Raw genomic sequence first — 54,187 nt, forward strand, 5'->3', positions numbered from 1 at the left:
GCCCGCACCGCCGATGCGCAGGTCGCAGGACAGCGCGACCTCCAGGCCACCGCCGAGGCACCAGCCCGCGAGCCTGGCGATGACCGGGGCGGGGAAGTCCCTGAGGTCGTCGCACAGCGCGCGCAGCCGGCTGATGAACGCGCGGCCGGACGCGCCGTCGAGGCCGGCCATCTCGTCGATGTCGGCGCCCGCGATGAACGCCTTCTCCCCGCTGCCGCGCATGATCAGCACCCTGACGTCGTCGCGGGCGCGCAGGCCGGCGAGGGCCCGGCGGAGGTCCTCGATCACGGGCGTGGAGAGGACGTTCAGAGATCGGGCGTTCGTGATGGTGAGGGTGGCGATGCCCTGATCGTCCACCCGCACGCGGGCGTGGCCGGGCTCTCGGGCGTGGCCGGGATCTGCGGGACGGGTCATGTTCTCAGGAGCCGCGGACGCGGGTGAGGCGGATGCGGACCGGGACCGAGAACCTCTCCGCGAACGCCGCGGCGCTCCCGAACCGGGCGTCGATGGCCTCGCCGTACTTCTCCAGCCAGGCCAGGTTGCCGGTGACGGGCGGGCCGCCGTCGAGGATCTCGGCGGTGCCGGTGAGGACGACGATGTCGGTGCCGCCGCCGCTGTCGAGGTTCAGCGAGACCAGCGGCCGCCGCCGGATGTTCGCGAGGCGTCGCGCGCCCGCCTGGCTGTAGACCAGCACGCTGTCGGCGCCGTCCCACAGGAACCCGACCGGGTTCGGCTGCGGGGTGCCGTCGCGCCCGACGGTCGTCAGCCAGATCGTCGTCTCGCGGGTGAGCCGCCGGCGGACGCGCTCGCCGAAGGCGGTGGCCGGGTCAGGGATCACTTCGCTCGCCACGCCGGCCGATGCTACGCCCCGGCCGGGGCATGACGGTATCGGTGACGGGACGAGGCGATGAGTTTTGCGGGGGTGGCTGGTCTCTTCTGGGAGTCGTCGAGAGGAGAGTGTCATGAGCGGGGTCCGGGTACTGGTCGGGACGCGCAAGGGCGCGTTCGTGCTGACCGCGGACGGGAAGCGGGAGACGTGGGACGTCAGCGGGCCGCACTTCGGCGGGTGGGAGATGTACCACGTCGCCGGATCGCCCGCAGATCCGCAGCGGCTGTACGCGTCGCAGTCGACCGGCTGGTTCGGGCAGCTGATCCAGCGGTCGGACGACGGGGGCGCGACGTGGCGTCCGATGGGCAACGAGTTCCGGTACGAGGGGGAGCCCGGAACGCACCAGTGGTACGACGGGACGCCGCGTCCGTGGGAGTTCAACCGGGTGTGGCATCTGGAGCCGTCGCCGGTGGACCCGGACGTGGTGTACGCGGGCGTCGAGGACGCGGCGCTGTTCCGGACCGGTGACGGCGGGCGGACCTGGCAGGAGCTGCCGGGCCTGCGGGGCCACGGGTCGGGGCCGGACTGGCAGCCGGGCGCCGGCGGCATGTGCCTGCACACCGTGGTGCTCGATCCGGTGGACGCGGCGCGGATGTACGTGGCGATATCGGCGGCGGGCGTGTTCCGCACCGACGACGCCGGCAAGACGTGGCGGGCGGCGAACCGGGGGCTGCGGTCGGAAGGGATCCCCGACCCGGAGGCGGAGGTCGGGCACTGCGTGCACCGGATCGCGATGCATCCGTCGCGTCCGGAGGTCCTGTTCATGCAGAAGCACTGGGACGTCATGCGCAGCGACGACGCGGGGGAGACGTGGCGGGAGATCAGCGGCGACCTGCCGAGCGACTTCGGGTTCCCGATCGCGGTGCACGCCCACGAGCCGGACACCGTCTACGTCGTGCCGATCAAGAGCGACTCGGAGCACTACCCGCCGGAGGGGCGGCTGCGCGTCTACCGGAGCCGGGCCGGGGGGAACGAGTGGGAGCCGCTGACGGAGGGGCTGCCGCAGAGCCACTGCTACGTCAACGTGCTGCGGGACGCGATGGCGGTCGACTCGCTGGACCCGTGCGGGATCTACTTCGGGACGACCGGCGGGCAGGTGTACGGGTCCTCGGACGACGGGGACACCTGGACGCCGATCGTCCGCGACCTCCCGGCGGTGCTCTCGGTGGAAGTGCAGGCGCTGCCGTGATCCGTGTGGTGCTGCCCTCGCATCTGCGGGAGCTCGCCGGGGTGGACGGGGAGGTGGAGGTCGAGGGGGCGACCATCGCGACGGTGCTGGACGCGCTGGAGGCCCGGTTCCCGATGCTGCGGGGGACGATCCGCGATCGCGCGACGGGGCGGCGGCGGGCGTTCGTGCGCTTCTACGCGTGCGCGGAGGATCTGTCCCATGAGCCGGTGGACGCGCCGCTGCCGGGGCCCGTCGTCGCGGGCGCCGAGCCGTTCATGGTGGTGGGCGCCATGGCCGGCGGCTAGAGGGCGCGGCGGGTGGTCAGGGGCGCAGTCAGGGAGGGTGCGGCGCGCCGGTGCGTGGTTGCCGACCGTGGCTCCGGCACGCCGCTTCTACGACCAACTGTAGTACTACGGGATGTAGTACGGAAGCCCGTAGTACTACCCGCCGTGGTGACCTGGCCCTCCGTCGGATAATCTGGACGTCGTGAAGGGTCTTGGAGAGCTTGAACGCACGGTCATGGAGGTTCTGTGGGCGCGGGAGGACGCCGGCTCGGGCGCCGCCACCGCCCGCGACGTGAGCCGTGCGCTGGCCCATGACCGCGACCTCGCCCACACCACGGTGATGACCGTGCTGGACAGGCTCGCCAAGAAGGACTTCCTCGCCCGCGAGCGGGACGGCCGCGCGTGGCGGTACCGGCCGGTCGCGAGCCGGGAGAGCTACGTCACGGAGCTGATGCTGGGCGCCCTGAGCGAGACGGGCGACCGCGACGCCGCGCTGGCGCACTTCGTCCGGTCGGTCTCGAGCGACGAGGTCGACGTGATCCGCCAGGCCCTGGCCGGCCTCACGAAGGAACCACCGGCATGACCGGAACCGCCCTGCTCGCATTGATCTCCCTGGGGACCGTCGGCGGGGCGCACCTGCTGTCCCGGGCCAGGTGGACGTGGCGCACCCCGCGCCTCGGCATCGCCCTCTGGCAGTCGCTCGGCCTGTGCTGGGGCGTCGCCACGATCGGGGCGCTGCTCGGCGTCGCGCTCGCGCCGTACCGCAAGGGCGTGCTGGGCGGCGTCCCCGGCCTCTACGACGACCAGGCCGCCAGGCTCGACGCCGTGCACATGGCCGCGCTGCTGGCGGCCGTGAGCCTCGCCGCCGTGCTGCTGGTGATGCTGATGTACGCGGTGGTCCGCGTGGTCCGCGCCAGACACCGGCACCGAGTACTCCTCGCCCTCGTCTCCCGCCGCGATTCGGCCGTGCCCGGCACCCTGGTCCTCGACCATCCGGGCGCGGCCGCTTACTGTGTTCCGGGGGTCCGCTCGTCCAAGGTCGTGGTGAGCGCCGGGACCCTCGAGCTGCTGGACCGCGCCGAGCTGGCCGCGGTCCTCGCGCACGAGCGCGCGCACGCGCGCGAGCGCCACGACCTGGTGCTGCTGCCGTTCGCGTCGCTGCGCCAGGTGTTCCCGCAGTTCGGGCTGGTCGGACGGTGCCTGGACGCGGTGGAGCTGCTGATCGAGATGGCCGCGGACGACCGGGCCCGGTCGGGCCGGCCGCCGCGCGAGCTGGCGACGGCGCTGCTGCGGTTCGCCGCCGCCCGCCCGGCCGCCGCGCCGTCCGGGACGCTCGGCGTCGCGTCCGCCGACGACATCCCGGTGATGGCGCGGGTCAACCGGCTGCTGGAGCCGAAGCCGCTGTCGCGCCGGGCCCGTCTCGCCGCGACGGCGGCCGTGCCGCTGCTGGCCGGTCTCCCGCTGATCCTCATGGTGCTGCCCACCTGAGCCCACCCCTCGCCGACTGATCCGGATCAGTCGGCGAGGACGGTGCCGTAGAGCCGGTCGGCGCGCAGCCGGATCACGAGCCGCTCGTCCTTGACCATCTGCTCCAGGAAGGCCCGCTCGTCGGCGGGGTCGGGGAAGCCGGGCGTCATCGCGAGGAGCTCCAGCCCGGTGGCGTCGCCGGGCTCTTCGCTGATCGGGGACAGTTCCGCCGTCCCCTCGGCGACCACGAACGACAGGTGGTCCGGGGCGGCCGCGTGGAGCGCGGCCCGCGGGTCGTTCCGGATTTGCTTGACCTTCGCGCGCCCGGCCGTCGTCGAGATCCGGGCGATCCGTTCCGCCGCGTCCCAGCTGTAGACGACGGTGGACAGGTGCGGGTGGCCGCTCTTCTTCGTGGTGGCGAGGACGGCGAACTGCTGCTCGCCGAGGAGGCGGGCGAGGTCGTCCTCGCCGATGGGCTTGGGGCCGGGTCCCTGTCCGGGGCCGTACTCGGTCATGGCGATCTCCTTCAGGCGTTGGTGGGGACGGATTCGGCGGAGGCGGGGGCGGTGGCGTCCGCGGCGGCCTTCGGGCTGCGCAGGACGAGCACGCCGACCAGGAACGCGGCGACCAGCAGGCCCGCCGAGACGGTGAACGCCAGGTGGTAGCCGCCGGTCAGCGCGGCGGCCTCGGACCGGCCGTCCGCGCGCAGGTGCTCGGTGCGGGACGCGGCGAGCGTCGACAGCACCGCCACGCCGAGCGCCATCCCGATCTGCTGGACGGTGTTGAACAGCCCGGATACCAGGCCCGCGTCGTCGGGGCGGGCACCGGACATCCCGAGGCCGGTCAGCGCGGGCAGGACGAGCCCGCCGCCGGAGATCAGCACCATCACGGGCAGCAGGTCGGCGGCGTAGCCCGCGTCCTGCGGGATCCGGGTCAGCCATCCCATCGCGCCCATCAGCAGGACGAGCCCGGCGAGCAGCACGACGCGCTCGCCGAAGCGGCGGCTCAGCCGCGCCGAGACGAACAGCGAGATCGTGCCGATGGCGACGGCGGCGGGCAGCATCGCGAGGCCGGTCTCCAGCGCGTCGTAGCCGAGGACCTTCTGCATGTAGAGCGCGACGATGATCTGGAACGAGAACATCGCCGACAGCGCCAGCATCTGCGCGACGTAGGAGCCGGACGCGTTGCGGGAGCGCAGCAGGCGCAGCGGCATCAGCGGCGTGGCGGCCTTCGCCTGCCGGACGAAGAACCCCGCGAGCAGGGCCAGCGACACGGCGCCGAGGCCGAGCGTGCGGCCCGACAGCCAGCCGGCGTCCTCGGCCTTGACGACGGTGTAGATGCCGAGCATCAGCCCGGACGTGACGAGCAGCGCGCCTGCGACGTCGGCGCCGCCGTGCAGCCCACTGCCCGCGTCGCGGGGCAGGGCGACGGCCGCGAGCGCGATCGTGGCGAGCCCGATCGGCACGTTGATCAGGAAGATCCAGTGCCAGCTCAGCGCGTCGGTGAGCACGCCGCCGAGCACCTGGCCGATGGACGCGCCGGCGGCGCCGGTGAAGCTGAAGACGCCGATGGCCTTCGCACGCTCGCCGGGTTCGGTGAACAGCGTGACGAGGATGCCGAGGACGACGGCGGAGGCCATCGCGCTGCCGACGCCCTGCAGGAAGCGGGCGGCGATGAGCAGGCCCGGGGTGGTGGCGGCGCCGGCGAGCACGGACGCGCCGGTGAACACCGCGTTCCCGGCGAGGAACATCGTCTTGCGGCCGATCAGGTCGCCGAGCCGTCCGGCGAGGAGCAGCAGGCCGCCGAAGGCGATCAGGTAGGCGTTGACGGTCCAGCTCAACCCGGCGGCGGAGAAGCCGAGGTCGCGCTGGATGGACGGCATCGCGACGGTGACGATGCTGCCGTCCAGGATCGTCATCAGCGCGGCGGCGGACAGCACGCCGAGGGCGGTCCCGCGGGACCGTGCGGACAGGTTCATGGGGTCATCTCCCGTTCGAGGCGAACAGGAGAGACGTTAGCAGATAGTTTTGTTAGAGACGATCTATTGTCGACCTACTTGTTGCGCTCCCGCTTGCGCCGCACCGGCTGCGCCTGCTCCACGGGGGTGCTCAGATGCCCCTCGGCCAGCCGCCGCAGCGCCCGCACGAGCACGTCGCGCTCGCCGTCCGGCAGCGACCCGAGCGCCTCCGCGTGCACCCGGTCGACGATCTCCTGCCCCCGCCGGGCGGTCTCGGCGCCCTTCTCGCTGACGGCGATGATCCGCGCGCGCCGGTCCGCCGACGACGGGCGCCGCTCCGCGAGCCCCGCCTTCTCCAGCGCGTCCACCGTCACGACCATCGTCGTCTTGTCCATGTCGCCGATCTCGGCCAGCTGGATCTGCGTGCGCTCCTCCTCGAGGGCGTGCACCAGCACGCAGTGCATGCGCGGCGTCAGCCCGATCTCGCCGAGCGCCGCCGTCATCCGCGACTTCAGCACGTGCGAGGTGTGGTCGAGCAGGTAGGACAGGTCCGTCACGGTGTTGGCAGGGGCGAGCGCGGTCATGCCCCCAGCCTACCCAGGTGGTTCCGTTCCGGATTATCTACTGCCATCCGGAACCCGGATGGGATACCGTGAAGGCATGAAGCGCACCGCGTGCCTGTGCTGGCGGCCGTCCTAGGACGGCCGACACCCACGCACGCCTCGGGCCGTCCGCTGGACGGCCCGCTCTCTTCTCCGCACCCGGGTCCGTCCGGCGGGCCCCGGAACCAGGAGGAGAGCCCCATGCAGACCACCGAGAACCCGCAGCCCGCCGAGACCGCGCAGCCCGCCGAGACCGCGCAGGCCGCTGAGACCCCGCAGGCCACCGGGACTGCGCCGGTCGGCGAGACCGCGCAGGGCGCCGACCCCTACCGCGACCTCGAAGCGCGCGTCGCCGCCGACCCCGGCGCGTTCCGGATCCTCACCGGCGACCGGCCGACCGGCGCGCTGCACCTGGGCCACTACTTCGGCACCCTCGCCAACCGCGTCCGGCTCCAGCGCGCCGGCGTCGACCTGTTCGTGCTGGTCGCCGACTACCAGGTGCTCACCGACCGGGACGTCGCCGACCGGCTCGGCGAGCACGTCGAGGGCCTCGTCGCCGACTACCTCGCCGCGGGCATCGACCCGTCCACCGCGACGATCTTCCGGCACAGCGCCGTGCCCGCGCTGAACCAGCTGATGCTGCCGTTCCTGTCCCTGGTCACGGTCGGCGAGCTGAGCCGCAACCCCACCGTGAAGGACGAGATCGCCGCGTCCAAGCAGGCCTCGGTCAGCGGGCTGATGTTCACCTACCCAGTCCACCAGGCCGCCGACATCCTGTTCTGCAAGTCCAACCTCGTCCCCGTGGGCGCCGACCAGCTCCCGCACCTGGAGGTCACCCGGACGATCGCGCGCCGCTTCAACGACCGGTACGCCCCCGTCTTCCCGGTCCCGGACGCGCTGCTGTCCGCCGCGCCGACCCTGCTCGGCACCGACGGCCGCAAGATGAGCAAGAGCCGCGGCAACGCGATCGCGCTGTCCGCGACCCCCGACGAGACGGCCCGGCTGATCAAGCGGGCCGTCACCGACGCCGACCGGCACATCGAGTACGCGCCCGACACCCGTCCCGAGGTGTCCAACCTGGTGCTGCTCGCCGCGCTCTGCCAGGGCCGCGACCCGCGCGAGGTCGCCGCGGAGATCGGCGACGGCGGCGGCGCCGCGCTCAAGCGGACGGTGACGGAGTCGGTCAACGAGTTCCTGCGCCCGATCCGCGCCCGCCGCGCCGAGATCATGGCCGACCGCGGCCACCTGCGCCGCGTCCTCGCCGAAGGCAACGAGCGCGCCGCCGCGATCGCCGACCGGACCCTCGACGAGGTTCGCGAAGCGATGTCCATGACCACCTGAGGGCGCGCGCTCCCCGCGGGTTCAGCCCGGACCGGCGGCCTCGCGCGGCCCGATGCCTTCGAGGACGGCGGCGACCAGGTCGTCCACCGAGGAGCGGGGGGACGGCTCGGCGATGCCCCGGCCCTGGAACAGCGCCGACAGCACCGGCTCGTGGCAGGCGCCGACGATCATGGAGGTGGCGGCGTCGACGGGGGCGCCGGCGGCGATGCGGCCGAGGTCGCGTTCGGCCTCCAGGTAGCCGCGCAGGCGGTGCCGCCAGTCACGGTCGGGGTCGCTCAGCCCGGCGAACCGGGCGAGCACCTCCGGGGTCGCGATCAGGCCGGTCAGCGCGGGGACCAGCCGGCCGTGCAGGGCCAGCCCGTGGGCGACGTACGCGCGCAGGTTGCCCTCGACCGTGCCGGTGCCGGGCGCGGGCAGGGGATCGAGGCCGCTCTCGATCGCCGTGGCGCGGGCGCGCAGGGCGAGGGCGATCAGCTCCTCCTTGTCGGCGAAATGGTTGTAGAGCACGCCGCCCGCGACGCCCGCCTCCTGCGCGATGGCCCGGACGGTCAGCCCCGCCGTCCCGCGCTCGGCGATCATGCGCTCGGCGGTCGCGATCAGGTGCTCGCGCAGGGTCCGGTCGCCGCCGCGCAGCGCGGCCGCCTTTCGAGGTGACATCACCCCGCATCGTATAGATCCGGCCGCCGGGGTCCACGGCACCGCTCAGCGGCGGGCACGCACGAGCCAGGCGGTGCCGCGCAGCCGGACGGCGCCGTCGCGCTCGAACGGGCGCATCGCGTCGGTGATCGCGGCGCGGAGTCCGGGGCCGTCGCCGAGGTTGTGGCGGACGGGGCCCCAGCCGGCGAGGAACTCCGCGGCGTCGGCGGCGTCGCGTCCCCAGACCTGCTCGGCGTGCACGGTGCGGCAGGCGACGTCGCGGAACCCGGCGGCGCCGAGGATCTCGCGGACGCGGTCCGGGTCGGACATCGACAGCGGCCCGCCGTGCCCGGTGACGGTCTCGGCCTGTGGCGCGATCGCGGCGAACACGGTGCCGAGGTCGGTCCCGGCCGGAGACGACATGGCGAGGAAGGCGAGGCGTCCGCCGTCGCGCAGCGCGCGCCGGACGTTGCCGAACGCGGCGACCGGGTCGGCGAAGAACATGATCCCGAACCGGCTGACCGCGGCGTCGAACGCGGCGTCCGGGAACGGGTGGACCTGCGCGTCGCCCTGCTCGAACCCGGCGTTCGGGACGCCCTCCCGATCGGTGAGCGCGCGGGCGCGGGCGAGCATCGGCGCGGACAGGTCGACGCCGAGCGCCCGGCCGAGCGGGGCCCGCCGCGCGGCGAGCCGGGTGACGTAGCCGTTGCCGCAGCCGAGGTCGAGGACGTGGTCGCGGGGACCGATCGCGGCGGTCTCCAGCAGCGCGGCGTCGAAGCCGTTGTTGACGGCGTCGTACCGGTCGTGGTGGTCGGCCCAGTGCTCGCCCTCGTAGCCGTTCCATGCCTCGGCCTGGGCGGTGTTGACGACGTCCATCGGAGCCTCCTCGTTGTGAACGCATGTTCATGAACGTACGTTCATAATGAGGGCGTGCTTCGCCGCAGGTCAAGGCCGGATGCGTTTGCTCAGCTCAGCGCGGTGACGAACGCGGCGGTCGCGGGGTCGGTGGCGCGGGAATGCAGCAGCTCCGTCCGGTGGACGACCCGGGGCGCGCGCACGGGCACCTCCGCGAGCCCTTCACCGCGTACCAGCCCCGCCGGAAGGACGGCCAGGCCATGGCCTGCGGCGATGAGCGCGAGGAGGAGCTGCACGTCGCCGCCCTCGCAGGTCAGGGACGGGGCGAACCCGTCGCGCGAGCCGGTGGCCTGGCGGAGCGCGGGGAGCGGGACGGCGACGTCCGGGACGTCCAGCCAGAGCGCGTCGACCAGGTCGTTCAGGTCCGCGCCCGGACGCGCCGCCAGCGGATGCGCGGACGGCAGGACGAGCGCGAGCGGCCGCTCCGCAACGGCGACGGCCGCCAGCGGGACGGTGTCGGCCAGCCGGAGCGGGTCGTTGGGCGCGGCGATCCCGTCGACCAGCCCGATGTCGAGGTCGCCCGCCGCGACCGCCACGTCGATCTCGGCGCGGCCCATCACCCGCACCGCGGCCTCGACGCGAGGGTGAGCGGCGCGCGCGCGAGCGAGGGGCTCCGCGATGTAGGCGGAGGCCAGCGGCGACGCGCCGACACGCAGCCGGGCCCGCGCCGTCCCGGACATCCGGACGATCTCGGAGCGCGCCGCCTGGAGCCGCAGCAGGATCGGGCCGGCGTGCTCCAGCAGCCGCGCGCCGGCCTCGGTGGTGCCGACCGGCCGCCGGTGCAGCAGCGCGACCTTGAGGTCGCTCTCCAGCGACGCGATCTGCTGCGACACGGCGGCCTGCGTGTAGCCGAGCTCGGCCGCGGCGGCGGAGAACGAGCCCGTCCGCACGACGGTGACGAACGTCCGGAGCAGGTGCGGGTCCACGAGATAAGTGTCGCTTATGTTCGCATCGGAAATCATCGTTGGCGCTTAAGCGGGGGACGGGGTCAGGATCGGGGCATGACCTTCACAGCGCGCATCGCCCTGGTCGGGGACCGGTCCCCGAACGTTCGGTCGCACGTCCGGATCCCGCGCCTGCTGGACGCGGTCCGGGAGCGCGACGGCCTCCTCGCGGAGGCGTACTGGATCCCGACCGACGAGGTCGGCGCCGGCCTCGACGGCTTCGACGGCGTCTGGCTGCTGCCGGGCAGCCCGTACCGCAGCGAGGCGGGCGTCCTCACCGCGATCCGGTCGGCGCGGGAGGGCCGGATCCCGGTGCTCGGGACGTGCGGCGGCTTCCAGCACATGATCCTGGAGTACGCGCGGAACGTCTGCGGGATCGCCCGCGCCAAGCACGCGGAGAACGAGGACGCCGGCGACGACGCGGTGATCACGCCGCTGGCCTGCTCGCTCGCGGGGCACGAGGGCGAGGTGAACGTGGCGCCCGGCTCGTCCGCCGAGCGGATCATGGGGACGTCGCGCAGCATCGAGCGCTTCAACTGCACGTTCGGTCCGAACCCCGAGTACGTCGGGACGCTGGAGGCGAACGGGCTGCGCTTCACCGGCCACGACGACGAGGGCCAGGTGCGGATCGCCGAGCTGCCCGGGCACCCGTTCTACTTCGCGACGCTGTTCCAGCCGGAGCTGGCGGGGGACGGGAGCCGCCCGCATCCGGTGGTCGCCGCGTTCGTCGCCGCCGCATGCGCCGCGGTCGGCGAGCGGGCCGCCGGCCGGGCCTGACGCGGGCCCGGCCGGGCGGGGCGGGCTCGCGTCAGACCCGCTTGTCGAGGAGCGGCTCCCGCACCGGAGCGGCGGGGGCCGCCGGGGCCGGGGCAGGGCGCAGGAACAGCACGGCGAGCACGACGGTCGCGACCGTCAGGCCGAAGTCGGCCCAGATCGCGGTCTCGGCGGCGGACGCGAACGCTGCCCGGCCGGGGTGCGCGCCGAGCGCGGCGAAGAAGATCGCGCCGAGCACCGCGACGCCGGTCGCGCCGGAGAACTGCTGGGTGGTGCTCAGCACCCCGGACGCGGCGCCCGCCTGCGCGGGCCGGATCCCGGACATCACCGCGCCGATCACCGACGGCAGCGTCAGCCCGCCGCCGAGGCCGAGCAGCCCGAGCGGCGCGAGCAGCCACGGGGCGGTGACGTCGCCGCCGAGGACGTGCAGCTCGACGGCGAACGCCAGCACGCCGAGCGCGCTGACGACCGTCCCGCACACGAGCACCTTCGGCCCGAACCGGGCGACGAGCGGGCGGCCGAACAGCGACGCGACCATGGTCAGCACCGCCATCGGCCCGAACTCCAGGCCCGCTTCGAGCGGCGTCAGGTGCAGGCCGCCCTGCAGCAGCATCGTCAGCACGACGTTCATGCTGCCGAACGAGGCGAGGAACGCGACGTTCAGCGCCAGCCCGAGGTCGAACGAGCGGGCGCGGAACAGCGCGAGGTCGAGCAGCGGCTCGCCGCCGGTCCGGGCGAGCCGCCGCTCCCACCCCAGCGTCGCGGCGAGGACGGGGACGGACGCGGCGAGCGAGATCCACGTCCACGCGGGCCAGCCCTGCTCGCGGCCCATGGCGAGCGGGACGAGCGCGAGCGCGAGGGCGGCGGAGATCCCGACCGCGCCGGCCGGGTCGAGGCGGGGCCGCCGGTCCGACCGGGTCCCGGGCAGCGACCGGGCGGCGAGCGCGAGCGCGGCGGCGCCGACCGGCACGTTCACCAGGAAGATCGTCCGCCAGCCGAGGCCGAACAGGTCCGCCTGGAGGAGCAGGCCGCCGCCGATCTGCCCGGCGACGCCCCCGCCGCCGAGGACGACGCCGTACCAGGCCATCGCGCGCGGCCGGTCCGCCGCCGGGAGCGCGGCGGTGATCAGCGCGAGGACCTGCGGGACCATCGCCGCGCCGGTCAGGCCTTGGAGCAGCCGCGCCGCGACGAGCTGGACGGGCGACTGCGCGAGCCCGCACAGCAGCGACGCTGCGGTGAAGGCGGCCATGCCGAGGAGGAACAGCCGCTTGTGGCCGAACAGGTCGCCGAGGCGCCCGCCGGTCACCATGCCGCTGGCGTAGGTGAAGGCGTAGCCGGCGATGACGAGTTCGAGGGCGACCGGCCCGGCGTGCAGGTCGCGCTGGAGTGACGGCGTCGCGACGTTCACGACCATGTAGTCGAACGACACCATGAACGTCGCCGAGAGGATGACCGGCAGGATCAGCCGGCTGTGCTTTTCGGATGCCATGACCTCTACGGTCGTGACGCGCGGCCCGTGCCACATTGGGAGGAATACGTAGTCCGTCGGGCCGGGTTCTTCAGATTCCCGGACCGGGTGCTCAGGAGGTGCGGTGGCGTCCGTTCTCGTCGCCCGTACGGCCGAACTGGTCGCGCTCGCGGACGCCTACGCGCGCGCGTGCGAGGCCGGGCCGGTGACCGTGCTGGTCGGCGGCGAGGCGGGCATCGGCAAGAGCCGGCTGGTCGCGGAGTTCGCGGCCCGGCTGCCGTCCCGGACGCGGGTGGTGCGCGGCGACTGCCTGGAGGCCGGCGGCGGGTTCGCCTACGCGCCGTTCATCGCCGCGATGCGCGGGCTCGTCCGCGACCTCGGCGCCGAGCGCGCCGCCGGACTGCTGCCGGGCGGCGGGCGGCTCGGGCTGGCGCACTGGCTGCCGGTCCTGGGCGTCGCGCCGGACGAGCCGGACCCGGTGTACGGGCGGGCGCGGCTGTTCGAGGACGTCCTGACGCTGGTCGAGGGCGCGGCGCGGGAACGTCCGCTCGCCGTCGTCCTGGAGGACCTGCACTGGGCGGACCCGTCGAGCCGCGAGTTGCTGGCGTTCCTCGTCCACAACCTGTCCGGGCCGGGGGTGCTGCTGGTCGGCACGTACCGGTCCACGGACCTGGACGAGCGGCATCCGCTGCGTCCGGTGCTGGCCGGGCTGGCGCGGTCGCCGCGCGTCCGCCTGCTCGAACCCGCGCCGCTGACCTGCGACGAGGTGGGCGGGCTGGTCGCCGCCCGGCTCGGCTACCTGCCGGAGCGCGGCGTCGTCGAGGAGATCGCGCGGCGCAGCGAGGGCAACCCGCTGTTCGTGGAGGCGCTGGCGGACGCGGGCGCGCAGGGCGGGACGCCGCGCCGGCTGCGGGACCTGCTGCTCGCCGGGTTCCGTGTGCTGCCGGACGGGTCTCGTAGCGTGCTGCACGCCGCGTCGGTGGCGTCGGCATGGGGCGGTGGCCTCGCGCATCGGTTCCTGGCGTCCGTGACGGGCCTGGACGATCTGGCCCTAGAGGACGCGATACGCCCTGCGGTAGATCGCGGTCTCCTCTTGGCGGATGGCGACGGATACACGTTCCGGCATGCGCTCCTACGTCAGGCCGTGTACGAGGACGTGCTGCCGAGCGCGCGCGCCCGTCTGCACAAGCGGGCCGGTGCGGCCCTGCAAGCCGACCCTGACCTCGTCCCGGACGGGCGCGCCGCAGCGGAAGAGGCCGCGCACTGGTGCGCGGCAGGCGAGAAGGACCAGGCGTTCGACGCGCTGTGGCGTGCCGCCGCCTCCGCGCGCGCCGTCCACGCCCACCCCGAGCAGTTGCGGATCCTCGAACGCGTGCTCCGGCAGTGGGACGGCATCACCGAGCCCGAACGCGTCCTCGGCGCCGACCGGATCGACGTCCTGCACCGCGCGGCGGAGGCGTGCCTGTCGGCGGGCGAGGCGGCGCGGGGCGTCGACCTGGCCTCGGAGGCGCTCGCCGCGCTCGACCGGGAGCGCGATCCGCGGCGTGCCGCGCTGCTCCTCGAACTGCGCAGCATGCTCCGCCATCGGCTCGGCGACCCGGCGCTCGACGACCTGCGCGCGGCCGTGGCGCTGCTGCCGGACGGGGCGTCGGCGGCGGTCCGGGGACGTCCGCTGTCGACGCTGGCCAACCGGCTGTTCCTGATGTCGAGCCCGGACGAGTCGCGGGCGCTGGCGGCCGAGGCGCTCGCCGCCGGGCGCGAGTCCGGGGACGCGCGGGTGCGGGCGTGGGCGCTGCTGACGCTCGGCTCGCTCGACGGCGCCGCCGGGGACCTCGACGCCGGGCTGGCCCGGATCGCGGAGGCCGCGGAGATCGCCCGGGCCGCCGGGGAGTCGGCGGTCCCGCTGGTCATCGCGGCAATGGCGGAGGCGGACGCGCTGCACGGCATGGGCCTGGACGAGCGGGCCGCGGAGGTCGTCGCGAGCGGGATGGAGACCGCGCGCCGCGCCGGCCTGGACCGGGACCAGGGCGCGGGCCTCGCCGCGAAGGGCGCCGAGCCGCTGTGGGAGCTGGGCCGCTGGGACGAGGCGGCCGCCCTGCTGCGGGGCGTCCTCGCGCTCGACCCGCCGCCGCTGTTCCGTGCGCTCGCCCAGGTCAACCTGGGGTTCCTCCTGCTCGCGCAGGGCGATGCCGCGGCGGCCGGGGAGGCGGCGGACGCCGCGTACGCGGTCATGGGGGACCGCTACTGGGGGAAGGCGTTCCGGCTCCCGCTGCACGACCTGCGCTGCCGGGTCGCGATGGCCCGCGACGACCTCACCGCCGCCGACGGGATCCTCGCCCGCGCCCTCGACGGCCCCGGCCTGCCCGAGACGTCCCGTTTCGTGTGGCCGCTGCTGCTGACCGGCGCCCGGCTGTGCGGGGAGCGGCTCGCCCGGTCGGCCGCCGACCCCGGCGCGGCGCGCGGCGCCCGAGAACGGCTGGCCGAGCTGCGCGACCTGGCCGGACGGCTGCCGGTCATCGGTCCCGTCCAGCACGCGTACCGGGCGTCGTTCCGCGCCGAGGCCGGCGACCAGGGGTGGGACGAGGCCGTGCGAGCGTGGCGCGACCTCGGTCGTCCCTACCGGCTGGCCTGGGCGCTGTTCCGCGCGGCTGAGGAGCCCGGCGTCCCGTCCGTGGAGGCGGCCGGGCGGTGCCGGGAGGCCGCGTCGATCGCCGCGCGGCTCGGCGCGAAGCCGCTGCTCAGGGACATCGAGTTGCTCGCCGCGCGCGCCCGCCTTTCCCTGGACGAGCCGGTCCCGGAGCCTGGTCCTGAGCCGGCGGCACCGGATCCGGCGCGGCGGCTCGGCCTGACGCGCCGCGAGACCGAGGTGCTCCGGCTGGTCGCCGACGGCCGCAGCAACCGGCAGATCGCGGAGGCGCTGTTCATCTCCGCCCGGACGGCGGGCGTCCACGTGTCCAACATCCTGGCGAAGCTTCAGGTCGCGTCGCGGACGGAGGCGGCGGCGCTGGCGCACCGGCTGCGCCTGTTCGAGCCGCCCGCCGGCTGATCCGGCCCTCGCTCACATTCCAGTATTGACATGTCATGAGCGGAGGTTCTAGTTTTGACATGTCGCTACAGGAACGAAGGAGCCCCGATGATGTACCTGCTGCTCGCCGCGCTCGTCGCCTGGTCGATCCAGCGCCAGATGACCGTCCAGGCCGTCGGCCGCCTCGCGGACGACCTGCGCAAGCCGCTGATCTTCGCCGCCATCGGGATCGCCACCTTCGCCGACTGGCGGCCCGCCGACACCGCGCACTGGGAACTGCTCGCCGGGTCGCTCGCGCTCAGCGCCGCCATGGGCCTGGCGCGCGGCGCGCTCATGCCGATGTGGCGGGAGGCCGACGGCGGCGTCCGGCGCAAGGGCAACGCGGTCACGCTCGGCCTGTGGGGCGCCATGATCGCCGGCAAGATCGCCCTCGGCGTCCTCGTCGCGCAGCAGCCGCCGCACGTCGGCGAGGTGCTCTGCTTCCTCGGCGTCTCGATCGCCGTCCAGCTCGCCGTCATCGCCGTCCGGGCCGGCGCGCTCCGCGCCCCGCGCCCGGTCGCCGCCTAGTACTCCTTGAGGGCGATGGCGGTGGCGGCGGCGTGGATCGGGGCGATGACCTTGGCCATGATCCGCTCCCGGCCCGGCATCCGGCCCATCAGCCCGAGCATCGCCATCGACGTGCGGACCGCGCCCGCGGTCCGCATCACCATGCGCTTGAGGTTCGCCGGCCCGAGCTTCTGGTTCCGCTCGGCGAACGGCCGCATCTCCCGCTCGTACGCGGCGAACCCGGCCTCGTGGTCGCCGCCCGCGGCGGCCAGCTCCCCGGCCAGCACGTACGCGCCGACCAGCGCCAGGCTCGTGCCCTGGCCCGACGCCGGCGACGCGCAGTACGCGGCGTCGCCGAGCAGCGCGACCCGCCCGCTCGACCACCGGTCCATGTGGACCTGCGCGACCGCGTCGAAGTAGAAGTCCGGCGCCTCTGCCATCCCGTCCAGCAGCCGCGGGACCTCCCATCCCTCGCCCGCGTACGCGGCGGCCAGCGCCTCCTGCTGCGCGGCCCGCCCGCGCGGGACGTCCGCGTCGTCCGACCGGAACAGGAACATCGCCTTGGCGTCGGCGTCGCCGTCGACGCTGTAGGCGAGGGTCGTCCGGCCGGGGCCGATGTAGGTGACCTCCTCGCGGTCCAGGCCGAGGTGGTTCGGCACGCCGAAGATCGCGATGCGGTGGCCGAGGTCGCGGACGAACCGCTCCTCGGGCCCGAAGGCCAGCGCCCGGGTGGCCGAGTGCAGCCCGTCGGCGCCGATCACCAGGTCGAACGTCCGGACGAGGCCGCTCTCGAAGGCGACCTCGACGCCGCCGGCGGTCTGCGTGAGCCCGGCGATCGCGTCGCCGAACAGGTACTCGGCGTCGGTGCGCTCGAAGAGCAGCCGGTGCAGGTCGCCGCGCAGGACCTCCGCGTCGCCGTGGACCCGGCCGCCGAACGTGTCGCCGTCCATGCTCGCGACCCGCTTGCCCGCCGCGTTCACGACCGTCCCGCTCCGGACGCCGGTGCGCCGTTCGCGGAGCTCGTCCAGCAGGCCCATGCGCTCGGCGACGGTCAGCGCCGCGCCCCGGACGTCGACCTTGTAGCCGCCCGCGCGGATGGCCGGCGCCCGCTCCACGACGGTCGGGGCGAAGCCGTGGCGGCGCAGCCAGAAGGCGAGGGTGAGGCCCGCGATGCCGGCGCCGGAGATCAGGACGTTCGTGTTCGTGTTCGTCATGCCCTGGACGGTACATCCGTGTAAGACAATTGTGCAAGACGTTCGTGTAAGACACTTGTGCGAGACATCGGCTAGGGTCGTCCCATGGGCAACCGCGAGGACCTTCTGGACGGCGCGAGGCGCTGCCTGCTGAGCAAGGGCTACACGCGCACGACGGCGCGCGACATCGCCACCGAGTCGGGCGTCAGCCTGGCCGCCATCGGCTACCACTTCGGCTCGAAGGACGAGCTGCTGCGGGCGGCGCTGCGCCAGGCGATCGAGGAGTGGGGCGGGGAGATCGCCGCGATCCTGGCCGCCGAGACCGACCCCGGCCTGACCGGCGCGGAGCGGTTCGAGGCGACCTGGGAGCGGATCCTCGCCTCGTTCGCGCGGACGCGCCCGCTGTGGGCTATCCAGTTCGAGGTGATCGCGCAGATCGAGCGGACGCCGGAGCTACGCGCCGCGTTCCCCGACGCGAACCGGGAGGCGCGGCTCGGGCTGGCCGAGCTGTTCGGGACGGGTCCGGCGGTCCTCGGGGAGCGGCGCGCCGAGCTGGCCGGCGCCTGCTACCAGGCCCTGCTGGCGGGCCTCGCGGCGCAGGCGCTCGTCGACCCGGACGGCGTGCCGGCCGCGTCCGAGCTGGTGGACGCGGTGCGCGCGGTCGCGGCGCCGCTTCAGTAGAACGGAATCATTCGTTCCCCTAGTATGGACGGCATGGAGACCACCACGCCGGCGCCCATGAGCGGCCGCAAGGCCCAGGCGGCGCGCAACGACGAACTGATCCGGGAGGCGGCCCGGGCGGTGTTCACCGCGGACCCGGGCGCCCCCATCGCCGCCGTCGCCGAGCACGCGGGAGTGGGCATCAGCGCCCTCTACCGGCGCTACAAGAGCAAGGAGGACCTGCTCCAGAAGCTCGCCGACGACGGCATGGACCGCTACCTCGCCGAGGTCGAGGCGGCGCTCGCCGACGACGGCGACCCGTGGGAGGCCTTCGCCGCGTTCATGCGCCGCTGCCTGGACATCGGCGCCGGCTCCCTGACGATGCGGCTCGCGGGCAGCTTCCCCGTCACCGACGCGATGAGCGCCAAGGGCCGCGAGATCCACCTCGCCACCACGCGGCTGCTGGAGCGGGTGAAGGAGGCCGGCGCGCTCCGCCGCGACATCGAGGTCGGCGACGTCTCGGTGATGCTGGAGTACCTGCACGGCATCCGGATCGGCGACGACGAGCGGATGAACCGGCTCCAGCACCGCTACCTGGCGCTCATGCTCGACTCGCTGCACCTCGCGGACGCCGCCGACCTGCCCGGCCCGCCCCCCGCCTGGCAGGAGCTGCGTGGCCGGTATGACGACTAGCGTGGACCGGCGGGCCCTCAACCGGGCGCTGCTGGCACGGCAGATGCTGCTGCGGCGGCACGCCATGACCGCCGTCGAGGCGATCGAGCACCTCGTCGGGATGCAGTCGCAGGCGCCCAACCCGCCGCACATCGGGCTCTGGAGCAGGCTCGACGGGTTCGGCTTCGACGACCTCACCGCACCCATGACCGACCGCCGCGTCCTGCGGATCGTGCTGATGCGCGGCACGCTGCACCTGGTCAGCGCGCGCGACGCGCTGATGCTGCGGCCCCTGACGCAGCCGATCCTCGACAACCACCTCAGGAGCCCGCGCGGCGCGGGCCTCACCGGCGTCCCCGGCGCCGCCGCCCACGCGAGGAAGATCCTGGAGGACGCGCCGCGCTCCGACAAGGAGCTGCGCGCGCTCCTCGCCGAGCACCGGCCGGACGCGGACGCCACCGACCTCGTCTGGGCCGTCCGCCTCTCGCTGCCGCTGGTGCAGGTCCCGCCGCGCGGGATCTGGGGCGCGTCCGGCGTCGCCAAGCACACGACCCTGGAGGCCTGGTTGGACGGCCACCCCGTCCCGGAGCCGTCCGTCGACGAGATGGTGCTGCGCTACCTCGGCGCGTTCGGGCCGGCGACCGTCCAGGACGTCCAGCAGTGGTCGGGCCTGACGCGGCTGGGCGAGGTCGTCGAACGGCACCGGTCCGGCCTGCGGGCGTTCCGGGACGAGGAGGGCCGCACGCTCTACGACCTGCCGGACGCGCCGCGCCCCGACCCGGACACGCCGGCGCCCGTCCGGTTCGTCCCGGACTTCGACAACCTGCTGCTCTCGCACGCCGACCGGGCGCGGATCATCAGCGAGGAGCACCGCCGGCGGGTCTTCACCGTCAACGGCATCATCCGGGCGACGTACCTGGTGGACGGGTTCGTCCACGGCATGTGGAAGATCGGGAAGGTGCGCGGCGGCGTGGAGTTGCGGATCTTCCCGTTCGCGCCGGTCCCGGCGCGCGAGCGGGAGGCGCTCGCCGAGGAGGGCGCGCGCCTGCTGGCCGCCGCCCACCCGGCCGCGAAGACCCGGACCGTCGAGTTCGAGCCGCCCGACCCCGGTTGAGCGGCGGCGCCGTCAGGGGCGCCTGCTCGCGCAGGGCGCCTCGCCGTGCGGGTCCAGCGAGGTCAGCAGGGTGTGCAGGGTCTTGCGGAACTCCAGCATCTGCTCGCGGGTCAGCGGGTCGAACAGGGTCCGGCGGACCTCGGCGACGTGGCCGGGGGCGGCCTTCTCCAGCGCCGCGAACCCCTCGTCGGTCAGCTCGGCGATGGTCGTCCGGCGGTCCTCGGCGTCCTTGGACCGGCGCACCCAGCCGGCCGCCTCCAGCCGGTTGACCGCGTGCGACAGCCGGCTCGGCGACGAGTGGACGATCGCGGCGAGCTCGGTCATGGTCAGCGCGCGGCCGGGCGACTCCGACAGCATCGCCAGGATCATGTAGTAGGCGTGCGGCATCCCGGAGTCGCGCTGGAGCTGGCGGTCGAGGGCCTCGGTCAGCAGCCGGGAGGTCCACAGGAACGCGCGCCAGGTCTCCTGCTCGTCGGCGTCGAGCCACCGGGTGTCGGTCATGTCCGTATTTTACGCAAGTATTTGAACCCTCAAGACTTGAACGTTCAACCAACTCGGAGATATGGTTCAGATCTGAACTTTTTTCTCATGGGGGACGTCATGAACCGGATGCCGGTGCTCTAGCTCAGCCACGGCGCGCCGCCGCTGGCCGACGACGCCGTCTGGACCGCCGAGCTCGCCCGCTGGTCGGCCGGGCTGCCGAAGCCGGAGGCGATCCTGATGGTGTCCGCGCACTGGGAGGAGGCGCCGCTGTCGATCGGCGCGACCCGCCCCGTGCCGCTCGTGTACGACTTCTGGGGCTTCCCGGAGCACTACTACACCGTCCGCTATGACGCGCCCGGCGCCCCGGAACTGGCCGGCGACGTGCGCAAACTCGTCCCCGGCGTGCACCAGGACGAGGAACGCGGCCTCGACCACGGCGCCTACGTCCCGCTCGTGGAGATGTACCCGGACGCGGACGTCCCGGTGCTCCAGATGTCCATGCCGACCCTCGACCCGGCGCGGCTCTTCGAGGTCGGCCGGACCCTCGCGCCGCTCCGCGACCAGGGCGTCCTGATCGTCGGCAGCGGGTTCACCACCCACAACCTGCGCGCCATGAGCCCCGTCCCGGACGCCCCGCCGCCCGCCTGGTCCGCCGAGTTCGACGAGTGGACGGACCGCGCCGTCGAGGGCGGCGACGTCGACGCGCTCCTCGACTTCCGCGCCAAGGCGCCCGCCGCGCGCATCGCCCACCCGCGCACCGAGCACTTCGCGCCGCTGTTCGTCGCGCTCGGCGCCGACGCCGACGCGCCGTCCGGGCGGCGGTCCGTCATCGACGGCTACTGGTTCGGGATGGCGAAGCGCTCGTTCCAGTTCGGCTGAGCGAAGGCCTGGTAGAAGGCACGGCGACGGCCCGGCGGCGTTCACGCTCCGCCGGGGCCGTCGCCGTCAGGTCACTTCATGTCGGCGAAACCGGTGCGCCACGACGGCGTCTGCGGCTTCCAGCCCAGGCCGAGCGCCTTGGCGTTCGACACCGGACGGCCCGTCGTGGCCGCGTGCTTGCCGGCGCTGCCCGGCGTCGGCGCGCCGAGCGCCGCGCTGTACACCGGCAGCCACTCCGCCGTCGTCGCCGGCTCGTCGTCGACGATGTTGACCGGACCGGCCGGCCAGTCCAGCGCCGCCAGCGCGGCCGCGGCCGCGTCGTCGGCGTGCACGAACGACGTCCACGCCGGCGCCAGCCGCAGGCTGCCCGCCTTCACCCGCTGCGCGATCGCGCCGTCAGGCGCGTACCAGGTGCCGGGCCCGTACAGCGCCCCGTACCGCAGCACGACGCCGCGCTCCAGCTCGGCGACCGCGTTCTCCAGCGCCGCGATGCCCGCGTAGGGCGGCAGCGAGGCGTCCAGCGCGTCGGTCTCGGTCGCGGGTGTCTCGCCCGGCACGTACAGCCAGGCGATGCTCTGCGCGATCATCGTCTCGACGCCCGCCGCCTTCGCCGCGTCGACCAGGTTGCGGGTGCCCTGGATGCGCAGCTGCGAGTTCGCCTCGAAGTCCTCACCGCTGAGATCGGTGAGCTGGTGCACGATCGCGTCCGGCCGCGCGTCCGCGACGGCCGCGCGGATCGCGGCGGCGTCCAGGACGTCCACGACGACCGGCGTGGCGCCGAGCTCGGTGACGGAGCCGGTGCGCTCCTCGCGGCGTGTCGTCCCTGCGACCTCGTGGCCCGCCTGGACGAGCAGCGGGATCAGCCGGCGGCCGATGACTCCGGTCGCTCCGGCGAGGAAGATCTTCAAGGGGGTAACCTCCACGACTGTCACGCCTTTGTGGTCGTCTGACGGCAGGATAGGCAGAGTCCTGATCCAGGTCACGCGCGGCCCCGGCGCGGGCCGCCCCCCGTGGCCGCCGGACGACGGGCGGACGAGCCGCACCGCCCCGTGGAAGCTCGTCCGACATGAGGGTACCGCCGGAGACCGTCCGTGTGCGTTTCGTGCCCGCCGCGGGGGACAATTCTGTGCATGAACATCACTCTCGTCCGCGGTGACATCACCGAACAGGACGTCGACGCCGTGGTGAACGCGGCGAACTCGTCCCTGCTCGGCGGCGGCGGGGTCGACGGGGCGATCCACCGCAAGGGCGGCCCGGAGATCCTGGACGAGTGCCGCAAGCTGCGCGCCGCGCAGTACGGCGGCGGACTGCCGACCGGGCAGGCGGTCGCGACGACGGCGGGGCGCCTGCCCGCCCGCTGGGTGATCCACACCGTGGGGCCGGTCTACGCGAAGTCCGAGGACCGCTCCGGCCTGCTGGCCTCCTGCTACCGCGAGTCCCTGCGGGTCGCCGACGAGCTGGGCGTCGCGTCGATCGCGTTCCCGGCCGTGTCGGCGGGCATCTACGGCTGGCCGATGGACGACGCCGCCCGGATCGCGGTCGGTACGGTGCGGGCGGCGCAGACCAAGGTGTCGGACGTGCGGTTCGTGCTGTTCACCGAGGACGCGTACGCGGCGTTCGAGCGCGCCGTCGGCGAACCCTAGCCCGGCGCGTCCCGGCCGCGGTCAGTCGTCCTTCTTCGGCGGCGGCACGACCAGGACGGGGCGCCCCGCGTGGTGCAGGACGCGCGTCGACACGCTGCCGAGGATCATCGACCGGGCGCCCGCGAGGCCCCGCGAACCCGTCACGACCAGCGAGGCGTCCAGTTCCTCCGCCACGTCGACGATCGCGGCCCACACCGGCCCGCCGCCGCGCTCGGCGCGCGGCGTCACCTGGGTCGCGCCGGCGGCCTCGGCCAGCTCGGCGCCCTTGCGGGCGAGCGCCTCGGCCTGCTTCTCCTCCTCGAACTTGCCGTCGTCGCCCTGCTCGGCGGCGAGCGGGACGCCGGCGGCGAGCGGCGCCCAGGTGATCTGGGTCAGCAGCGGTTCCCAGACGCTGAGGATCACGATCGGTTCCGGCTGGAGGTGCTGCGCGGCGTATTCGATCGCGGTCTTCGAGTCATCAGAACCGTCGAAGGCAATGAGTACCGTCATACCGGAGATATCTCCAGATCAGCCTGCGGAATTCCCTCCGGGACCGCTCGTGATCAAGCTCTCACCTGGTCGCGGGCGCCCGCCCGGGGCCGGGCGGCCCGGCGAACGCCTGCGCCACGTCCAGCCACCGGCCGGCGTCCGCGCCCGTCGCGACGACGGCGAGATCGGCCCGGTTGCGCCGCTGCGTGACCAGGTGGCAGAAGTCGAGCGCGGGCCCGGTGACCGACTGCGCCGCGCCGTCCGGGCCCCACGTCCACTTCTCGCCGCCCGGGCCGGTCAGTTCGACGCGGAACTCCTCCGCGGGCGGCTCCAGGCCGCGGTTCCGGAACGCGAAGTCGCGGGTCCGGACGCCGATGTGCGCCACGTGCCGCAGCCGGGCCGACGGCTCGCGCCGGACGCCGAGCGCGTCCGCGACGTCCTCGCCGTGCGCCCACGTCTCCATCAGCCGCGCCGTCGCCATCGACGCCACGCTCATCGGCGGCCCGAACCAGGGCAGCCGCGTGCCCGGCGGGACCTCGGCGAGCGCCTCGACCATGCCGCGCCGCGCGTCCCGCCAGCGGGCCAGCAGGCGGGCGGGCTCCTCGGCCGCGCCCTCGCGCGCGCCCCGCTCGACATAGCCGGCGGGGTCCGCGACGGCCTGTTCGAGGTGGTGGGCGAACGCGTCGGCGTCGGTGGCCGCGTCGACCGCCTGGCCGTCCGTCCAGGCCAGGTGGGCGATCTGGTGCGCGATCGTCCAGCCCTCGGCGGGCGTCGGGTCCGCCCAGCGGGCGGCGGGCAGCGGCGCCACCAGGGCATCGAGGGAGTCGCCTTCGGCGGCGAGGTCGGCGAGCAGGCTGTGCAGGTCCGGCATCCGCCCAGGATTCCGTGCCGGGCACCGTCCCGTACAGCCCCCGGCGGCCCCGAACCGAACCCGATTCAGTCCAACAGGAGCGCGCGGGCCGCGGCGTAGTCGGCCTTGCCGTTCGGCAGCCGCAGCGGCGCGTCCGTCCGCACGAACGCCTTCGGGATCTTGTAGCGGGCCAGGTGGGCGGCGCAGCCGGCGCGCAGCGCGCCGTCCTCCGGAGCCGCCGCCGGACGCAGCACCGCGACGATCTCGGTGCCCCAGCGCTCGCTCGGCCGGCCCACGACCAGCGCGTCCTCGACACCGGGCAGCCCGCGCAGCACGCCCTCGACCTCCTCCGCGAACACCTTCTCGCCGCCGGTGTTGATCGTCGTCGCGTCGCGCCCGTGCACCTCGACGGTGCCGTCGGCGAGGTGGCGGGCCCGGTCGCCGGGCACGACGAGGCGGTCGTCGCCGATCGTCAGGAACGTCGCGGCGGTCTTGTCCGGGTCGCCGAGGTAGCCGAGCGGGACCGCGTCGCCGCCCTTCGCCAGCCAGCCCAGCTCGTCCTCGCCCGGCTCCAGCTTGCGGGTCCGGTCGGCGCTCAGCACCGCGCCGCCCGGCGCCATCGCGAACGTGCGGGCGTCCGCGCCGGCGCGCGTCACCGAGAACCCGCTCTCCGACGAGCCGAGCACGTCGACGATCCGCGCGCCCGGGATCAGCTCCAGCAGCCGCCGCTTCACCTCCGGGCTGATCGCCGCCGCCGAGTTCACCAGCGAGCGGAGCGACCCGAGGTCGTGCGGGCGGCGCTCCAGCGCGTCCGCGACCGGCCGCGCGAACGCGTCGCCGACCAGCGGCATCCGGGTCGCCCGCTCCCGCTCGGCGGTCGCCGCCAGGTCCTCGGCGTCCAGGCCGTCCACCCGGTCCGGGAAGATCACGCAGCCGCCGGCGCACCACGCGCCGAGCGCCGACCAGGTGCCGGCGCCGTGCATCAGCGGCGGGCCGACGACCACCCGCTGCCCGGCGCGCAGCGCCCGCGCGACCGCCTCGTCCAGGTCGTCGAGCGGGGAGCCGTCGCGGCGGCGCAGGCCGAGCGGGCCGATCATCAGGTCGCCGATCCGCCACAGCACGCCCTTGGGCAGCCCGGTCGTCCCGCCGGTGTAGAGGATGTGCAGGTCGCCGGCCTCGGGCCGGACCCCGGGAAGGGGGTCGGCGGACGCCGCCGCGAGCGCCGCCTCGTAGTCGAGGGCGCCGGGCAGGAGGCCGCCGCCGGACTCGTCGGCCACCTGGAGGAGCAGCGGCGGGACGTCGAGGCGCTTGACGACCCGCTCGATCGCCTCGGCGAACCGCGCGTGGAACATGATCGCGGCCGGCCGCGCGTCGGCGAACAGCTGCGCCAGCTCGTCGTCCACGTACCGGTAGTTGACGTTGAACGGGGCAACGCGGGCCTTGTGCGCGCCGACCAGGCCCTCGACGTACTCGGGGCCGTTGTGCAGGTAGAGCGCGAGGTGGTCGTGCGGCGAGTCCCACGGCCCGGCCGGCCGCCGGTCGCGCACGCCGAGCCCGTGCTCGTGCAGGACGTGCGCGAGCCGGCGGGTCCGCTCGGCGGCCTCGGTCCAGCTCAGCCGCCGGTCGCGCCAGACCATCGCCTCGCGGTCGGGAACGGCGGCGGCGACGGCCTCGTGCAGGGTCGCCAGGTCGAGCTGGGGCATGCGGCTCTCCTCCGGGTGACGGGTGACGGGTGACGGGTGCGGGTCGGGGGCTCGGGGACGCGCGTCGGACGCCAGCGTAAACGACTACTTACCGTCGTGACCGAATCGGGTTCGATTACCGGCATGTCCCGTCAAAGACCGACAATCTGCAGGTGGTCGGATCGCAAAAGCCCGTGGGGGAGGTGACCCGCGGCACCACGAACCCCAACCGCCTGCGCCGGATCGACCGCTGGATCGCCGCCACGCAGGCCGCCGCGCTGCGCGCGGGCGACCGGCCCCTCGCCGTCGACCTCGGCTACGGCGCGTCCCCCGTCACCACCTACGAGCTCTACACCCGCCTGCGCGCCGTCGCGCCCCGGCTCGAGGTCGTCGGCATCGAGATCGAACCCGACCGCGTCGCCGCCGGTCACGCCTTCCTCGGCCGGACCGGGCCGCACGACGGGCTCTCGTTCCGGCGCGGCGGCTTCGAGGTGCCCGTGCCGCGCCGGCCCGTCCTGATCCGCGCGTTCAACGTGCTCCGCCAGTACGACGAGGCCGCCGCCCTCCGCGCCTGGGACCGGCTGCGCTCGCGGCTCGCGCCCGGCGGCGTCCTCGTCGAGGGCACCTGCGACGAGATCGGGCGCCGCGCCGTCTGGGTCGCGCTCGCCCCGGACGGCCCCCGGACGATCACCTTCGCGGCCCACCTGCCGAGCCTCGGCCGCCCGTCCGACCTGGCCGAACGCCTGCCGAAGACGCTGATCCACCGCAACGTGCCGGGCGAGCGCGTGCACGACCTGCTCGTGGCGTTCGACCGCTGCTGGGCGACGGCCGCGCCGCACTCGGCGTTCGGCCCGCGCGCCCGCTGGATCGAAGCCGTCCGCCTCCTCGCCCGCACGTACCCCGTCCTGACGACCCCGCCCTACGGCCCCCGCCAACGCTGGCGCCAGGGCGAACTGACCCTTCCCTGGGCCGCCGTCGCCCCGCGCTGAGTTGCGGCATGTCGCCTTGAGGGCGCCGCCATGAGGGCGACGCGCGAGGTCAGGGCTCGCGGTGGAGCTTGTGCGGGGCCGCCTGGACGCGGGGCTGGACGTCGATCCGGTCGATGTTGACGTGCGGCGGGCGCGTCACCGCCCACGCGACGCAGTCCGCGACGTCCTCCGCCACCAGCGGCTCCGGGACGCCCTCGTACGGCTTCGCCGCCCGCTCCTCGTCGCCGTGGAACCGGACGAGGGAGAACTCCTCCGTCTTCACCAGCCCCGGCGCGACCTCGGTCACCCGGACCGGCTTCGCCACCAGCTCCAGCCGCATGACCTCGTTCACCGCGTACGCGGCGTGCTTGGCCGCGTTGTACCCGCCGCCGCCCTCGTACGGGACGTGCGCCGCGAGCGAGGTGATGTTCACCACGTGGCCCGCACCGCTCTCGATCAGCTTCGGGAGCAGCGCCTTCGTCACCCGGACGAGCCCGAGCACGTTCGTCTCGTACATGGCCCGGTAGTCGTCGAGGTCGGCGGTCTCCACGGTGTCGAGGCCGAGCGCGCCGCCGGCGTTGTTGACGAGCACGTGGCAGGCCCCGACCGCCGCCGCGAGGGCATCCACCGACTCCTGCGAGGTCACGTCCAGCGTGAACGGCACGATCTTGGCCGCGCCGGGGACCTCCTCGGAAATTTCCTTGGCGAGCCCGTCGAGGCGCTCGCGGCGCCGCGCCGCCAGCACGACGTTGAAGCCCTCCGCCGCCAGCCGCCTGGCCGTGGCGGCCCCGATTCCGCTGCTTGCTCCGGTCACTATCGCGGTCTTACGCATGCGCACAGCCTCCCAGGTGGCGGGGGCGGCCCCGCCGGTGAGGTCGATCACTGTGGCGAGAAGTGACGATTGTCCCCCTTCCTGAGGGAACAGGTAACGCGCTCGATAGGTTGCACTACCGGAGGTGGTGTCCGGTGTCGCGTCGTATCAACCGAGTTGCGACGGTCAGTGTTCATACTTCCCCCCTCGACCAACCCGGTACCGGCGACGCGGGCGGCATGAACGTCTACATCGTCGAGGTGGCCAAACGGCTGGCCGCCCGCGGCGTCGAGGTGGACATCTTCACCCGCGCGACCTGCCGGGCCTTGCCTCCGGTCGCCGAACTCGCCCCCGGCGTCCTCGTCCGGCACGTCGTCGCCGGCCCGTTCGAGGAGCTCGACAAGGGCGAGCTGCCCCGCCAGCTGTGCGGCTTCACCTCCGGCGTGCTGCGCGCCGAGGCGTCCTACGACCCCGGCCACTACGACCTCCTGCACACCCACTACTGGCTTTCCGGGCAGGCCGGATGGGCGGCCAAGCAGCGCTGGGGCGTCCCGCTCGTGCACTCGATGCACACCATGGCCAAGGTCAAGAACGCCGCGCTCGCCGACGGCGACAAGCCCGAACCGGACGAGCGCGTCCTCGGCGAGGAGCAGGTCGTCGCGTCCTCCGACCAGCTCGTCGCCAACACCCGCGAGGAGGCCGACGAGCTGATCGGCCTGTACGGCGCCGACCCCCGCCGCGTCGCCGTCGTCAGCCCCGGCGTCGACCTGTCGCTGTTCCGCCCCGAGTCCCCGATCCTCGCCCGCAGCACCGGGCTCCTCCCGCACCGCACCGGCCCCGCCCGCCGCCGCCTCGGCCTGCCCCGCGAGGCCTACGTCCTGCTCTTCGTCGGCCGCATCCAGCCGCTCAAGGCCCCCGACGTGCTGCTGCGCGCCGCCGCCCGCATGCTCGCCGACGACCCGTCGCTGCGTTCAAAGCTCGTCGTCGCCGTCGTCGGCGGGCCCAGCGGCTCCGGCCGGTGCCGCCCCGAGGGCCTGCAGACCCTCGCCGCCGAACTCGGCATCGCCGACGTCGTCCGGTTCGAGCCGCCCGCGCCGCAGGCCGACCTCGCCGACTGGTACCGCGCCGCCGACGTCACCGTCGTCCCGTCGCACAGCGAGTCGTTCGGGCTCGTCGCCGTCGAGTCGCAGGCCTGCGGGACGCCGGTCGTCGCGTCCCGCGTCGGCGGGCTCCGCACCGCGGTCGCCGACGGCGAGTCCGGCGTGCTGGTCTCCGGGCACGACCCGGCGGACTACGCCGCCGTCCTGCGCCGCCTGCACGCCGAGCCCGGCCGGCACAACCGCCTCGCGCGCGGCGCCGTCCGCCACGCCCAGGACTTCGGCTGGGACGCCACGGTCGACCGGCTCCTGGACGTGTATACCGGTGCCATGTCGCTACCGGCCGTCCGCCTCGCACCGCCCACCCTCTCGCCGCAGCTCACCGCCGAGGTGACCGCATGAGCGGCACCGTCGAGACGATCCGGGACGCGCTGGAGGCCGCCGAGCTGGAGTTCGACGAGCCGCGCGAGAACGCGTTCTTCGTCAAGCTGCCCGGCCAGCACAAGCTCGCCACCATGACCTGGCTGATCGTCGGGGACCACAGCCTGCACGTCGAGGCGTTCTTCTGCCGCCGCCCGGACGAGAACCACGCCGAGTTCTACCGGTTCCTGCTGGAGAAGAACGGCCGCATGTACGGGGTCGCGTTCGCCCTCGACGACGTCGGCGACGTCCACCTCGTCGGCAAGGTGCCGCTGGAGTCCGTCAGCGCCGAGGAGGTCGACCGGCTGCTCGGCTGCGTCCTCACCTACTCCGACGAGAACTTCGACAAGGCGCTCGAACGCGGGTTCAAGTCGTCCATCCAGCGCGAGTGGGACTGGCGCGTCAAGCGCGGCGAGAGCCTCGCCAACCTGCAGGCCTTCGCGTCCTTCGCGGACCCGGCCAATCGCGAGTAGATCCGGGCGTCCCGATAGGCTCTGCACCATGGCGACCCTGGTATTGCTCCGGCATGGCGAAAGCGTCTGGAACGCGGAAGACCTGTTCACCGGCTGGGTGGACGTCGACCTGTCCACGAAGGGCGAGAGCGAGGCGACCCGCGGCGGCGACCTGCTGCTCGACGCCGACATCACCCCCGACGTGGTGCACACCTCGCTGCTGAAGCGGGCCATCCGCACCGCCAACATCGCGCTGGACGTCGCGGACCTGCTGTGGATCCCCGTCAAGCGGTCGTGGCGGCTCAACGAGCGCCACTACGGCGCGCTCCAGGGCAAGAACAAGGCGCAGACGCGCGAGGAGTTCGGCGAAGAGCAGTTCATGACCTGGCGCCGGTCCTACGACACCCCGCCGCCGCCGATCAAGGACGACGACCCGCTGTCCCAGGTGAACGACCTGCGCTACGCGGAGCTGCCGTCCGAGCTGATCCCGCGGTCGGAGTGCCTCGCCGACGTGGTGGACCGGCTGCTGCCGTACTGGTACGACTCGATCGTCCCTGACCTCGCCGCCGGCAAGACCGTCCTGGTCGCCGCGCACGGCAACTCGCTGCGCGCCCTGGTGAAGCACCTCGACGACATCTCCGACGAGCAGATCGTCGGCCTGAACATCCCGACCGGCATCCCGCTCGTCTACGAGCTGGACGACGACTTCGCGCCGCTGAAGCGCGGCGGCGAGTACCTCGACCCGGCCGCCGCGAAGGCCGCCATCGAGGCCGTCAAGAACCAGGGCGGCGGCAAGAAGCCCGCCGCGCCGCGGAAGCCCGAGCCGAAGAAGGACGCCCCGAAGGGCCGGCGGGGCCGCAAGAAGTAGCCGTGCGCAGGGGCCGCCGGTGACGGCGGCCCCGCCCGCGCCACAAGATCGACTAGCGGGTACTGTGGCGCGATGGCATGCCGCATCACCGAACTGGTCCTCGACTGCCGGGATCCCGAGACGCTCGCCGACTTCTGGTGCCGCGTGCTCGACTACGTGGTCCTGGAGCGGGAGGACAACGGCGACCTGGAGATCGGGCCCGCCGGGACCGAGCTGGGCGACGGCGGGCTCAGGCTGGTGCTCAGCCGCAGCGACGAACCGAGGCGCGGCAAGCTGCCGCTGCATCTCGACGTGAACGCGACCGACCGCGACCAGGACGAGGAGCTCCAGCGGCTGCTCGATCTCGGTGCCCGGACGGCCGACATCGGGCAGACGGGCGAGGAGACCTGGCACGTCCTCGCCGACCCGGAGGGCAACGAGTTCTGCCTGCTCCGCAGGAGGGTGGCGCCGTAACGGCGCCGGCCGTCACCGCGCCGGCGACGTGGTGAGGCGGCGGAGCGGCGGTGTGGCCACGGCCACCGCCGCGACGGCGGCGAGGCAGAGGAGGCCGCCGCTGACGGCCGCCGCGGTGCCGGACGTGGCGTCCGCGACGAGCCCGGCGCGCAGGTTGCCGATGTCGGGTCCGGCCTGGCCGACGATCTGCTCGGCGGCGCCGACCCGGCCGAGGAGCTCCGCGGGAGTGTGCGTCTGGACGACGGTGCCCCGCGACACCACGGAGACGGTGTCGGCGGCGCCCGCCAGGACCAGGCAGGCCAGGCCCGTCCACGCGCCGGGCGCCAGGCCGAACAGCGCGAGCGCCGCGCCCCACGCGGCGGAGCCGGCGAGCATGACCAGGCCCGGCTGCGGGAGCCGGGTGAACGTGCCGGAGAGCAGCGACGCGCCGACGCCGCCGGCGGCCATCGCGGTGAGGAAGAGCCCGAGCGTGCGCGGGTCGTCGCCGAACCGTTCCGCGTTGATCAGCGGGAACAGGCTGACCGGCATGGAGAGCACGGTGACGGCGAGGTCGGTGAGGAGGGCTCCGCGGATCACCGGCGTCCGGGCGAGGAAGGCCAGCCCGTCGAGCACGCCGCGCACGCCGGGACGTGCGGGCTCGTCGCCCGGGCGCATCGGCGGCAGGCCGAACGCGCCGTACAGCGCGGCGGCGAAGGTGACCGCGTCGGCCAGGTAGCAGCCGCCGACGCCGAAGCCGCCGACGATCAGCCCGCCGAGCGCGGGTCCGGCCAGCATGGCACCCTGGAAGGCGATCCGCCGCAGCGCCAGTCCGGCGGCCACCTGGTGCTTGGGCAGCAGGCGCGGGACGAAGGTGCGCGACGCGGGCCCGCCGCCCGCGGCGAAACAGGACTGCGCCGCCACCACCCCGAGCACGCCGGCGGGCGGGAGGTGCCCGAAGAGGCCCTGAAGTGCGAGGACGAGCGAGCACGCGGTCTGCCCGCCGGTCGTGAGCAGGTAGAACCTCCGGCGGTCGACCCGGTCGACGAGCGCTCCCGCGAAGAGCCCGAGCGCGACGAGCGGCACCGCCTGCGCCATGCCGACCGCGCCGGTCCAGGCGGTGCTGCCCGTCGCCTGCCAGATCTGGAACATCACGGCGACGAGCGTCATCTGCCCGCCGAACCCGGAGAGCGTCTGCCCGGCCCACAGCCGCCGGAAGGCACGCGACTCCCGCAGCGGAGCCACGTCGAGCAGGATGCCTCTCGGCCCCACGCGTCCCCCCGGTCAGCCGCGATGCTCTCCAGGCCCGATCGGCGGCGGACGCGCGCGCCGGCGTTGCGCGCCCGCCGCGATCAGACGGCACCGACACACACTAGGCGAGGCGTCAGCGGTGATGGTCGTTACGCGGACGTTCCAGGACGAAACTGTCGACGGGTTTCGTGGCGCCGCCCGGCCCGCTGACGGCGTAGTAGGTGACGTTCATCGTGGTCGTCCCGCCGGGCCGTCCCGGGTCGACGTCGAACGCGCAGAACCCGTACGGGTTGACCTTGTCGCGGAACGCCGACCACGGCGCCGGCTCCTCGACGTAGACCGGCTTGTAGTGGTTGAGGAGTTTCGGGTCGCGCTCGGTGCCGCGTTCCACGATCACCTTCGCCTTCGGGGTGTCGTAGAGCAGCTGGTTGGAGGTGAAGCCCATCCCGCCGCCGCCGATGACCAGGTGAACGGTGCCCTTGCCGGTGTCGGCGCGGCGCGGGTCGGTGGACACGGGGATGGGCGTCATCGTCGTGTTGCCTTGGTGCCCGCGGATCGGATGCGAGCGCTCGTAGTGGTGTTCGTGGCCGCAGACGACCAGGTCGACGCCGTACCGGTCGAACAGCGGCAGCCACTCCCTGCGGACGCCCAGGTCGGCGCCGTTGGAGTCGGCGGTGGACACGACGACCTGGTGCATGCACACCACGATCCAGTCGATGTCGCGGTCCGCGCGGGTGCGGCGCAGTTCGGACTCCAGCCAGCGCCGCTGCGCCCCGGCGGAGTAGCCGCTGATGTAGGTCGCACCGCCGTCCTGCAGCGCCACGTCGTCGTTCTGCAAGACGACCACCCGCACCGAACCGGCCGTGAACGCATACCAGAGCCCCTGGAACTCCTCGTCGCCGCCGTTGCCCGGCACGTCGAAGTAGGTCTGGAACGCGCCGAACCCGATCGGGCCGTTGCCCTTCTCGTTCTCGTGGTTGCCCGCCGCCGGCATCCACGGCCGGTTCCGCGCGGACCGGCTGGTGTTGATGAACCAGTCGCGCCACACGCGGGTCGGGTTCCCCGACAGCTGGGCGTAGCACAGGTCGCCGTTCATCAGGTGGAACAGCGGCGCGACGCGCTCGACGGCGGTCGTGGTGTCCCCGGCGAACGGCGAGCCGTAGTTGTCCTGCGTCCACAGGGTGATCTGCTCGGTGGGCATCGGCTTGTTGACCTGCGGGGTGGCCTGGTCGCCGAAGCTCGTGAAGGTGAGCGGGCGGCGGCCGCGCGGGGCCGTCCGGAACGTGCCCGCCTCGGGCGTGGCACCGTCGTGGACGGCCAGGTAGAGGTACTCGGTGTCGGGACGCAGCCCCCGGATCCGGGCGTGGTGCGACCGGACCTCCTCGCGGGTGACCGGGTCCCGGTAGGCGCGGGTGTCGGCGCCGTACGTCCGGCCGAGCCCGCCGGTGAGGGTGCCGACCATGACGCGCGGGTTGCGGACCGGCATCGGGGTCTGCCAGGAGACGGTCATCTCGGACGACGCGTCCGACCCGAACTGCAGGTGCAGCCCGGAGACGCTCGGCGCGCCGGTCCGGTCGGGGGTGCGCAGCAGCAGCGGGGACGGCGCGGCCGCGCGGGCGGGTGCGGTGTCGAGGGCCAGCAGCGTCGCGCCGGCCCCGGCGGCGGTGAGGACGCCGCGGCGCGAGAGCAGCGGCTTCTCCGGTGTGCTCAAGGGACGCTCCTCAGGCGGGGGTGCGGATCGCGGTGCCGTCCAGCCCGGGACGGACGAGGATCTTGATGTGGTCGTCGGGGCGGCGGAGCGCGTCGACCGCGGCGGGGACGCCCGCCAGGCCGACCTCGCCGGTGATGAGGGACGCGGCGTCGACCGTCCCGTCCGCGATCCGGCGCAGCGTCGCGGCGTACTCCTCGTGCGGGTAGACCATGCACATCTCGATCACGAGGTCCTTGTAGACGCCGACGACCGGGCGGATGACGTCGTCGGACATCACGGCGCCGATCTGCATGATCCGGGTGCGCGGCGGCACCGCGTGCATCAGCCGGTTGAGCAGGCCCGTCGCGGAGACGCAGTTGAACACGGTCAGCGCCTGTCCGGCGGAGGCGAGCGACCGCCACACCTCGACCGGGTCCTCCTCGGCGGGGTCGACGGCCCGGTGCGCGCCGAGCCGCAGCGCCGTCTCCCGCCGCAGCCGCGACGGGTCGGACGCGACGATCGGCGCGACGCCCCGCTCGGCCAGCCCCGCGACGACGCCGAGCCCGATCGGCCCGGCGCCGACGACGACGGCGCTGCCGTCCGGGCCGATGCCGGTGCGCGCGACGTTGCCGAAGCCGACGGCGAGCGGCTCGGTCAGCGCCGCGACGGCCGGCGGAACGTGGTCGGGGACGGGTTCCAGCGCCATGGCCTGCAGCACCATGCGCTCGCCGTAGCCGCCGGGGAAGTCGTTGCTGTAGCCGATGCCGCGGACGACGCCCGCCGCGTCGATCGCCCACGGCAGCGCGACCGCGTACTGCCCCTCGACGACGCCGGGCGTGTCCGGCCCGGCGGCGAGGACGCGGACGCTGAACTCGTGGCCGAGCACCACGTCCCGCGACGGGTCGAACAGGAACATGTCGACGCCGCTGTCCCGCGACGCCTCCAGGAAGTCGCCGGTGTGGGCGAGGGCCGACAGGTCGGACCCGCAGATCCCGCAGGCCACCGTCTCGACCAGCACCTGGCCCGGGCCCGGCGTGGGCTCGGGGACGTCGTCGGTGACGAGCCTTCCGCCGCGCATGACCGTCGCACGCATCGTCACTTCTCCTCGGAGGTCGCGTCGGCGAGGACCTGGCCGTGCTTCTCGAACGCGGCCGTCACGCTCTGCTTGAGCGCGCCGATGAACCGCTCGTTGTTGGCGTTGGCCCAGGACAGGCTGGCCGTGCGTCCCGCGTTGAGCCCGCGGAAGTGCGGGACGACGTGCTCGGCGAATAGCTCGTAGGAGCGCCGGGTGGCCGCCGGGTCGGCGCAGTTGTGGCCGAGCAGCAGGAACGTGCCGAACCCGCCCGTCTTGACGGCGAGCGCCTCGATGGCCTCGATCGCGTCGTCCGGGGTGCCGATGACGGCGCGCCCGAACGTCGGGAACCCTTCGGCCGTCCACTGCTCGACGGCGCTCTCGGCGGTCTTGCCCCACGGCATCGTCATGCCGCTGAGCTGCTCGATGTAGTGGACGAGGTCGAGCACGCCCCACGCGGCCTCGGCGCGGGCCCGCTCGCGGGTCTCGGCGATGTGCATCGGCGCGACGAGCCGCCACCGGGACCGGTCCGGGACGTGCCCGTGCTCGCCGGACGTCCTCTCGTACACCTTCCAGTTCGGCATGAGCGCCTCGTAACCGGACGGGTCGGACGCCGCGAGCGACAGCAGCGACAGCCCGTACCGCCCGCCGAGGACGGCGCCGCTCGGCGAGATCGTCGAGGCGACCGCGATCTCGACGCCGCCGGGCGTGAACGGCGCGAGCTGGACGCGGGCCTCGTCGAGCGTGAACCAGCCGGTCTTCGCGGTGACGACCTCGCCGCGCAGCAGCGGGACGAGCGCGGCGACCGACTCGGCCATCATGTCGCGCTGCCGCATCGGGTCGATGCCCATCATGAACGCGTCGGACGGGAGCTGGCCGGGGCCGGTGCCGAGCATGACGCGGCCCATCGTGAGGTGGTCGAGCAGCGCGATCCGGTCGGCCAGCATCAGCGGCTGGTGGTAGGGCAGCGAGCTGACGCCGGTGCCGAGCCGGATCCGCCGCGTCCGCTCGGCGGCGGCCGCGATGAACACCTCGGGCGAGGCGATGATCTCCATCCCGGCGGAGTGGTGCTCGCCGATCCACGCCTCCTCGTAGCCGAGGCCGTCGAGGTGCTCGACGAGGGACAGGTCGCGCCTGAGCTGGAGGGCGGGGTTGCCGCCGAGCCGGTGGTAGGGGGCGATGAACGCGCCGAAACGGGTGGGGCCGTGCGCCTGCGGCGGCGCTCCTTGCGCTGGGGACACGCGGGCTCCTCCGAGTTATAGGACACATCTCAACGAGATCGTGTATTTACGTCCTATAGGCGGCCGACGGTAGGGTCAATACGCCCGAAGCGGAGAGTCTGGAGCCCGATGGCAGTCGCCGAACCCGCCCTGCGGCGCCGTCCGGACGGCGGGCCGAGCGCCCGCGCCCTGGTGTTCACCCTGCTCGGCGAGTACGTCCGGTGGGCCGGCGCGGACACCGTGCCGCTGCGCGCGGTCGTGTCCGCCCTCGGCTCGCTCGGCGTCGCCGAGGGCGCGACGCGGCGGGCCGTCACCCGGCTCGTCCACGAGGGCTGGCTCGCCGCCGAGCCGGTCGGCCGCCGCACCCGGCTGCGCCTGACGCCCCGCATGGTCCGGCTGCTGCGCCGCTGGACCGAGCGGCTCGTCCGCGCCGTCGAGAAGACCCCGTGGGACGGGGAGTGGCAGATGCTGCTGCTGCGTCCGGTCGAGCAGGCCCCGCAGCACGGCTGGCTCGCCGAGCGCCTGGAGTTCGAGGGCTTCGGGCCGCTCGGGCGCGGGGTGTGGATCGCCGCCGACCCCGGCGGGGTCGACGCCGTCCGCGAACTGCTCGGCGACCTCGGGCTGCTCGGCCACGCGACGTTCCTGACCAGCCGGATCCGGTCCGCCGAGGAGGAGCGGAGCCTGATCGAGCAGGCGTGGGACCTCGCCGCGATCCGCCCGCTGTTCACCGGCTTCATCGACCGCTTCGCGGGCGTGGAGCCCGGCACCGACGAGGAGGCGTTCGTCGCCCGCCTCCGGATGGTGCACGCGTGGCGGCTGGTGTTCGACCGCGACCCGCGCCTCCCGGTGGTGTTCCTGCCGGACGACTGGCCCGGCGAGGAGGCGACCCGGCTGTTCATCGACAACTGGCTGAGCTGGTACGAACCGGCCGACCGCTGGTGGACCCGCCTCAACGCCGACGCGTAGGCCCGCCGCGCGCGGCGGCGGGCCCGTGAACGTCAGGGGGCGACGCGTTCCAGGCGGCGTTCCGGTTCGGCGGCCGCGCGGCGGTCCCGGCGCAGGATGTAGAGGGCGATGCCCAGGCCCGCGACGGTCAAGGCCGCGCCGACCAGGTACAGCGAGCGCGCGCCCGGGCCGTCGTCGATGACCGCGCCGCCGAGCCAGCCCGCGAACGCGGCGGCGACCTGGAAGCCCGACGCGTTGACCGCGACGGCCAGCGTGGGCGCGGCGCCCGCGGCGGCCAGCACGCGGGTCTGCATGCCCGGGATGATCGCGAAGGCGAGCAGCCCGAGGGCGAAGACCAGCGGGACGGCGAGGACCCGCACCCCGCCCGCGGCCCAGAACAGCACGAGGACGGCCGCGAGCGCGGCGAGCAGGCCGGCCAGCGACGGCATCAGCAACCGGTCGGCGAGCCGTCCGCCGAGGAGGTTGCCGGCGACCGCGCCCGCGCCGTACACCAGCAGCAGCACGGGGACGGCGCCCTCGCCGAACCCGCTGACGTCGGTGAGCAGCGGCGCGATGTAGGAGAAGACGGTCACCACGCCCACGTTGCCGACGGCGGTGAGGGCGATGGCGAGCTGGACGCCGCGGCCCGCGAAGACGCGCAGCTCGCCGCGCACCGACGCCGCGGCGGCGGGGACCGCGGGCACGAACCGCAGCACCATCAGCAGCCCCGCGGCGGTGACGGCGGCGACGGCCGCGAAAGCCGCCCGCCAGCCGAGGTGCTGGCCGACGAGGGTGCCGAGCGGGGTGCCGAGGACGATGCCGAGGTTCATGCCCAGGGCGACCTTCGCGACGGTCGAGGCCTGCCTGCCCTCGGCGGCGGTGGAGACGGCGGTGGCGATGGCGACCGCGAAGAACGTCGCGACGACGAGCCCGGCACCGAACCGGGCGGCCAGCAGCAGGCCGTAGCCGGGCGCCACCGCGGAGCCGAGGTTGGCCAGCACGGACACGGTCACGAGCCCGGCGATGAGGGGGCGGCGGGGCAGCCGCGCCGTGAGGACGGTGACGGCCGGGCCGCCGACGATCATGCCGAGCGCGTAGGCGGTGACCAGGCGGCCGGCGGCGGGCACCGGCACCGCGAGGCCGGCGGCCACGTCGGGCAGGATGCCCGCGATCACGAACTCGCCGGTGGTGAGGCCGAACACCACCAGCATCAGGGACAGCACGGGGAGGGGCACGCACACGCTCCAGATAGTTCGAACTCGGATAGTTCGAACTATCATTATCATGACTCGAATCAGCCGGGTAGACTCCGGATCATGACGACTCGGCCCGGCGCGGCGGCGGACGACATCGACCGGGACGTGTGCAAGCTCGTCCACCGGTTCGTGCAGCGGCTCGACGTCCACGTGCGGCGCGTCGCCGAGGACGTCGGCATGACCGCGTCCCAGGTCGTCGCGCTCCGCGAGCTGTCCGAGCCGATCACGGCCCGCGAGCTCGCCGTCCGGATGGCGTGCGAGGCGTCCAACGCCACGTTCGTCCTCGACCGGCTCGAAGGGCAGGACCTGATCGAGCGCCGCCCGCACCCCACCGACCGGCGCGCCAAGCAGATCATCCTCACCCCGGCGGGCGAGCGCGCCCGCGCCGATGTCCTCGACCGCCTCGGCACCCACTCCCCGCTGGCCGCGCTGGCCGGCGACCAGCAGGAATCCCTCCGCGACCTGCTGCGGGCCCTGCTGGCCGACGGCTGAGAACCCGGCGCGGGCGCGGGCCGGCGCGGGCTCGACCACGGCGGCCGTTACAGGTCTCGCCGTTGATCGTGCCGGTGCGTCCGATCAGACTCGAGGGACCCCGCATCCGCACCGGAAAGGGAGACGTCGATGACGACGACGAAGGTGACGCTCGACTCGTACCGGCCGCTCGGACGGTCCGGGCTGCGCGTCTCGCCGCTCGCGCTCGGGACGATGACGTTCGGCGCCGACTGGGGCTGGGGCGCGGACTGGGACGAGGCCAGGGCGATCTTCGACGCCTATGCCGGCCGCGGCGGCAACTTCGTCGACACGGCGAACGCCTACACCGACGGGACGTCGGAGCGGATGGTCGGCGAATTCGCGCGGGGCCGCCGCGAGGAACTGGTGATCGCGACCAAATACTCCATGCCCACCCGTCCCGGCGACCCGAACTCGGGAGGCAATTCCCGCAAGAGCATGGTCAGGTCCGTCGAGGAGAGCCTTTCGCGCCTGCGCACCGACTACATCGACCTGCTCTATCTCCACATGTGGGACGGCGGCACGCCCGTGGAGGAGATCCTGCGGGCGATGGACGACCTGGTCAGCGCCGGAAAGGTCCTCTACCTCGGCGTCTCCGATATCCCGGCCTGGCAGGTGTCGCGCATGCAGGCGATCGCCGAACTGCGCGGCCGGGCGCCGCTCGTCGCGTTGCAGATCCCGTACAGCCTGGTCGAACGGACCGTGGAGCGCGACCTCATCCCGATGGCGGAGACCATGGGATTGGGGGTCGTCCTGTGGTCCCCGCTGGGCAGCGGGGTGCTCACGGGAAAGTACACCCGCGCCGATCTGGAAACCGGGAACGGCGCCGGGAACGGCCAGTCCACTCGCAAGGACGTGGCCATTGGGAACGGTTTCCTCACCGAGCGGGCATTGGACATCGTCGACGTCGTGAAGGACGTCGCCGCGGAGATCGGCACAACGCCGTCGAAGGTCGCGCTCGCCTGGACGATGCTCGATCCGTCCGTCACGGCCCCGATCGTCGGTGCCCGCACGATGGCGCAGTTCGACGACAATCTCGGCGCGCTGGACATCGAGCTCGACGCCGGTCAGCGGGCGAGGCTGGACGAGGCGAGCACCGTCGACCTGGGGTTCCCGCACGAGACGCTCCGCCGCTTCGGGGTCGCGCGCTAGCCGGCGAGGCCCGCGAGGGTGTCCCGGAAGCGGTGGACGAGCGGGTCGGTCTCGCCGGCGCGCCAGACCAGGTAGAGCGTCGTGTTCGTGCCGGCGAGCGGCCGGGGCGTCACGCCGACGCGGCGCAGCGCGCGGTGCGAGTCGGGCATCACCGCGCCCCCGAAACCGGCCGCGACCAGCGCGAGGACCGTCTGGACGCTGCGCCCCCGCGCGCCGATCCGGGGCACGACGCCCGCCTGGTCGCACAGCGCGAGGATCTCGTCGTGGGAGTGCGGCGACACCTCGCGCGGCCACACGACGAGCGGGATCCGGCCGAGCGCGGTCAGCGGCGCCGGGCCGGGCGCGTGCGCGAGCGGGTGCGCCGACGGCAGGAACAGCGTGAGCGGCTGGTTCCACCAGGGCCGGGTGGCGAGCCGGGCGTCGCGGGACGGGAGCCGCTGGACGGCGATGTCGAACCGCCCGTCCAGCACGCCGTCCGACATCTCGGCGTCGTTGAAGCTCTCCTCCAGCCGCAGGTCGACGCGGGGGAGCTCGCGGCGGAGCCGGCCGAGTGCGTCGCCGAGGGGCCCGTTGATGCCGGACCCGGCGAACGTCACCGTCACGCGTCCGGTGAGGCCCTGCGCGGCGAGCCGGACGTCCTCCAGCGCGGCCTCCGCCTCGGCGAGCACCACCGAAGCCCGCTTCACCAGCGCCTTCCCGGCGGCGGTCGGGGTCAGGCCGCGTCCCTCGCGGGCGAACAGCTCGGTGCCGAGGCGGCGTTCCAGCTCGCGCAGCTGGCGGCTGAGGGTCGGCTGGGTCAGCCGCAGGCGGCGGGCGGCGCCGCTGACCGAGCCCTCCTCGGCGATCGCGACGACGTAGCCGAGCATCCGCAGGTCCATCCATGCCTCCAAAGCATGGGAAGTATATCTCCGCATGCCTCAGAGGCAGCGCCGGCGCGTTTCCGGGCCACGATCGAGTCATCGCAACCGCTTCCGAGGAGGACGAGATGAACCGCGAAGAGCGCCACCGGTACGGGATGAAGGTCCTGGAGCAGGTCGACGGGGAGGCCGGGAAGCGGGTCGTCGACTCGCTCGCCGACGTCTCGCCCGAGCTGGGCCACCAGGTCGTCGCGTGGGCGTTCGGCGACATGTACGCCCGGCCCGAGCTGCCCGCCCGCGACCGCCAGCTCGTCACGCTCGGCGTGCTGGCCGCGCTGGGCGGCTGCGAGCCGGAGCTGGAGGTGCACATCAACGCCGCGCTGAACGTCGGCCTGACCGCCACGGAGGTCGCCGAGGCGCTGCTGCACACGGCCGTCTACGCGGGGATGCCCCGGTCGGTCAACGCGACGCTCGTGGCGAAGAAGGTGTTCGGCGAGCGCGGCCTGCTCCCGATCAGCAACCTGTCCTGAACACGGCCGGGCCCTTCCGGGAGCGCCTCTCCCGGAAGGGCGGGGTGGGGGGTCTCAGGTGAGCGCCGGCTCCGGGGCGCGGACGTCGGCGTCAGCCCGCGCGGCCCGGGCGCGCCGGGCGCCGAGCGCGAGGAGGACGGCGCCGAGCACCGTCCATCCGGCCAGCACCGCGAGCGGGCGCGCGGCTCCGGCGCCGTCGAAGAAGGCGGCCGAGCGCAGCAGGGTCGCGCTCGCGCCGGGCGGGAGGTACTGGCCGATCTCGCCCCACGGCCGGGGCAGCAGCTCGGGGGCCGATGTCGCGCCCGACAGCGGGTTGCCGACCAGCAGGAAGGCCAGGGCGCCGAGGCCGAGCCCGGCCCGTCCGAGGGCGGCGGCGAGGCCGGCGACGGTGCCGGCGACGGCGGCGATGGTGAACGCCATGACGCCGGCGATGGCGAGGTAGGGGCCGGGCAGCAGCGACATCCAGCTCTGCGCGAGCGCCGCCGAGCCGAGGCCGCCGAGCAGCGCGAACAGCAGCACGCCGGCGGCCCGCCACGCCACCCGGCGGACCGTGAAGGTCAGCAGGGCGGCGCCGGCGATCGACGACATGATCAGGGGGAGCGCCATGCCGCCGAACCCGGTGCCGCGCGGGTCGTCGGGGTCGGCGGCGACGACGTCCCGGACGGCGGGCATCGCGTTCGCCGCCGCGTCCCGCTTCGGGGCGAACTGCTGGGCCAGGGCGTCGAGCTGCTGCGCGACGACCGGGGACGCCGCGGACGCGGTCAGCACGCGGACGCCGGACGGCGCCGTGACGATCGCGCCGTAGGCGTCGCGGTCGGTGAGCGCCTTGCGCGCGGACGCCTCGTCGGGGCGGGTCGTGATGGCGAAGGCGCCGGGGCGGGCCTGCGCCAGCCGTTCGGCGACGGAGCCGGCCGCGGGGCCCGTGACGACGATGGGCACGCGGCGCGGCGCGAGGTGGGCGGACGGCCACGCGAAGGCGGTGATCATGACGAGCTGCAGCAGGGCCGCGCCGATGGCGACGCCCAGGGCGCGCGCGGTGGGGGAGGACTTCATGGCCCGCTCCTCGAAGGAAAGCGAATGTCCGTTCTTTTTGGCTACCGGAAGCGTCGCACCGCACCGCCGCCTTGTCAAGAACGAACGTTCGTTTTAGATTGAGGGCATGCCGCGAGTCAGCGAGGAGCACCTCGAACGCCGCCGCCGCCAGATCCTGGACGCCTCGCGCCGATGCTTCGTCCGCAAGGGCGTCCACGAGACGTCCATGCAGGACATCTTCGCCGAGTCCGGGCTGTCGGCCGGGGCCGTCTACCGGTACTTCAAGAGCAAGAACGAGATCGTCGCCGCCAACCTGATGGCCGTGGTCGGCGACCTGCAGGCGTTCCTGATCGATCTCACCTCCGGCGACCGGCCGCCCCCGCTCGACGAGATCCTCGAGGCGCTCGCCGACAAGCTCACCGGGCTGTCCGGCGAGGACGGGCCCGTCCGGCTCGCCCCGCAGGCCTGGGCCCTCGCCATGTACGACCCCGACCTCGCCGACCACCTCACCGGGTCCTTCGCCGCGCTGCGCGAGATCTGGGGCGGCTACCTGCGGCGGCTCGTCGACGAGGGGCGGCTGCCCGCCGGCACCGACGTCGAGGCCACGAGCAAGACCCTCTTCGCGATCATGCCCGGCTACCTGCTGCAGCGGCTCCTCATCGACGACGTCACGCCGCGGGACCTGAAGCTCGGCATCCGGGCGCTCGCCAACGGCGCCCTCGTCGCGCAGCCGGCCTGACCCCGGCTCCCCGCCGCGGGGGCGCGGCGGGTCAGGCGAGGTCGGTGATCTCCGCGGGGCGCTGCCCGGTGACCAGGTAGACGACGTTCTCCGCGACGTGGACGGCGTGGTCCGCGAAGCGCTCGAAGTACCGCCCGGCGAGCGTGATGTCGACGGCCGGCTCGACGCCGTGCTTCCACTTCGGGGACAGCAGGATGTCGAACAGGCGGCGGTGCAGGCGGTCCATCTGGTCGTCGTCGGCGTCGAGCTCGAGGCCCATCTCGACGTCCTGGGACGCGATCACGCTGCCCGTCTTGGCGATCATCCGCTCGGCGATCTGCCCCATCTCCAGCACGGTGGCCTGCAGCTCGGGCGGGACGGCCGTCTCGGGGTGCCGGCGGCGGGCCGTCTTGGCGATGTGCACCGCGAGGTCGCCCATCCGCTCCAGGTCGCCGCTCATCCGCAGCGCGGTGATCAGGGTGCGCAGGTCGCCGGCGACCGGCTGCTGCCGGGCCATCAGGTCGAAGACCGTCTCCTCGATCTCCGCGTCGATCTTGTTGACGTGCTCGTCCCCGCTGATGACCTCCTCCGACAGCCGCAGGTCCGCGTCCAGCAGCGCGGTGACCGCGCGCGCCATCGCCGAGCGGACGAGCCGGGTCATCTCCACCAGCTTGTCGGAGAGGGAGTCGAGCTCCTCGTGATACGCGTCACGCAATTGGGATTCCTTGGGGCAAAGGGGGCGAAAGACGGTCATTCTGGGCGGACTCGCCCACGCAACAGCCTGCCCCATGGGTGTGAACCCCTGCGTATAAGAAGGTGAACTTTCGGGGAACGAGACCCCGTTCGGGCAGGCCGCCGGGCGGCCGCCCTCGAAACGCCGCTTACGATCCGTGGTGTGGAGGTCGAAATCGTCGCGAGCCTGACCGGGCTTGCCGGGCTCGCGATCGGGCTCGCGACTGGATTGGCGGTGCGCGTGAGCGAGCGAGCCCAGCGGACGGCGTCCCCGGCGGCGCCTGCCGGAGGCGTGCCACCGGGGGTCGCCTCGGTGCTCAGCGTCCTGCGGTCCTCGGCCGTCGTCGTGGACGCCGAGGACCGGGTGCTGCGGGCCAGCTCCGCCGCCCGCGCGTTCGGCATGGTCAGCGGCGAGCGCCTCGTCGTCGACGAGCTGCTCGCGATGGCCCGGCTCGTCCGCCGCGACGGCGAGATCCGCGAGACCGAGATCCAGGTCGGCGAGACCCGCCGCCGCGGCCGCGCCGAAGGGCGCTGGTTCGCGGTCCGCGTCGCGCCGCTCGGCTCCCACGGCCTCGTCCTCGTCCTCGCCGAGGACCTCACCGAGATGCGCCGCACCGAGGCCATCCGCCGCGACTTCGTCGCCAACGTCAGCCACGAGCTGAAGACCCCCGTCGGCGCCCTGTCGCTGCTCGCCGAGACCGTCGAGGGCGCCGCCGACGACCCCGAGGCCGTCCGCCGCTTCGCCGGGCGCATGCAGTACGAGTCCGTCCGGCTGACCAACCTCGTCCAGGACCTGATGACCCTGTCGCGCATCCAGGGCGACGAGCCGCTGCCCGAGCTGCGCCCCGTCCGGCTCGACGAGATCACCGCCGAGGCCATCGACCGCTGCCAGATCAAGGCGTCCAGCAAGGACATCGAGCTGGCCGGCGGCGGGCAGGAGGGCCTGCGGGTGCGCGGCGACGAGGAGCTGCTGATCACCGCGCTGCGCAACCTGATCGACAACGCCGTCGCCTACAGCCCCGAGCACACCCGCGTCGTCGTGTCCGCCCGCCGGTGCGAGGACCGCTACGTCGAGATCAACGTCACCGACCAGGGCATCGGCATCCCGGAGACGGAGATCGAGCGGATCTTCGAGCGGTTCTACCGGGTCGACCCCGCCCGCTCGCGCCAGACCGGCGGCACCGGCCTCGGCCTGGCCATCGTCAAGCACGTCACCACCAAGCACGGCGGCGAGGTGACGGTGTGGAGCAAGGAGGGGTCCGGATCGACGTTCACGCTCCGGCTCCCGCTCATCGACCCGCCCTTGCCCGCAGTAAAGCCCGTCGAGAGGGCCGCAATGGAAACCGCCCGGGAGGCAACACCGTGACCCGCGTGCTCGTCGTTGAAGACGAGGAGTCGTTCAGCGACGCACTGTCGTACAACCTGCGCAAGGAGGGGTTCGAGGTCGCCGTCGCGGCCACCGGCCCCGACGCGCTGGACATCTTCGAGCGCAACGGTGCCGACCTGGTGCTGCTCGACCTGATGCTGCCCGGCCTGCCGGGCACCGAGGTCTGCCGGGAGCTGCGCACGAAGTCCAGCGTGCCGGTCATCATGCTCACCGCCAAGGACAGCGAGGTCGACAAGGTCGTCGGCCTGGAGCTCGGCGCCGACGACTACGTCACCAAGCCGTTCTCCACCCGCGAGCTGATCGCCCGCATGCGCGCCGTGCTGCGCCGCCAGGGCGAGGTCGAGGAGCTGGCCCCCGCCACGCTGGAGGCCGGCCCGGTCCGGATGGACGTGGAACGGCACGTCGTCAGCGTCGGCGGCGCCCCCGTCCAGCTCCCGCTGAAGGAGTTCGAGCTGCTGGAGGTGCTGCTGCGCAACGCGGGCCGCGTCCTGACCCGCATGCAGCTGATCGACCGCGTCTGGGGCGCCGACTACGTCGGCGACACCAAGACCCTGGACGTCCACATCAAGCGGCTCCGCGCCAAGATCGAGGCGACCCCGTCCTCGCCGCGCTTCATCGTCACCGTCCGCGGGCTCGGCTACAAGTTCGAGCCCTGATCGGCGTGCAGCCCTGATCGGCGTGCAGGTTTGATCGGTGTGAAGGCCTGATGAAGAACGGCCCGTACGGCGTGTGCCGTACGGGCCGTTCTTACGTGCCGGGGTCTTACGGGGTGGCGGAGCCGGCGGGCGTCGGGGTCGCGGCGCCCGTGCCGGAGCCGCCGGACACGTTCGGGGACGGCGACGCGGAGGCGGACGGCGTCGTCTCCGTCCCGGGCGCGGCAGGGTAGGTCTCGTACTCGCCCTGCTGCGGGATCACCGGCACCTGCACCTGCACGGAGCCGGCCTGCTCGAACTGCAGCGTCACCATGATCTGCTCGCCGCCGACGAACTGCTGCGTCGCGCCGGCCAGCACCACCAGCGGGCCCGTGCCGGTCGCCGGCGACGGCACGCCGGCGCCCTCCGGCGGAGCCGTGTTGCTCGACTGGGCCGAGGGGTTGCCGTTCGCCGCGCCCGCGCCCGTCGGGCTCGGCGTGACGGGCGTGCCGGTCGCGTTCGGGGTCGCGCTCGGGGACCCGGTGGCGCCCGGGGACTTCTTCGCCTTCTTCCCCGTCGGCGACGCGCTCGGGGAGGCGGCGGGGGCGATCGTCTGGCCGATCAGCTTGACCGCGCTGCCCTCGCCGGTCGGCGCGGCGGCGGGGATCACCACGCCGCCGCCCTGCAGCTTCACCTGGGAGAAGGCCGGCGAGCTCACCGAGACGAGCTTGTCCGGCCGGCCCTTCACCTGGTTGATGATGGTCGCGTACAGCGGCGCGGCGCCGCCCTGCGCCAGCGTCTGGCCCGGCTTCGGCCCGAGGACGAACAGGTTGCGGATGTCGATCTGCGCCGCCGCCGGCCTGTTCTTCGGCACGGACGCGTTGACGCCCTCGGTCAGCTGGGTCGGAGCGGAGGTCTGAGGTTCCTCGCCGGCGCCGCAGCCGGAGATCACCGGTGCGATCGCGACGGCGCCCGCGACGGCGAGCGCGACCACTCGACGGCTGTTTCGGATCACGGCGTCGGTCTCCTCGCGAAAAAGGCATTGGAAGGTACGAGAGCGGCGTGAGATACGCCAGGGGAAGCGTAGCGAGGTACCGGCGCGGGCCCCGATCCGGGGTGGCGACACGGCCGGAAAATGTCAGCCGTATCTCAGCGATTTGACCTTCTGGGAGAGGTCCGGGCCGGGCGTCGCGCCCGGCACGACGTTCGCGACGACGCCGTCCGGCTGGACGAACACGGCGGTGAGCCCGGCCCCGTCCGGCCCCGGCACCGGCGCGTAGGCGCCCGCGAGCAGGGCCTTCGCGTCCTCGAGGATCTCCGGCGTCCCGTCGTGGGCGGTGCCCGCGCACGCCTTGACGTCCTTGAGCGGCACCGGCTGCCGCCCGCCCGCCGGCCGCGGGTCGGCGACCAGCAGGAACCGGACGCCGTACTCGTGCGCGCTGCCCGCGAGCGCGGCGACGACGCCCGGGCACTGCGCGCCCGGGGGCACGATGCCGAACACCGCGGGCCGCAGGTCGCGCAGGTCCCGGGCGTTCTTGCTGCGGTTGACCACGTCCACCGAGCCGGCCGGCAGCAGCCCGCCGATCTCGCCCGGCGCCGCCGTGGGGCTCGGGGCCAGCGCGACGCCCTTCGGACGCGGCGCCGGGCGCGGCCCGAACGCCGTCATCAGCGCCCCGCTGATCAGCGCGACCAGCAGCGCCCCGGCGATGATCGGGATCGCGACGCCGAACCGGGTGACCGGCCGGACGACCCGGCGCAGCCGCCTGCGGCGCCGGCGGCGGCGCTCCTCGCGGCGGTAGGCGAGCACGTCGCGGTCCAGCTCGCGGGCGTCATCGGGGACGACGACGTCCACGTGCGGGAGCCCGTAGTCATCGGGGTCCGGGTCGCCGTCGGGCCTCACGCCGCACCTCCTCGCCGTCGCTCGCCGTCGCTCGCCGGCACCGCCTCCGCGCGCCGCCTCGCCGCCCGCCACTGCCCGGTTCGGTCCCTTCCGGCCGCTTCGTACCCGCCCGGGGCGGCATGTTCACCTCCAGTATGGGGCGCGTCCGGCGGATCGGCAGCGGGGACGCTTGTATCCGGAGGGTGGTTGGCGGTAGAGGCGTTCCGGGGGGACACTGGTGGTGCTCCGGTCACGCTGAGTGCGGGGAACAGGTGCCCGATGCACCATTAAAGAGCTTTGTCAATACCCCAATATGCGGCTTGACCTGCGGATATGTCGGCAAGGCCGGTTCAGGCACGCTCGTTTCCGTGCTACCCTGGTTCTAGCGGAAGGGGTACTTGTCACATGACTTTCCAGGTCGGCGACACCGTCGTCTACCCCCACCATGGGGCTGCTCGGATCGAGGCCATCGAGACTCGCACCATCAAAGGTGAGGAAAAGACCTATCTGGTCTTGAAGGTCGACAAGGGCGACCTGACAGTGCAGGTTCCGGTCGAGAACGTCGAGGACGTGGGCGTCCGGGACGTCGTCGGCCAGGAGGGTCTGGAGAAGGTGTTCGAGGTGCTCCGCGCACCCTACACCGAAGAGCCCACCAACTGGTCGCGCCGGTACAAGGCGAATCTCGAGAAGCTCGCCTCCGGCGATGTGAACAAGGTCGCCGAGGTCGTCCGCGACCTCTGGCGGCGCGACAAGGAGCGCGGCCTGTCGGCGGGCGAGAAGCGCATGCTCGCCAAGGCGCGCCAGATCCTGGTCAGCGAGCTCGCGCTCGCCGAGAAGACCAACGAGGACAAGGCCGAGGCCCTGCTCGACGAGGTCCTGGCCAGCTGAGTTGAGCGCACGGATTCCACGGGTGGGCGTCGGCACCGACGTCCACCCGTTCTCGTCGGAGCCGCGCCCCCTCTGGGTCGCGGGCCTCGAATGGCCCGGTGAGGGCCACGGCCTGGCCGGCCACTCCGATGGCGACGTCGCCGCGCACGCCGCCTGCGACGCGCTGCTGTCGGCCTGCGGGCTCGGCGACCTCGGCGCCGTCTTCGGCACCTCCGACCCGCGCTGGGCCGGCGCGTCCGGGGTCGATCTGCTGCGCGAGGTCGCCCGCCTCGCGGCCGACGCCGGCTTCGCCATCGGCAACGTCGCGGTGCAGGTCATCGGCAACCGCCCCAAGATCGGCAAGCGCCGTGCCGAGGCCGAGAAGGTCCTCGGCGAGGCCCTCGGCGGCGCCCCGGTGAGCGTCTCCGCCACCACCACCGACGGCCTGGGCCTGACCGGGCGCGGCGAAGGCCTCGCCGCCATGGCCACCGCCCTGGTCCTCCCCACCTCCTGAGGCAGCGCGTGTCGCGGCCTGTTGCGGCGCGTTGCCGCGCGGCATAGCGGGCTTCTCGGGGCTTATGGTGCGCGGTCCGGGATCTTCACGGCGAAGATGCCTGTGAGCGGCGTCCGGGCTGGCTAGGGTCGCCTTGAAGGCCCACCCCGCAAGGCGTTCACCCCGGAACGAGAGTCATGCCATCTGATCCCACGCGCCCCGGCGGCCCCCGCTACAGCCCGGCCCAGCGGCGGCTGCTCACCGCGACCGCCGGCCTCGTCGTCGTCGCGCTGGCGGCCGGCGCCTACGTGCTGACCTATCCCGTCCTGCGCGAGCTCGCGCTGGCCGGGCGGGCGAGCCGCCGGTGGGCGCCGGTCTACCCGGTGATGGCCGACGCGCTCACCGCCATGACGATCCTCGCCCTGGTGGTCGCCCGGAACGCCCGCTGGTGGAGCCGCGCCCTGCGCTGGGCGCTGCTGCTGCTCCTGCTGGCCGGCGCCGCCGCTGCCGCCGTCCAGCACGCCGTGTGGGGGTACGGCTCGCTGCCGCGCGACGCCGTCCGCGCGGGCGTGGCCGTGGCGCCGCACGTGATGCTGGTGATCGCGGTCTGGCTGTGGCTGACGATGATCAAGCAGATCCGGGTGTCCCGCCCCGCGGCGGACGAGCCCGGGCCCGTCGAGGCGCAGCGCGGCCATGTCAAGGTGCTCCCGGCCCTGGAACCGCCCGCCGCGCTGGAGGCTCCCGCCGCCGCGGACGAGGACGACGCCGCCTACGCCGAGCGCGGCTATGCCGACCACGCGTACGCGCCGCAGCCCCGCCCGCTGGACCTGCTGCCCGTCGGCTCGTCCGAAGCCGAGCACGAACTCGAGCACGCGACCGTCCACGAGTACGAGGCGGCACGCGACCACGAGTACGAGGTGCCGCACGGCCATCGGCCGGAGCTCGACCACGATGACGAACCGTTGTCCCGGCATGACGCGGCCCGCGACGACGACTACGCGGGGGCGCGCGGGCACGAGGACGAGTACGCGCAGGGACGCGAGGTGACGCGCGAGGACGACTACGCGGAGGCGCGCGGCGCGTTGCGCCGGGACTACGACGACGCCGCCGATGCGGACGACGTCGACGATGCCGCCGATGAGCAGGACTACGGCGTCGAGTACGCGGAGGAGTACGAGCGCGAGCCGTCCCCTCCGCTCGATCCGCTTCCCGAGCCCCGTCCGGCGCCCGCGCTGCTGCCGACCGACGTCGAACTGGTCAGGCGCCGCGACGCCGAGGACCCCGAGCCCCGCGAGAAGGCCCGGACGACCCGTCCCGACATCGTGGTCCCCGGCGCCGACGACGCCGACGCCGACGACGCCGACGGAGTCGACAGCGCCCGCGAGGCCGACGACGGCGCGGAGGAGCAGGACATTCCGCCCGCTGACCGTGCCGAGGACCCGGACGCGGGCGACGGCGGCGCCCCTCCGGTCCCGCGCGTCCCGCGCCCGTCGCCCAGCCCGGAGGACGAGCGCGAGCCCGGCGAGGGGCGCATCTGGGACTGGAACCCGCCGCCGTCCGGCAACTTCCGCAGCGGACCGACGCCTCCCGCGGAGTAGCGGAACCGCGGTCCGCGCGGCCGCCGGCAGGGGCCGGGATCCCGCGCGCCCGCGGCCGGTCAGAACGCGGAACACTGGGGAAGATATGTCTCCATGACGACGGTTCCGTGGGTGGAGATCGATGAGGACGACGGCTTCGGCATCGAGAACCTGCCGTACGGCGTGTTCTCGCGTCCCGGGGAGATGCCGCGCGTGGGCGTGGCGATCGGGGCGTACGTTCTCGACCTCGCGGGCCTGTCGGCCGCCGGGCTCGTGGAGGACCGGCACTACTTCGCGTCCGGTTCGCTGAACGCCTTCATGGTGGCCGGACGCGCCGCCTGGCAGGCCAACCGCGCCCGCCTCACCGAGCTGCTGACGGACGCGGCGCACCGCGAGCAGGTGGAACCGCACCTGATCCCCGTGGCCGACGTGGAAGTGCTGCGGCCCATCGAAGTAGCCGACTATGTCGACTTCTACTCGTCCGAGCACCACGCGGCCAACGTGGGACGGATCTTCCGGCCGCAGGGCGAGCCGCTCAAGCCGAACTGGAAGCGCCTGCCGGTCGGCTACCACGGGCGCGCCGGGACGGTGTACCCGTCGGGGACGCCGATCGTCCGGCCGTCCGGGCAGCGCATGACCGGGGTGAGCGAGCCGGAACCGTCGTACGGGCCGTCGCTGCGGCTGGACTTCGAGGCGGAGGTCGGGTTCGTCGCGGGCGTCCCGTCGGTGCCCGGGCGGGGCGTCCCGACCGGCGCCTTCCGCGATCACGTCTTCGGGTTCCTGCTGGTCAACGACTGGAGCGCGCGGGATCTGCAGGCCTGGGAGTCGCAGCCGCTCGGGCCGTTCCTCAGCAAGTCGTTCGCGACGTCGATCTCCCCGTGGGTGGTGCCGGTCGCCGCGCTGGAGCACGCGCGCGTGGACCCGCCCGTCCAGGATCCGGAGCCGCTCGGCTACCTGCGCTGCGACGAGCCGTGGGGCCTCGACCTGCGGCTCGAAGTCCTGATCAACGGGCAGGTCGTGTCCGAGCCGCCGTTCGCCGGGATGTACTGGACGGCGCCGCAGCAGCTCGCGCACGCCACGGTGAACGGCGCGCCGCTGCGCACGGGCGACCTGTTCGCGTCCGGGACGGTGTCGGGTCCGGAGCGCGGCCAGCGCGGCTGCCTGCTGGAACTCGGCTGGAACGGCCGCGAGCCGGTGGACCTCGGCGACGGGACGAAGCGGACGTTCCTGGAGGACGGCGACACGGTGACGATCCGCGCGACGGCGCCGGGCGCCTCGGGGTCGGTCATCTCGCTGGGGGAGGTCGTCGGCACGGTGCATCCGGCACTGTCCTGACGGCCCGGTTATCCACAGAACGACGTTCTGATGCCGTTCGCCGCGCACGGCCGTGAACATGGAGGCGCCGGGGTCGGCGTGCGCCGCCGCGGCAGGGGCGAAGACGTACGGTGAAGGGGACGAGGGCGTCCCCGATGGGAGGCGGCGATGCCGTATTACAGGGCCGTGGGGGAGATCCCGCGGAAGCGTCATGTGCAGTTCCGGCGGCCGGACGGCGGCCTGTACGCCGAGGAGCTGATGGGCGAGGAGGGCTTCACGTCCGACTCCAGCCTGCTGTACCACCGGCACGCTCCGACGGCCATCACCAAGAGCGAGGGCGTGCGGGACGCGGCCGCCGACGGCGCCGGGCTCGCCCCCAACCATCCGCTGCAACCGCGTGCCTACCGCACCCAGGACCTGCCCGAGGGCGGCGACGCGGTCCTCGGCCGGCAGGTCCTGTTCGGCAACGACGACGTCACGCTCTCGTTCGTCGCGGCGGACGCCACCAGCGAGCTGTACCGGAACTCGGCCGGCGCCGAGGTCGTGTACGTCCAGGCCGGGCGCGCGCGGGTCGAGACGACCTACGGGGCGCTCGACGTCGGCGAAGGCGACTACGTGGTCATCCCGACCGGGACCATCCACCGCTGGGTGCTGCCGGAACGGGGCGGCGGACCGTCCCTCAAGGCGCTCGTCATCGAGGCCAGGGGGCACATCAGGCCGCCGAAGCGGTACCTGTCGCAGTACGGGCAGTTCCTGGAGCACGCGCCCTACAGCGAGCGCGACCTGCGCGGCCCGTCCGAGCCGCTGCTGGTGGACGGGGGAGAGGTGCCGGTCCTCGTCCGCAACCGGAACGGGCTGTCGCGCCTGACCTACCTGCGGCACCCGTTCGACGTCGTCGGCTGGGACGGTTACCTCTACCCCTACGTCTTCAACATCAACGACTTCGAGCCCGTCGTGAAGCGGACGCACGCGCCGCCGCCCGTCCACCAGACGTTCGAGGGGCCGGGGTTCGTGATCTGCTCGTTCTGCCCGCGGCCCCTCGACTTCGACGATCAGGCCGTGCCGATCCCGTACAACCACCACAACGTCGACAGCGACGAGATGATGTTCTACGTCGCCGGCGACTACTCCGCCCGCAAGGGCTCGGGCATCGGCATCGGCTCCATCTCGCTGCACCCGTCGGGGTTCACGCACGGGCCGCAGCCGGGCGCCGTCGAGGCGGTGGTGGAGGCGGTGAAGCAGGGGCACGACCGCACCACGGAGATGGCCGTCATGGTCGACACGTTCCGGCCGCTGCGCCTCGGCACCGCGGCGCGCCGCTGCGAGGACACCGAGTACGCGTGGACATGGGCGCGCGCCTCCGGCCAGCGGGAGGGCGATGGCTGACCCGTCCGGGCTCGGCGAGCCGGTCCGGACCTTCGACGCGCGGCCGGCCCGGCGCCGCGCGCTCACCTGGCTGATCGCGCTCGCCGCGGCCGTGGTCGCGCTCGTCCCGGCCGCCGTCGCCGCCGTCCTGTCCGGCCGCGCCTGGCTCGGCGCGCCGCTCACCGTGATCGCCATGGGCTGCGCGGCGGCCGCCGGCTGGATCGCGGGCCGCGGCATCGTGTGGCGGCGCGCCCCCGTGGTGCACCTGTTCACCGGCGGCATCGTGGTCTCCCCGGCTCCCGGGCCTGCGGGCGCCGGGCGCAAGGGTTCCGGTGCGCTGACACGCACACGTCCTGCCGTCGCCGACCCGCCTGGCGACGGTGACACCTGGGGCGATGCCGCGCCCGAGGCGCTGGCGGCCGGCGGCCTCGACGGCGACGCCGGCGTGTTCATGTGGGACGACCTGGTCTCGGTGACGGTCTCCGGCGTCCGGCCGTGGGGCGGGGCCGCTCCACCGTCGGGCGGCGCCGGCCCGGCGAACGGGACCCGATGGCGCTTCACGGTCGTGAGCTCGGACGGACGCGTCCTGCGCTTCGGCGACGAGCTGCCCGGCGTCCGGGCGCTCGGCGAGACGGTCGCCGCCGAGGTGACGCGCCGCGCGGTGCCCCGGCATCTCGCGGCGGTCAAGGCGGGCGAGGCCGTGCGGCTGGGGCCGTTCACCGTCGACCTGGACGGCGTCGAGAAGGACGGGCAGCGGGTCCCGTGGCAGGCGGTCCGCGAGGTCGGGATCGGCGACGGGCTGGTGACCGTGCGCTCGTACGGCGGCCGTCCCGACCTGGCCGCGGTCGCCGGCCACATGCCGGACGCCCTGCCCTTCACCCTGCTCTGCTCCGAGATCAAGGAAATGCTCGGCCCCGCCTAGCCCGCGCCCCGGCCGTCTCCTCTGATCCGTGCCAGACCGCTCGACGCCGCCCCGGCCGCGCACAGCCTGCGCCAACGCGCC

At 73.9% G+C, this 54,187-nt stretch carries 57 protein-coding genes (1 of these 57 only partly in view); 31 read left to right on the top strand and 26 right to left on the bottom strand.

Going from position 1 to position 54,187, the window contains the following annotated elements:
* Positions 1–414, bottom strand: partial view of an enoyl-CoA hydratase gene (locus AB0C78_RS02760; RefSeq protein ID WP_360740923.1) — the 5' portion only. The gene continues 381 nt to the left of window position 1, outside the view; only the first 414 of its 795 coding nucleotides appear in the window; its start codon is at positions 412–414; the stop codon falls past the left edge of the window.
* A gap of 4 nt (positions 415–418) precedes the next feature.
* Positions 419–850 carry a TIGR03667 family PPOX class F420-dependent oxidoreductase gene (locus AB0C78_RS02765; RefSeq protein WP_360740925.1) on the bottom strand — a complete coding sequence of 144 codons (432 nt, stop codon included), beginning with the start codon at positions 848–850 and terminating at the stop codon, positions 419–421.
* A gap of 112 nt (positions 851–962) precedes the next feature.
* On the opposite strand from AB0C78_RS02765, the gene AB0C78_RS02770 reads away from it, so the two are divergent.
* The 4 genes from AB0C78_RS02770 to AB0C78_RS02785 all read left to right on the top strand — a co-directional run bounded on the left by AB0C78_RS02770 (position 963) and on the right by AB0C78_RS02785 (position 3,829).
* Positions 963–2,078, top strand: a complete 1,116-nt coding sequence (locus AB0C78_RS02770) for a sialidase family protein (protein WP_360740927.1) — start codon at positions 963–965, stop codon at positions 2,076–2,078.
* A complete protein-coding gene (locus AB0C78_RS02775; protein WP_360740929.1) occupies positions 2,075–2,362 on the top strand; it encodes a hypothetical protein in 288 nt (95 codons plus the stop codon). Before AB0C78_RS02770 ends, AB0C78_RS02775 begins: the two co-directional genes overlap by 4 nt.
* A gap of 181 nt (positions 2,363–2,543) precedes the next feature.
* A complete protein-coding gene (locus tag AB0C78_RS02780) occupies positions 2,544–2,924 on the top strand; it encodes a BlaI/MecI/CopY family transcriptional regulator (protein WP_151538991.1) in 381 nt (126 codons plus the stop codon).
* Positions 2,921–3,829, top strand: coding sequence for a M56 family metallopeptidase (locus AB0C78_RS02785; protein ID WP_360740931.1), 909 nt, complete (start codon positions 2,921–2,923; stop codon positions 3,827–3,829). The genes AB0C78_RS02780 and AB0C78_RS02785 overlap by 4 nt, the downstream gene beginning before the upstream one ends.
* Before the next feature lie 26 nt (positions 3,830–3,855).
* Here the strand turns inward: AB0C78_RS02785 and AB0C78_RS02790 are convergent, their stop codons facing one another.
* The 3 genes from AB0C78_RS02790 to AB0C78_RS02800 form a co-directional block, all read right to left on the bottom strand.
* Positions 3,856–4,323, bottom strand: coding sequence for a TIGR03618 family F420-dependent PPOX class oxidoreductase (locus AB0C78_RS02790; RefSeq protein ID WP_360740933.1), 468 nt, complete (start codon positions 4,321–4,323; stop codon positions 3,856–3,858).
* Positions 4,324–4,334: 11 nt separating this feature from the next.
* Positions 4,335–5,786 (bottom strand): MFS transporter, encoded by a 1,452-nt coding sequence (locus tag AB0C78_RS02795; RefSeq protein WP_360740935.1) that lies wholly within the window; start codon positions 5,784–5,786, stop codon positions 4,335–4,337.
* Between the two features lie 74 nt (positions 5,787–5,860).
* Positions 5,861–6,349, bottom strand: coding sequence for a MarR family winged helix-turn-helix transcriptional regulator (locus AB0C78_RS02800; RefSeq protein WP_151538996.1), 489 nt, complete (start codon positions 6,347–6,349; stop codon positions 5,861–5,863).
* Positions 6,350–6,568: 219 nt separating this feature from the next.
* Between AB0C78_RS02800 and trpS the strand changes: the two genes are divergently transcribed.
* A complete protein-coding gene (gene trpS, locus AB0C78_RS02805) occupies positions 6,569–7,708 on the top strand; it encodes a tryptophan--tRNA ligase (RefSeq protein WP_360740938.1) in 1,140 nt (379 codons plus the stop codon).
* Between the two features lie 21 nt (positions 7,709–7,729).
* Here the strand turns inward: trpS and AB0C78_RS02810 are convergent, their stop codons facing one another.
* The 3 genes from AB0C78_RS02810 to AB0C78_RS02820 all read right to left on the bottom strand — a co-directional run bounded on the left by AB0C78_RS02810 (position 7,730) and on the right by AB0C78_RS02820 (position 10,185).
* Complete coding sequence (locus tag AB0C78_RS02810; RefSeq protein ID WP_360740940.1) at positions 7,730–8,365, bottom strand: helix-turn-helix domain-containing protein; 636 nt, start codon at positions 8,363–8,365, stop codon at positions 7,730–7,732.
* Positions 8,366–8,410: 45 nt separating this feature from the next.
* On the bottom strand, positions 8,411–9,220 hold the full coding sequence (locus tag AB0C78_RS02815) for a methyltransferase domain-containing protein (protein ID WP_360740942.1): 810 nt from the start codon (positions 9,218–9,220) through the stop codon (positions 8,411–8,413).
* An 89-nt stretch (positions 9,221–9,309) separates the two neighbouring features.
* Entirely contained in the window at positions 9,310–10,185 is an 876-nt protein-coding gene (locus tag AB0C78_RS02820) for a LysR family transcriptional regulator (RefSeq protein ID WP_360740944.1), read from the bottom strand.
* Between the two features lie 75 nt (positions 10,186–10,260).
* Between AB0C78_RS02820 and AB0C78_RS02825 the strand changes: the two genes are divergently transcribed.
* On the top strand, positions 10,261–10,980 hold the full coding sequence (locus AB0C78_RS02825) for a hypothetical protein (RefSeq protein WP_360740946.1): 720 nt from the start codon (positions 10,261–10,263) through the stop codon (positions 10,978–10,980).
* Positions 10,981–11,011: 31 nt separating this feature from the next.
* Here AB0C78_RS02825 and AB0C78_RS02830 read toward each other — a convergent pair whose 3' ends face one another.
* The gene (locus AB0C78_RS02830) at positions 11,012–12,466 is read right to left on the bottom strand and encodes an MFS transporter (protein WP_360740948.1); all 1,455 of its coding nucleotides are present in this window, start codon (positions 12,464–12,466) and stop codon (positions 11,012–11,014) included.
* Between the two features lie 103 nt (positions 12,467–12,569).
* Between AB0C78_RS02830 and AB0C78_RS02835 the strand changes: the two genes are divergently transcribed.
* On the top strand, positions 12,570–15,491 hold the full coding sequence (locus AB0C78_RS02835) for an AAA family ATPase (protein ID WP_360740950.1): 2,922 nt from the start codon (positions 12,570–12,572) through the stop codon (positions 15,489–15,491).
* An 87-nt stretch (positions 15,492–15,578) separates the two neighbouring features.
* Positions 15,579–16,037: a hypothetical protein gene (locus tag AB0C78_RS02840; RefSeq protein WP_360740952.1), complete on the top strand. Its 459-nt coding sequence runs from the start codon at positions 15,579–15,581 to the stop codon at positions 16,035–16,037.
* On the opposite strand, the gene AB0C78_RS02845 is transcribed toward AB0C78_RS02840, so the two are convergent.
* On the bottom strand, positions 16,034–17,230 hold the full coding sequence (locus tag AB0C78_RS02845) for an FAD-dependent monooxygenase (protein WP_360740954.1): 1,197 nt from the start codon (positions 17,228–17,230) through the stop codon (positions 16,034–16,036). The genes AB0C78_RS02840 and AB0C78_RS02845 overlap by 4 nt on opposite strands.
* Before the next feature lie 84 nt (positions 17,231–17,314).
* On the opposite strand from AB0C78_RS02845, the gene AB0C78_RS02850 reads away from it, so the two are divergent.
* Genes AB0C78_RS02850 through AB0C78_RS02860 form a run of 3 tightly spaced genes read left to right on the top strand, consistent with a single transcriptional unit; the run spans position 17,315 to position 19,655 of the window.
* A complete protein-coding gene (locus AB0C78_RS02850) occupies positions 17,315–17,890 on the top strand; it encodes a helix-turn-helix domain-containing protein (RefSeq protein ID WP_360740956.1) in 576 nt (191 codons plus the stop codon).
* Positions 17,891–17,923: 33 nt separating this feature from the next.
* Complete coding sequence (locus AB0C78_RS02855; protein ID WP_360740958.1) at positions 17,924–18,562, top strand: TetR/AcrR family transcriptional regulator; 639 nt, start codon at positions 17,924–17,926, stop codon at positions 18,560–18,562.
* Positions 18,552–19,655, top strand: coding sequence for a winged helix DNA-binding domain-containing protein (locus AB0C78_RS02860; RefSeq protein ID WP_360740960.1), 1,104 nt, complete (start codon positions 18,552–18,554; stop codon positions 19,653–19,655). Before AB0C78_RS02855 ends, AB0C78_RS02860 begins: the two co-directional genes overlap by 11 nt.
* 12 nt (positions 19,656–19,667) lie before the next feature.
* Here AB0C78_RS02860 and AB0C78_RS02865 read toward each other — a convergent pair whose 3' ends face one another.
* A complete protein-coding gene (locus AB0C78_RS02865; RefSeq protein WP_360740962.1) occupies positions 19,668–20,156 on the bottom strand; it encodes a MarR family transcriptional regulator in 489 nt (162 codons plus the stop codon).
* 144 nt (positions 20,157–20,300) lie between these two features.
* Between AB0C78_RS02865 and AB0C78_RS02870 the strand changes: the two genes are divergently transcribed.
* The gene (locus tag AB0C78_RS02870; RefSeq protein WP_360741103.1) at positions 20,301–21,017 is read left to right on the top strand and encodes a class III extradiol ring-cleavage dioxygenase; all 717 of its coding nucleotides are present in this window, start codon (positions 20,301–20,303) and stop codon (positions 21,015–21,017) included.
* Positions 21,018–21,088: 71 nt separating this feature from the next.
* Here the strand turns inward: AB0C78_RS02870 and AB0C78_RS02875 are convergent, their stop codons facing one another.
* On the bottom strand, positions 21,089–21,925 hold the full coding sequence (locus AB0C78_RS02875) for an NAD(P)-dependent oxidoreductase (RefSeq protein WP_360740964.1): 837 nt from the start codon (positions 21,923–21,925) through the stop codon (positions 21,089–21,091).
* A gap of 222 nt (positions 21,926–22,147) precedes the next feature.
* Between AB0C78_RS02875 and AB0C78_RS02880 the strand changes: the two genes are divergently transcribed.
* A complete protein-coding gene (locus tag AB0C78_RS02880; protein WP_360740966.1) occupies positions 22,148–22,660 on the top strand; it encodes an O-acetyl-ADP-ribose deacetylase in 513 nt (170 codons plus the stop codon).
* A 21-nt stretch (positions 22,661–22,681) separates the two neighbouring features.
* Here the strand turns inward: AB0C78_RS02880 and AB0C78_RS02885 are convergent, their stop codons facing one another.
* The 3 genes from AB0C78_RS02885 to AB0C78_RS02895 all read right to left on the bottom strand — a co-directional run bounded on the left by AB0C78_RS02885 (position 22,682) and on the right by AB0C78_RS02895 (position 25,681).
* Complete coding sequence (locus tag AB0C78_RS02885; protein WP_360740968.1) at positions 22,682–23,149, bottom strand: universal stress protein; 468 nt, start codon at positions 23,147–23,149, stop codon at positions 22,682–22,684.
* A 61-nt stretch (positions 23,150–23,210) separates the two neighbouring features.
* Positions 23,211–23,999 carry a TIGR03084 family metal-binding protein gene (locus tag AB0C78_RS02890; protein WP_360740970.1) on the bottom strand — a complete coding sequence of 263 codons (789 nt, stop codon included), beginning with the start codon at positions 23,997–23,999 and terminating at the stop codon, positions 23,211–23,213.
* A gap of 65 nt (positions 24,000–24,064) precedes the next feature.
* Positions 24,065–25,681 (bottom strand): AMP-binding protein, encoded by a 1,617-nt coding sequence (locus tag AB0C78_RS02895; protein WP_360740972.1) that lies wholly within the window; start codon positions 25,679–25,681, stop codon positions 24,065–24,067.
* A 152-nt stretch (positions 25,682–25,833) separates the two neighbouring features.
* Here AB0C78_RS02895 and AB0C78_RS02900 point away from each other — a divergent pair, with 152 nt between their 5' ends.
* A complete protein-coding gene (locus tag AB0C78_RS02900; RefSeq protein WP_360740974.1) occupies positions 25,834–26,649 on the top strand; it encodes a class I SAM-dependent methyltransferase in 816 nt (271 codons plus the stop codon).
* 49 nt (positions 26,650–26,698) lie between these two features.
* On the opposite strand, the gene AB0C78_RS02905 is transcribed toward AB0C78_RS02900, so the two are convergent.
* The gene (locus AB0C78_RS02905; protein ID WP_360740976.1) at positions 26,699–27,460 is read right to left on the bottom strand and encodes an SDR family NAD(P)-dependent oxidoreductase; all 762 of its coding nucleotides are present in this window, start codon (positions 27,458–27,460) and stop codon (positions 26,699–26,701) included.
* A 134-nt stretch (positions 27,461–27,594) separates the two neighbouring features.
* Between AB0C78_RS02905 and mshA the strand changes: the two genes are divergently transcribed.
* The 4 genes from mshA (at position 27,595) to AB0C78_RS02925 (ending at position 30,729) form a co-directional block, all read left to right on the top strand.
* Positions 27,595–28,938 (top strand): D-inositol-3-phosphate glycosyltransferase, encoded by a 1,344-nt coding sequence (gene mshA / locus AB0C78_RS02910; protein WP_360740978.1) that lies wholly within the window; start codon positions 27,595–27,597, stop codon positions 28,936–28,938.
* Positions 28,935–29,429: a YbjN domain-containing protein gene (locus tag AB0C78_RS02915; RefSeq protein ID WP_360740980.1), complete on the top strand. Its 495-nt coding sequence runs from the start codon at positions 28,935–28,937 to the stop codon at positions 29,427–29,429. Before mshA ends, AB0C78_RS02915 begins: the two co-directional genes overlap by 4 nt.
* A gap of 28 nt (positions 29,430–29,457) precedes the next feature.
* On the top strand, positions 29,458–30,276 hold the full coding sequence (locus tag AB0C78_RS02920; RefSeq protein WP_151539038.1) for a phosphoglyceromutase: 819 nt from the start codon (positions 29,458–29,460) through the stop codon (positions 30,274–30,276).
* A gap of 72 nt (positions 30,277–30,348) precedes the next feature.
* Positions 30,349–30,729 (top strand): VOC family protein, encoded by a 381-nt coding sequence (locus AB0C78_RS02925; protein ID WP_360740982.1) that lies wholly within the window; start codon positions 30,349–30,351, stop codon positions 30,727–30,729.
* A gap of 12 nt (positions 30,730–30,741) precedes the next feature.
* Here AB0C78_RS02925 and AB0C78_RS02930 read toward each other — a convergent pair whose 3' ends face one another.
* The 4 genes from AB0C78_RS02930 to AB0C78_RS02945 form a co-directional block, all read right to left on the bottom strand.
* Positions 30,742–31,950: an MFS transporter gene (locus AB0C78_RS02930; RefSeq protein ID WP_360740984.1), complete on the bottom strand. Its 1,209-nt coding sequence runs from the start codon at positions 31,948–31,950 to the stop codon at positions 30,742–30,744.
* A gap of 139 nt (positions 31,951–32,089) precedes the next feature.
* Positions 32,090–33,667: a metallophosphoesterase family protein gene (locus tag AB0C78_RS02935; protein ID WP_360740985.1), complete on the bottom strand. Its 1,578-nt coding sequence runs from the start codon at positions 33,665–33,667 to the stop codon at positions 32,090–32,092.
* A 10-nt stretch (positions 33,668–33,677) separates the two neighbouring features.
* A complete protein-coding gene (locus AB0C78_RS02940) occupies positions 33,678–34,739 on the bottom strand; it encodes a zinc-binding dehydrogenase (protein WP_360740987.1) in 1,062 nt (353 codons plus the stop codon).
* A gap of 2 nt (positions 34,740–34,741) precedes the next feature.
* The gene (locus AB0C78_RS02945) at positions 34,742–35,959 is read right to left on the bottom strand and encodes an LLM class flavin-dependent oxidoreductase (protein WP_360740989.1); all 1,218 of its coding nucleotides are present in this window, start codon (positions 35,957–35,959) and stop codon (positions 34,742–34,744) included.
* A gap of 108 nt (positions 35,960–36,067) precedes the next feature.
* On the opposite strand from AB0C78_RS02945, the gene AB0C78_RS02950 reads away from it, so the two are divergent.
* Positions 36,068–36,904 (top strand): PaaX family transcriptional regulator C-terminal domain-containing protein, encoded by an 837-nt coding sequence (locus AB0C78_RS02950; protein ID WP_360740991.1) that lies wholly within the window; start codon positions 36,068–36,070, stop codon positions 36,902–36,904.
* A 32-nt stretch (positions 36,905–36,936) separates the two neighbouring features.
* On the opposite strand, the gene AB0C78_RS02955 is transcribed toward AB0C78_RS02950, so the two are convergent.
* Positions 36,937–38,124, bottom strand: a complete 1,188-nt coding sequence (locus AB0C78_RS02955) for an MFS transporter (protein WP_360740993.1) — start codon at positions 38,122–38,124, stop codon at positions 36,937–36,939.
* A 75-nt stretch (positions 38,125–38,199) separates the two neighbouring features.
* Here AB0C78_RS02955 and AB0C78_RS02960 point away from each other — a divergent pair, with 75 nt between their 5' ends.
* Together AB0C78_RS02960 and AB0C78_RS02965 are read left to right on the top strand one after the other, a co-directional pair.
* Positions 38,200–38,631: a MarR family transcriptional regulator gene (locus tag AB0C78_RS02960; RefSeq protein ID WP_360740995.1), complete on the top strand. Its 432-nt coding sequence runs from the start codon at positions 38,200–38,202 to the stop codon at positions 38,629–38,631.
* Between the two features lie 129 nt (positions 38,632–38,760).
* Complete coding sequence (locus AB0C78_RS02965; RefSeq protein ID WP_360740997.1) at positions 38,761–39,801, top strand: aldo/keto reductase; 1,041 nt, start codon at positions 38,761–38,763, stop codon at positions 39,799–39,801.
* Here the strand turns inward: AB0C78_RS02965 and AB0C78_RS02970 are convergent.
* Complete coding sequence (locus tag AB0C78_RS02970) at positions 39,798–40,679, bottom strand: LysR family transcriptional regulator (protein ID WP_360740999.1); 882 nt, start codon at positions 40,677–40,679, stop codon at positions 39,798–39,800. The two genes, AB0C78_RS02965 and AB0C78_RS02970, sit on opposite strands and share 4 nt — an antisense overlap.
* Positions 40,680–40,786: 107 nt before the next feature.
* Between AB0C78_RS02970 and AB0C78_RS02975 the strand changes: the two genes are divergently transcribed.
* The gene (locus AB0C78_RS02975; protein WP_360741001.1) at positions 40,787–41,188 is read left to right on the top strand and encodes a carboxymuconolactone decarboxylase family protein; all 402 of its coding nucleotides are present in this window, start codon (positions 40,787–40,789) and stop codon (positions 41,186–41,188) included.
* A gap of 54 nt (positions 41,189–41,242) precedes the next feature.
* Here the strand turns inward: AB0C78_RS02975 and AB0C78_RS02980 are convergent, their stop codons facing one another.
* The gene (locus AB0C78_RS02980) at positions 41,243–42,241 is read right to left on the bottom strand and encodes a hypothetical protein (RefSeq protein ID WP_360741003.1); all 999 of its coding nucleotides are present in this window, start codon (positions 42,239–42,241) and stop codon (positions 41,243–41,245) included.
* A gap of 106 nt (positions 42,242–42,347) precedes the next feature.
* On the opposite strand from AB0C78_RS02980, the gene AB0C78_RS02985 reads away from it, so the two are divergent.
* Positions 42,348–42,959, top strand: coding sequence for a TetR/AcrR family transcriptional regulator (locus AB0C78_RS02985; RefSeq protein ID WP_360741005.1), 612 nt, complete (start codon positions 42,348–42,350; stop codon positions 42,957–42,959).
* A gap of 31 nt (positions 42,960–42,990) precedes the next feature.
* Here AB0C78_RS02985 and phoU read toward each other — a convergent pair whose 3' ends face one another.
* The gene (phoU, locus tag AB0C78_RS02990) at positions 42,991–43,653 is read right to left on the bottom strand and encodes a phosphate signaling complex protein PhoU (protein WP_151539061.1); all 663 of its coding nucleotides are present in this window, start codon (positions 43,651–43,653) and stop codon (positions 42,991–42,993) included.
* A 180-nt stretch (positions 43,654–43,833) separates the two neighbouring features.
* On the opposite strand from phoU, the gene AB0C78_RS02995 reads away from it, so the two are divergent.
* Both AB0C78_RS02995 and AB0C78_RS03000 read left to right on the top strand, forming a co-directional pair.
* Complete coding sequence (locus tag AB0C78_RS02995) at positions 43,834–45,036, top strand: ATP-binding protein (RefSeq protein ID WP_151539062.1); 1,203 nt, start codon at positions 43,834–43,836, stop codon at positions 45,034–45,036.
* Positions 45,033–45,713: a response regulator transcription factor gene (locus AB0C78_RS03000; RefSeq protein ID WP_360741008.1), complete on the top strand. Its 681-nt coding sequence runs from the start codon at positions 45,033–45,035 to the stop codon at positions 45,711–45,713. The genes AB0C78_RS02995 and AB0C78_RS03000 overlap by 4 nt, the downstream gene beginning before the upstream one ends.
* Positions 45,714–45,819: 106 nt before the next feature.
* Here AB0C78_RS03000 and AB0C78_RS03005 read toward each other — a convergent pair whose 3' ends face one another.
* Positions 45,820–46,704 carry a hypothetical protein gene (locus AB0C78_RS03005; protein WP_360741009.1) on the bottom strand — a complete coding sequence of 295 codons (885 nt, stop codon included), beginning with the start codon at positions 46,702–46,704 and terminating at the stop codon, positions 45,820–45,822.
* 123 nt (positions 46,705–46,827) lie between these two features.
* A complete protein-coding gene (locus AB0C78_RS03010) occupies positions 46,828–47,589 on the bottom strand; it encodes a hypothetical protein (RefSeq protein WP_360741011.1) in 762 nt (253 codons plus the stop codon).
* A gap of 384 nt (positions 47,590–47,973) precedes the next feature.
* On the opposite strand from AB0C78_RS03010, the gene AB0C78_RS03015 reads away from it, so the two are divergent.
* The 6 genes from AB0C78_RS03015 to AB0C78_RS03040 all read left to right on the top strand — a co-directional run bounded on the left by AB0C78_RS03015 (position 47,974) and on the right by AB0C78_RS03040 (position 54,106).
* A complete protein-coding gene (locus AB0C78_RS03015; RefSeq protein ID WP_067459337.1) occupies positions 47,974–48,456 on the top strand; it encodes a CarD family transcriptional regulator in 483 nt (160 codons plus the stop codon).
* A 22-nt stretch (positions 48,457–48,478) separates the two neighbouring features.
* On the top strand, positions 48,479–48,949 hold the full coding sequence (ispF, locus tag AB0C78_RS03020) for a 2-C-methyl-D-erythritol 2,4-cyclodiphosphate synthase (protein WP_360741014.1): 471 nt from the start codon (positions 48,479–48,481) through the stop codon (positions 48,947–48,949).
* Between the two features lie 176 nt (positions 48,950–49,125).
* A complete protein-coding gene (locus AB0C78_RS03025) occupies positions 49,126–50,526 on the top strand; it encodes a hypothetical protein (protein WP_360741016.1) in 1,401 nt (466 codons plus the stop codon).
* Positions 50,527–50,619: 93 nt separating this feature from the next.
* Positions 50,620–51,840 (top strand): fumarylacetoacetase, encoded by a 1,221-nt coding sequence (fahA, locus tag AB0C78_RS03030; RefSeq protein ID WP_360741018.1) that lies wholly within the window; start codon positions 50,620–50,622, stop codon positions 51,838–51,840.
* A 147-nt stretch (positions 51,841–51,987) separates the two neighbouring features.
* Positions 51,988–53,205, top strand: a complete 1,218-nt coding sequence (locus AB0C78_RS03035) for a homogentisate 1,2-dioxygenase domain-containing protein (RefSeq protein ID WP_360741020.1) — start codon at positions 51,988–51,990, stop codon at positions 53,203–53,205.
* The gene (locus AB0C78_RS03040) at positions 53,198–54,106 is read left to right on the top strand and encodes a DUF6585 family protein (protein ID WP_360741022.1); all 909 of its coding nucleotides are present in this window, start codon (positions 53,198–53,200) and stop codon (positions 54,104–54,106) included. The genes AB0C78_RS03035 and AB0C78_RS03040 overlap by 8 nt, the downstream gene beginning before the upstream one ends.
* Positions 54,107–54,187 lie beyond the last annotated feature (81 nt).

This window comes from Actinomadura sp. NPDC048394 (assembly GCF_040651755.1).
Lineage (GTDB): Bacteria > Actinomycetota > Actinomycetes > Streptosporangiales > Streptosporangiaceae > Spirillospora > Spirillospora montaniterrae.

Excerpts from the sequence above, each read along its gene's own strand:
- AB0C78_RS02770 (WP_360740927.1), top strand. The coding sequence starts at position 963 with ATGAGCGGGGTCCGGGTACTGGTCGGGACGCGCAAGGGCGCGTTCGTG.
- AB0C78_RS02785 (WP_360740931.1), top strand. The coding sequence starts at position 2,921 with ATGACCGGAACCGCCCTGCTCGCATTGATCTCCCTGGGGACCGTCGGC.
- AB0C78_RS02790 (WP_360740933.1), bottom strand. The coding sequence starts at position 4,323 with ATGACCGAGTACGGCCCCGGACAGGGACCCGGCCCCAAGCCCATCGGC.
- AB0C78_RS02795 (WP_360740935.1), bottom strand. The coding sequence starts at position 5,786 with ATGAACCTGTCCGCACGGTCCCGCGGGACCGCCCTCGGCGTGCTGTCC.
- AB0C78_RS02800 (WP_151538996.1), bottom strand. The coding sequence starts at position 6,349 with ATGACCGCGCTCGCCCCTGCCAACACCGTGACGGACCTGTCCTACCTG.
- trpS (WP_360740938.1), top strand. The coding sequence starts at position 6,569 with ATGCAGACCACCGAGAACCCGCAGCCCGCCGAGACCGCGCAGCCCGCC.
- AB0C78_RS02810 (WP_360740940.1), bottom strand. The coding sequence starts at position 8,365 with ATGTCACCTCGAAAGGCGGCCGCGCTGCGCGGCGGCGACCGGACCCTG.
- AB0C78_RS02815 (WP_360740942.1), bottom strand. The coding sequence starts at position 9,220 with ATGGACGTCGTCAACACCGCCCAGGCCGAGGCATGGAACGGCTACGAG.
- AB0C78_RS02825 (WP_360740946.1), top strand. The coding sequence starts at position 10,261 with ATGACCTTCACAGCGCGCATCGCCCTGGTCGGGGACCGGTCCCCGAAC.
- AB0C78_RS02830 (WP_360740948.1), bottom strand. The coding sequence starts at position 12,466 with ATGGCATCCGAAAAGCACAGCCGGCTGATCCTGCCGGTCATCCTCTCG.
- AB0C78_RS02840 (WP_360740952.1), top strand. The coding sequence starts at position 15,579 with ATGATGTACCTGCTGCTCGCCGCGCTCGTCGCCTGGTCGATCCAGCGC.
- AB0C78_RS02845 (WP_360740954.1), bottom strand. The coding sequence starts at position 17,230 with ATGACGAACACGAACACGAACGTCCTGATCTCCGGCGCCGGCATCGCG.
- AB0C78_RS02850 (WP_360740956.1), top strand. The coding sequence starts at position 17,315 with ATGGGCAACCGCGAGGACCTTCTGGACGGCGCGAGGCGCTGCCTGCTG.
- AB0C78_RS02855 (WP_360740958.1), top strand. The coding sequence starts at position 17,924 with ATGGAGACCACCACGCCGGCGCCCATGAGCGGCCGCAAGGCCCAGGCG.
- AB0C78_RS02860 (WP_360740960.1), top strand. The coding sequence starts at position 18,552 with ATGACGACTAGCGTGGACCGGCGGGCCCTCAACCGGGCGCTGCTGGCA.
- AB0C78_RS02865 (WP_360740962.1), bottom strand. The coding sequence starts at position 20,156 with ATGACCGACACCCGGTGGCTCGACGCCGACGAGCAGGAGACCTGGCGC.
- AB0C78_RS02880 (WP_360740966.1), top strand. The coding sequence starts at position 22,148 with ATGAACATCACTCTCGTCCGCGGTGACATCACCGAACAGGACGTCGAC.
- AB0C78_RS02885 (WP_360740968.1), bottom strand. The coding sequence starts at position 23,149 with ATGACGGTACTCATTGCCTTCGACGGTTCTGATGACTCGAAGACCGCG.
- AB0C78_RS02890 (WP_360740970.1), bottom strand. The coding sequence starts at position 23,999 with ATGCCGGACCTGCACAGCCTGCTCGCCGACCTCGCCGCCGAAGGCGAC.
- AB0C78_RS02895 (WP_360740972.1), bottom strand. The coding sequence starts at position 25,681 with ATGCCCCAGCTCGACCTGGCGACCCTGCACGAGGCCGTCGCCGCCGCC.
- AB0C78_RS02905 (WP_360740976.1), bottom strand. The coding sequence starts at position 27,460 with ATGCGTAAGACCGCGATAGTGACCGGAGCAAGCAGCGGAATCGGGGCC.
- AB0C78_RS02915 (WP_360740980.1), top strand. The coding sequence starts at position 28,935 with ATGAGCGGCACCGTCGAGACGATCCGGGACGCGCTGGAGGCCGCCGAG.
- AB0C78_RS02920 (WP_151539038.1), top strand. The coding sequence starts at position 29,458 with ATGGCGACCCTGGTATTGCTCCGGCATGGCGAAAGCGTCTGGAACGCG.
- AB0C78_RS02925 (WP_360740982.1), top strand. The coding sequence starts at position 30,349 with ATGGCATGCCGCATCACCGAACTGGTCCTCGACTGCCGGGATCCCGAG.
- AB0C78_RS02940 (WP_360740987.1), bottom strand. The coding sequence starts at position 34,739 with ATGCGTGCGACGGTCATGCGCGGCGGAAGGCTCGTCACCGACGACGTC.
- AB0C78_RS02950 (WP_360740991.1), top strand. The coding sequence starts at position 36,068 with ATGGCAGTCGCCGAACCCGCCCTGCGGCGCCGTCCGGACGGCGGGCCG.
- AB0C78_RS02960 (WP_360740995.1), top strand. The coding sequence starts at position 38,200 with ATGACGACTCGGCCCGGCGCGGCGGCGGACGACATCGACCGGGACGTG.
- AB0C78_RS02965 (WP_360740997.1), top strand. The coding sequence starts at position 38,761 with ATGACGACGACGAAGGTGACGCTCGACTCGTACCGGCCGCTCGGACGG.
- AB0C78_RS02970 (WP_360740999.1), bottom strand. The coding sequence starts at position 40,679 with ATGGACCTGCGGATGCTCGGCTACGTCGTCGCGATCGCCGAGGAGGGC.
- AB0C78_RS02975 (WP_360741001.1), top strand. The coding sequence starts at position 40,787 with ATGAACCGCGAAGAGCGCCACCGGTACGGGATGAAGGTCCTGGAGCAG.
- AB0C78_RS02980 (WP_360741003.1), bottom strand. The coding sequence starts at position 42,241 with ATGAAGTCCTCCCCCACCGCGCGCGCCCTGGGCGTCGCCATCGGCGCG.
- AB0C78_RS02985 (WP_360741005.1), top strand. The coding sequence starts at position 42,348 with ATGCCGCGAGTCAGCGAGGAGCACCTCGAACGCCGCCGCCGCCAGATC.
- AB0C78_RS03015 (WP_067459337.1), top strand. The coding sequence starts at position 47,974 with ATGACTTTCCAGGTCGGCGACACCGTCGTCTACCCCCACCATGGGGCT.
- AB0C78_RS03025 (WP_360741016.1), top strand. The coding sequence starts at position 49,126 with ATGCCATCTGATCCCACGCGCCCCGGCGGCCCCCGCTACAGCCCGGCC.
- fahA (WP_360741018.1), top strand. The coding sequence starts at position 50,620 with ATGACGACGGTTCCGTGGGTGGAGATCGATGAGGACGACGGCTTCGGC.
- AB0C78_RS03035 (WP_360741020.1), top strand. The coding sequence starts at position 51,988 with ATGCCGTATTACAGGGCCGTGGGGGAGATCCCGCGGAAGCGTCATGTG.
- AB0C78_RS03040 (WP_360741022.1), top strand. The coding sequence starts at position 53,198 with ATGGCTGACCCGTCCGGGCTCGGCGAGCCGGTCCGGACCTTCGACGCG.